The following is a 55,449-nucleotide window of genomic DNA, read 5'->3' on the forward strand; positions in this document are numbered from 1 at the left end:
GCCGCCGCGAGCTTGCCGAAATGCCTGCGTGTAAGGGTTGTGACCATGACCGTTCGTCCTCTGAGCAGGCCCCTGACGGGCCCTTGTTGTTATCGGGGAGAGGCTGGGCTTAGTGCCGCATCCGGGGGCTTGTTCCGGGGCGGGTCGTCGAGAAGAGCGAGTGCGACATCGAAGCCGATCGTGGTGGAATCGAAGACCGGCACGCCGAGACCGGCGCAGCGGCGCGACAGCGCGTGCCCGCCGAGATTGGTGCTCCAGATCAGCAGGCCTTCGGGCTCGGCCCGCGCACAGAGATCGGAGGCCACGGCAATCAGGTCGTCATCGGTCACCGCCGCCGCCTCGAAATTGTCCTCGATGCCGAGCGCCGATGACGCGATCACGGCGATGCCCTCGTCGCCGAAGGTGCTGGTCAGCCTCTCGCAATCATCGAGACCACCCTGGGCGATCAGGGCGATGCGATGGATGCCGTTGGCCTTCAGGACCTGGAGCGTCGCCAGTGCCGTCGTCGTCGCCGGCACCCCGGCGATCTCCTCGATCATCCGGCACAGCACCCGGTCGGGCTCGAAGCCGAGCAGCGCCCCGCGCGTCGCGTTCCACAGGATGACATCGGGCCGCGTATCGGCGAGCAGCCGCGTCGCCCGGCGGAAGCTTTCGAGTTCGTAGCCGTCGCTCGGATGCCCGGAATAGGGAACCCGCGTCATGCAGATGTCGAGTTCGGGGCGGCTCTGCCGGATGACATAGGCGACGCGCTCGACCGTCCGGTTGGACGACGGCAGCACGACCCCGATCGTCGGCCGCGCGGCCTTGTCCGGCCTGCCGCCATCGTCCTGGCTGCTGCGGCGCGCGTTAGGCTGCCCGATGCGTCCGGCGTCGATCATGCACGCTCCCCCTGCGCCATGAAGGCCAAAGGCCTGTTGACCTAAGGGAGGATCGGCGCTTCGAATGTTGCCGTCTAGCTCAGAATTTGGAACTCTCCATTCTCGAAATTAGGATGATCCAATGCGCGCTTCCCTCGTCCCTGCCGCTCTTCGCTATGTCGAGCAGGTTGCACGCTCAGGTTCGATCCAGAAGGCCGCGCGCGAACTCCATGTCGCGGCCTCCGCGATCGACCGGCATATCCTGCTGCTGGAGCGGGACTTCAACATGGAGCTGTTCGAGCGGCTGCCGCGCGGCATGCGCCCCACCGCGGCGGGCGACGCCATCATCGCGCTGGCCCGCAATTGGCTGGCCGACGAGCGCCGCGCCGCTGCGGATCTCCGCCAGCTACAGGGCGTCGACCAGGGCCATACGCGGCTCGTCGTGATGGACAGCCATGTCAACGGCTTCCTGCCCCGGCTGATCCGCGGCCTGAACGCCGAGCACCCGGCAATCTCGCTCGATGTCGAGGTCGCGAGCCCCGATGCGGCCTTGACCGCGCTGGCCGGCGATGCCGCCGACATCGCCGCCGTCTTCAACCTCGTCCCGCGCCGCGAAATCCATGTGCTCTGGAGCGCGGCGCTGCCGGTCGGCTGCGTCGTCGCCCCATCCCATCCGCTGGCGAGCGCCGAGTCCGTCAGTTTTCAGGAGGCCTCGACCCACCGCATCGCCCTGCAGAGCCGCGCCCTGACGATCCGGCGCTATCTCGACATGCATCATGGCTGGCTGTTTTCCGACCCGCGCCGGGCCGTGGTCACCAACTCGCTCCAGCTGGTGAAACAGCTCGCGCTCGAAGGCGAATATCTCGCCTTCACCTCGGAGCTCGACACCGCGCCGGAGTTGATGAACGGCTCGCTGGTCTTCCTGCCGATCCGCGACACGGCCGTCGAGCCGCAATCGGTCAGCGTCGCCATCGATGCCCGCCGCCCGCTCTCGCGCGTCAGCCGCATCGTCTCGGAATGGCTGATCGCGGAGATCGCCGGCTGCCTCGCGGCGGTTCGCGCCAGGGCCAGTCAGGCCACGGCCCCGTAATCAGGCGCCATTTTTGATCAGCTCCCGCGCGATGATCGTGCGCTGGATCTGGTTGGTGCCCTCATAGATCTGCGTGATCTTGGCGTCGCGATAGAGCCGCTCGACCTCGAAGCCGCGGATATAGCCGGAACCGCCGAAGACCTGCACGGCATTGGCCGTCTGCGCCACCGCCATGTCGCTGGCGAAGCACTTGGCCATCGAGGAGGCGGAAGTCGCGGGTTTCTCGTGATCGATCAGCAGCGCGGCACGTTCCACCAGCGCGCGAGCGGCAGCGATGTCCTTGGCCATGTCCGCCAGCAGCCATTGCAGGCCCTGGTTGTCGAGGATCGGCTTGCCGAACTGGCGCCGGTCACGGGCATAAGCCAACGCCGCTTCCAGCCCCGCCTGGGCGATGCCGACGGCCAGCGAGGCGATGCCGACGCGGCCCTTCTCCAGCACGCTCATCATGATGTGGAAGCCGCGCCCCTTCGGGCCGAGCAGGGCCTCGCTCGGCACCGAGACGCCGTCGAAATTGAGCGCGCCGACCTGGCTCGCGCGCTGGCCCATCTTGTGCTCCTTCGGCCCGCGCGAGACGCCGGGCGCATGCAGGTCGACCAGGAAGATGCTCATGCCGCGATGGCCCGCTGACGGATCGGTCGAGGCCAGCACGAAGCCGAGATCGGCGACGGGCGCGTTGTGGATCCAGAGCTTGCCGCCGTCGATGACATAGCCCTCGGCGGTCTCGCGCGCAGTGGTGCGGACATTGGAGAGATCGGAGCCCGCCTCGGCCTCGGTCAGGCAATAGGCGACGCGCGTCTTGCCGGCGAGGATGTCGGGCAGGCGCTGCAATTGCTCGGGCGTGCCGTAGCGGGTCAGCAGCGTGCCGATCAATTCGACGAGGCCGCATTGGTCGGCGACGGATGAATAACCTCGCGACAATTCCTCCATGACGATCGAGTAGGCATAGGTATCGAGCCCGGCGCCGCCATGTTCCTCCGGCACGGTGATGCCGAACAGGCCGAGCGCGCCCATCTGCGCGTAGATTTCAGCCGGAAAGGTCTCGTCGCGGTCGAGATCGGCGGCAACGGGCCTGACGACCTCCTCGGCGAAGCGCCGGGCGGTCTCGCGGGTCTGGTCGTAGATTTCGGCGTCGAGCAGGGGGGCGTGCATGACCTGCCCTCCCCTCAGGCGATGCCGTTGAGAGCGCAGAGATGCGTCATCCGGCGAGCGGCCAATTCGGGATCGATCAGCAGCCCCGACTGGTCCGCGAGACGGAAGAGATCGGCATAATGCAGGATGCCGCGCGCCGATTCCGCACCGCCCACCATGCGGAAATGGCTCTGGAAGCCGTTGAGCCAGGCGAGGAAAACGACGCCGCATTTGTAATGCTGGGTCGGTGCCTCGAAGAGCCGGCGCGAGAGCGCGACGGTCGGATCGAGAATGGCGTGGAAGCCGGCGCGGTCACCCGCCTCCAGCCTGGCGAAGGCGGCTGCGGCAGCCGGCGCGATCGGATCGAAGATGCCGAGCAGGCCATGCGAGAAGCCCTGATCGTCGCCGCCGATCAGCTCCGCGTAGTTGAAGTCGTCGCCGGTATACATGACGACGCCCGCCGGCAGGCGGCGGCGCATGGTGATCTCCTTGCCCGCGTCGAGCAGCGAGATCTTGATGCCGTCGATCTTGTCGGCATGGTCGCGGATCAGGGTGAGTACCGTCTCCATCGCCGGCTCGAAATCGCGGCTGCCCCAGTAGCCGGCCAGCGCCGGATCGAACATCTCGCCGAGCCAATGCAGGATCACCTTGCCCCGGCATTGGCGGATCAGGCGGCCAGAGACGGCAAGGTAGTCGTCCGGCCCCTTCGCGACGCGGCAGAGCGCGCGGCTCGCCATCAGGATGATCTTGCCGCCATGCTCCTCGATATGGCCGATCTGCTCCTCATAGGCGCGGATCACGTCATCGAGGCTGCGGGCATCCTGCGGAGCAAGCTGGTCGGTGCCGGCGCCACAGGCGAGATCGGCGCCCGGCGTCGCCTTGGCCTCGGCGAGGACGCGGGTGATCAATTCGGCGGCGTTCTGCCAGTCCAGCCCCATGCCGCGCTGCGAGGTGTCCATCGCCTCGGCGATCTTGAAGCCGAGCCCCCAGAGATGATGCCGGAAAGCCAGCGTCGCGTCCCAGTCGACGGCCGGCTCGCGCCAGGGATCGACCAGCTTCAGCGGGTCGGCGACGACATGGGCGGCGGCATAGACGGTGCGGATGCCGTTGGCCTTGGCCGTCTGCTGGAAAGGCGAAGGCGGCGCCAGCCTGTAGCGCTCGCTGCGGCCGTCCATGCGGGGCAGGCTGATCTCGACCATCGCTTCCTCCGGTGATAATATTGGAACGTTCCAATTACGAAACGCGTTTCCAGCCTTATACAGAGGCATAAAAAGCTTTTAAAGAGGGATATTGCGCATTGATTCATTCGCTGATAATGGAACGTTCCAAGAAAAGAACAGCGCCACGCGCATCAGGGATGAAACGATGCCGCAGCCGCAAGGCAGCAAGGGAAAGGTGACGATCATCGAGATCGCGGACGCCGCCGGCGTCTCGAAATCGACGGTCTCGCTCGTCCTCACCGGCCGCGGCGCGGTGAAGCCCGAAACCCGCCAGCATGTCCTGCAGACCATGGACCGGCTCGGCTATGTCTATAATCGCGGCGCCGCCAATCTCCGTAACGCGCAGTCCCGCATCGTCGGCCTCGTCCTCAACGACCTCTCCAACCCGTTCTTCGCCGAATTCGCGATCGGCGTGGAGAAGGTGCTGCAGATGGCCGGCTATGTCGCCTTCATGGCCAACACCGCCGAGAGCGTGGTGCGGCAGGAGCAGGTGATGCGGATGATGCGCGAGCATGGCGCCGGCGGCATCATCCTCTGCCCCGCGCTGGATACGCGCCCCGAGCATCTCGACTGGGCCAAGGCAGCCGGAACTGCGCTGCTGGTCGCGATCCGCCGCCTGCCCGGCGCCGATACGAGCATCGTCGTTCCTGAGAACCTCCTCGGCGCCAGCCGCGTCACCCGCCATCTCATCAATCTCGGCCATGAGCGCATCGCCTTTCTCGGCGGCATGCATTCGATGGTCGTCCGGCAGGAGCGGCATGGCGGCTTCCTCTCGGCGATGGAAGCGTCCGGCCGCAGCGTCGACCCCGCGCTCAACCTCGAGAGCATGCCGACGCGCGACGGCGGCTTCAGCGCGATGAGCGCGGTGCTCTCGCTCGCCGACCGGCCGACCGCAGTCGTCTGCTACAACGACGTCACCGCGATCGGCGCGATGCTCGCCGCCGCGCGCCACGGCCTCATCGTCGGGCGCGACATCGCGATTGTCGGCTTCGACGACACCAGCGAGGCGCGCCATGTCTCCCCGGCGCTGACCACCGTCGCGGTCGATCCGGTGGGGCTCGGCGAGCGCGCCGCCGCCCTGCTGCTCAAGCAGATCAACGATCCCGCCGCCGAGCCCGAGAGCTTCATCGGCCCCGCCCATCTCGTCATCCGCGAATCCTGCGGCGCCTATCAGCGCGCGCTCGCCGCCGCCGGCTGACCCCTTCTCGAAGAGACAAAAGATCATGGCCTTCCCCCGCATCCTCTCCGCCGATGAAGCCGCCGCCCTGATCCCGGACGAGGCGATCGTCACGGTCTCCTCCTCCTCCGGCCTCGGCTGTCCCGATGCGGTTCTCGCGGCAATCGGCCGGCGCTTCGATGCATCGGGCCACCCGCGCAACCTGACGACGCTGCATCCGATCGCGGCCGGCGACATGTGGGGCGTCAAGGGCGTCGACCACATCGCCAAGCCCGGCCTGCTGGCGCGGATCATGGGCGGCTCCTACCCGTCCGGCCCCTCCTCGGCCGAGCCCCCTGCGATCTGGAAGATGGTCACGGGCAACGAAATCCCGGCCTACAACATCCCGAGCGGCATCCTCTTCGACATGCACCGCGAGGCTGCCGCCAAGCGTCCGGGCGTGCTGACCAAGATCGGCATGGATACCTTCGTCGATCCCAAGCATCAGGGCTGCGCGATGAACGCGCGCGCCATGGCCGAGCCGATCGTTGCCCGTGTCGAGTTCGACGGCGAGGACTGGCTCTATTTCCGCAGCATTGTGCCGAAGGTCGCGATCATCCGCGCCACCACGGCCGACGAGCGCGGCAACCTCTCCTACGAACATGAGGGCGGCCTGCTCGGCCCGCTCGACCAGGCGCTGGCGGTCCGCAACAATGGCGGCATCGTCATCGCGCAGGTGAAGCGCGTGGTCGAGGCCGGCAGCCTCAACACGCAGGCCGTCTTCGTGCCCGGCATCCTCGTCGATGCGATCGTGGTCGCGCCCGACCAGATGCAGACGACGCAGACCGTCTACGACCCCGCCATCTCCGGCGAGGTGCGCCGGCCCTTGTCGAGCTTCGAGACGCCGACCTTCGACGTCGCCAAGGTGATCGCGCGCCGGGTCGCGCAGGAACTGCGTCATGGCGACGCCGTCAATATCGGCTTCGGCATCTCTGCCAATGTCCCGCGCATCCTGATCGAGGAAGGCCAACACGGGGCGGTGACCTGGGTGATCGAGCAGGGTGCCGTCGGCGGCGTGCCGCTGCTCGAATTCCAGTTCGGCTGCGCCTCCAATGCCGAGGCGATCGTGCCCTCGCCCTACCAGTTCACTTACTTTCAGGGAGCGGGCTTCGACCTGTCGCTGCTCTCCTTCCTGCAGATCGACCGGCAGGGCTGCGTCAACGTCTCGAAGCTCGGCGTGCGTCCGCACGTCACGGCGGGTGCCGGCGGCTTCATCGACATCACGGCACGGGCCAAGCGCATCGTCTTCTCCGGCTATTTCAGCGCCGCCGCCAAGCTCGCGATCGCGGATGGCAAGCTCGTCATCGAGAAGGAAGGCAAGGTGAAAAAACTGGTCGAATCGGTCGAGCACATCTCCTTCTCCGGCCCCCGTGCGATCGCGCAGGGCCAAGACATCACCTATGTCACCGAGCGCTGCGTGATGAAGCTGACGACTGAGGGCATCGTCGTCACCGAGATCGCGCCCGGCGTCGATCTGGAGCGCGATATCCTCAGCCAGAGCGAATTCCCGCTGCTGGTGCCCAAGCCGCCGAAGCTGATGGACGCCGCGCTGTTCAATGAGGCGTTGCTCGGCCTCGAAATCCCGGCGAGGGCGGCATGAGCGAACCCGTCCGCCTCGAGATCACCGCCGGCATCGCGACGATCACGCTCGCCCGGCCGGAAAAGCTCAATGCGCTCGATGATGTCATGGTCGGCCTGCTCGGCCGCTTCGCTGAGGCCATCGATGCCGACCGCTCGGTGCGCGCGGTCATCCTGACCGCCGAGGGCAAGGCCTTCTGCGCCGGCGGCGACATCGTCGCCTGGGGTGGGCTGTCGCCGCTGGAGATGGGACAGGGCTGGGTCCGCTCCGGCCACCGCGTCTTCGACAAGCTCGCGCGCATGAAGCCGCCGGTCATCGCCGCGATGAACGGCCATGCGCTCGGCGGCGGGCTGGAGCTCGCCGTCACCGCCGATATCCGCATCTGCGAGGTTCAGGCCAAGATCGGCTTGCCTGAGACCGGGCTCGGCATGATCCCCGGCTGGTCGGGCACGCAGCGCCTCGTCCGGCGCCTCGGCGGGCAGGTCGCGCGGCGCCTCGCGCTCACCGGCGAGATCGTCACGGCCGAGCAGGCGCTTTCGCTCGGCATCGTCGATCAGGTCGTCGAGAAGGGCGGCGCGCTCGCAGCCGCGCAGGCCATGGCCGAGCGCATCTGCCAGCGCGGCCCGGTCGCCAATATCGTCGTCAAGCAGCTGATCAACGCGGCCGAGGACGAGGATAGCGGCGCGATCATGGAAGCGCTGGCGAGCTCGCTCGTCTCCTATACGGACGACGTCAAGGAAGGTGTCGCGGCCTTCCAGCAAAAGCGCACGCCGACTTATCGGGGGGAATGAGATGACGCGCCCCGTTGCACTCATCACCGGCGCAAGGCGCGGCATCGGCCGCGCCATCGGCATCGCCCTCGCCAAGGCCGGCCACGACATCGCCTTCACCGATATCGCCGCGGACGAGGCCGTCGCCGAAGCGTTGAGGCTGTTCGAGGCAGAAGGCGCGAGGGCGCGCTTCTTCAAGCACGATGTCGCGGCGGTCGCGAGCCATGCGAGCCTCGTCGCCGATGTGAAAGCGGCCTTCGGCCGGCTCGACCTCTTCGTCTCCAATGCCGGCATCGGCGCGCCGGTGCGCGGCGACATGCTGGAGATCACGGAGGAGAGCTTCGACCTCGTGATGGACATCAACCTGCGCGGCGCCGCCTTCCTGAGCCAGGAGGTCGCCAAGTCGATGCTCTCGGACAGGCCGGAATGCCCCGCGATCGTCTTCATCACCTCGGCCTCGACCGAGCTCGTCTCGATCGACCGGGCGCAATATTGCGTCTCCAAGCTCGGCCTCTCGATGTGGGCGAAGGCGCTCGCAGTTAGGCTCGCGCCGGAGGGCATTCCCGTCTTCGAGATCCGGCCGGGCGTGATCCGCACCGACATGACCGCGAAGGTCGCCGCCAAGTATGACGCGCGCATCGCCGAGGGACTGATCCCCGCCGGACGCTGGGGCGAAGGCGAGGATGTCGCTGCCGCCGTCGCCGCCCTGACCAGCGGGCAATTCGCCTATGCGACGGGGACAGTGATCAACGTCGATGGCGGCTTGCTGATCCCGCGATTGTAGCAAGACTGGACCGACAAGACCGAGAAGCCAGCGCCAAGCCGGCCGGATTTGCAGGAAGGACAGGATCGATGAAGGCTGTTGAGCAGCGGAAGCTCCGGAGGGGCTTGCCCGCATGAGCTATGAGTTCGATTTCGCCGACGTCTTCGCGGCCTGGCCCGAATTGCTGCAGGGGCTGTTCAATTCGCTCGTGCTCTCGGCGCTGGCGATGGCGATCGGCATGGTGGTCTCGGTCGCCGGCGCACTCGGCAAGACCTCGGGCCCGAAATGGCTGGTCTGGATCATCGACGAATATATCGAGCTGATCCGCAACACGCCGTTCCTGATCCAGATATTCATGATCTATTTCGGCCTGCCCTCGCTCGGCCTGAAGATGACCTCGAACACGGCGGCGCTGCTGGCGCTGGTCGTGAATGTCGGCGCCTATGGCATCGAAATCATCCGCGCCGGCATCGAGAGCATCCAGAAGGGGCAGATCGAGGCCGGCAAGTCGCTGGGCATGCGCCCGCTCCAGATCTTCCGCTACATCATCCTGAAGCCCGCGATCCAGGCGATCTACCCCTCGCTGACCAGCCAGTTCATCCTGCTGATGCTGAACACCAGCGTCTGCTCGGCGATCGCGGCGAGCGAGCTGACGGCGGTGGCCGGCGACATCCAGTCGCGCACCTTCCGCAGCTTCGAGGTCTATTTCGTCGTCACATGCATGTATCTCGGCCTCTCCGTCTTCTTCTGGTCGGTCTTCGCCGCCATCGAGCGCACCTTGCTGCGCAAGCCAACCCGGTGAGGTGAGACGATGCGCACACTCGGCTCCCCCGACATCATCTATATCCTCATGGCAGTGCGCTGGACGCTGCTGCTCTCGCTCGTCGCCTTCCTCGGCGGCGCACTTGGCGGCGCGCTGGTCGCGCTTGCCCGCACCGGCGAGTACAAATGGCTCAGGGTCGCCTCGGCCGGCTACATCAAGGTCTTCCAGGGTACCCCGCTGCTGATGCAGCTCTTCCTCGCCTTCTTCGTGCCGGGGCTGTTCGGCTGGTCGGTCGATCCCTGGACGGCGGCAGCACTTGGCCTCTCGCTCCATGCCAGCGCCTTCCTCGGCGAGATCTGGCGCGGCGCGATCGAGGTCGTGCCGCGCGGGCAATGGGAGGCGGCGACCTCGCTCGGCCTGCGCTACGCCCCGAAGATGGTGCTCATCATCGCCCCGCAGGCGATCCGCATCGCGATCCCGCCGACGATCGGCTTCCTCGTGCAGCTGATCAAGGGCACCTCGCTCGCCTCGATCATCGGCTTCGTCGAGCTGACGCGCGCGGCGCAGATCATCAACAACGCCACCTTCAGGCCCTTCACGATCTTCGCGCTGGTGGCGCTGGTCTATTACGTCATCTGCCGGCCGCTCTCGGCCTACAGCAAGCGAATGGAGCAGAAGCTCCTCGTCGCCGCGCGATAATCAGCGTCGATGCAACACGAAGCCCACCTCAGAGGAGAACGACCCATGTCACTGTTTAAATCGATTTGCCGCCGCAGCCTTGGCGCACTCGTCTTCGCCGGCCTCGCCGCCGCAGCTCTCAACACCACGCCGGCCCAGGCCGCCACGCCCGACGAGATCAAGGCGCGCGGCAAGCTGATGGTCGGCGTGCTCACCGACTACCCGCCCTTCGGCGGCACCGACGCCCAGCAGAATCCGGCCGGCTACGATGCCGATGTCGCCGCCCTGATGGCCAAGGCGCTCGGCGTCAAGCTCGAGCTCGTGCCGGTCACCGGCCCGAACCGCATCCCCTTTCTGCTGACCAACAAGGTGGACGTGCTGATCGCCACCTTCGGCATCACCGCCGAGCGCCAGAAGCAGGTGCTCTTCTCCAACCCCTACAGCACGCTGACGATCTACGTACTCGCCCCCAAGAGCCTGAACATCAAGACGGCGGAAGACCTGAAGCCGGTGACGATCAGCGTCGCGCGCGCCTCGACCCAGGACACCGCGATCAGCGCCGTCGCGCCGGCCGGCACGCCGCTCAAGCGCTTCGACGACGACGCGACCGCGCTGCAGGCCCTGATCTCCGGCCAGGTCCAGGCGATGGGCGCGAGCAACACCATCCTCGCCCAGCTCCTGAAGGATTATCCGCAGCTCAATATCGAGCCGAAGATCACCCTGCGCGAGCAGGCCAACGGCATGGCCTTCCGCAAGGCCGATACCGCTCTGGCCGAGTTCTCCAACAAGTTCATCGCCGAGATCGAAGCCAATGGCGAGCTCTCGAAGATCAACCAGAAGTGGTTCGGCATCCCGCTGCCGAAGCTGCCGGCGATGCCGCAGTTCTGACCACGCCTGACAGGTGCCCGGCTTCGCGCCGGGCACCTCTTTCGACTGTCATCCAGAACGGTTTTTCAGATGTCCGCGACAGCCCAGGCCGCCACCGATCACGAGATCGGCGACGTGATCATCGAGATGCGCAAGGTCGACAAATTCTATGGCGACTTCCATGTCCTGCGCGATATCGACCTCACCGTCTCGCGCGGCGAGCGCATCGTCATCTGCGGCCCCTCGGGCTCGGGCAAGTCCACGCTGATCCGCTGCCTGAATCAACTCGAAGAGCATCAGAAGGGCGAGATCGTCATCGACGGCACCACCGTCCATGCCAAGCTCAAGGGCATCGAGGACATCCGCCGCGAGATCGGCATGGTCTTCCAGAGCTTCAACCTGTTTCCGCACCTGACCGCGCTGGAGAACTGCACGCTGGCGCCGATGAAGGTGCGCGGCACGCCGAAGGCCGAGGCCGAGGCGACGGCCCGCAAGATCCTGGAACGCGTCCATATCCCCGAGCAGGCGCATAAATACCCGGTCCAGCTCTCGGGCGGCCAGCAGCAGCGCGTCGCCATTGCCCGCTCGCTTTGCATGAACCCGAAGATCATGCTGTTCGACGAGCCGACCTCGGCGCTCGATCCCGAGATGGTCAGCGAAGTCCTCGACACCATGGTCGAGCTCGCCGAGAGCGGCATGACCATGATCTGCGTCACCCATGAGATGGGCTTTGCCCGCAAGGTCGCCGATCGCGTGATCTTCATGGATGCCGGCGAGATCGTCGAGATGGCGCCGCCGGAGCAGTTCTTCTCGGCCCCGCAGAGCGAACGGACGCGCAAGTTCCTCGGCCAAATCCTGCACCACGCCTGACGGCCCTTCTCCGGCACGGGGAAGGCCGCGCGCACTCTGCAACCTGGGATTGATCCCGCTTGTGCGGAAATCGATCCGATAATAGAGGAATTGGGCCGACCATCATCCCCGAGAGAGCGCAGTGACGGCAGCCCCGTTCCCGATGATGCGACTGCGGACGGACGATGTCCCGCGCCGGGAACAGATGGCTTTCGTGCACGACTTCGTCGCGCGCCATGTCGGCGGACTGGAATTCCGCCCGGCCGACCGGGACAATATCCGGATCGACATGGAAGCCATGATGCTGCCGGGCGGGCTGACCGTCGGCCGCGGCCTCTATGCGCCGATGCACGGCGCGCGGACGCGCGGTCTGCTTCAGGACGGCCGCGAGCACTACCTGCTGACGATCCATAACGAGGACCATGAAGTCGCCGTCGATGGCGGCAGGATGATCAAGGTCTCGGCCGGCGATATCCTGCTGCTGAACGAGGCGGTCTGCTTCGAGTTCTGGCAGGGCAAGCCGATGTCGGTCGACGTGCTCTCGCTCGACCAGCGTCGGCTCGCAAGCCTGGCGCCGCGCGTCGCGCTGGAAGCGAGTTACGTCATCCCCGCGGCATCGGCGTCGCTGTCGCTGCTCTCCGGCTATGTCGAGATGCTGCGCCGCCATCCGCCCGGATCGGTCAGGGCGAGCGAGATCGCCTCCCGCCATGTCTACGACCTCGCCGCGCTGGTCCTCGACGGCTTCGTGCATGGCGGCGCCGAGCGCAATGCCGGCAGCATCGCGGCAGCGCGGCTGAAGCTCGTACGCAAGGATATCCTCGAACGGCTCGCCGATCCCGGCCTCGGGATCGAGGCGGTCGCCCGGCGTCAGGGCATCACGCCGCGCTATGTCCAGCGCCTGTTCGAAGCGCAGGAGACGACCTTCTCCGACTTCGTGCGCGACCAGCGGCTCGACCTCGCCTTTCGCATGCTCCGCGAGCGCGACCCGGCCTCCTGCACGATCACGACCATCGCCTATGATGCCGGGTTCTCCGACGTCACCTCCTTCAACCGGGCCTTCAGGCGACGCTTCGAGGCGACGCCCTCCGAAGTCAGGGCGAGCGCTCTGAGAGGCTGATTCAAGCCAGACTTTTGCAATCCGGCCGCGGAAAACCTCTGCTTTGTTCGCCGGCTGCAAAATCTGTTCGCCGCGATCCGAGACGGCCCCTCCTTCCCCGCCATAGCGTCCGCCCCCTCTGAACGGTGGGGGAATGGCTCCTACTTCGTCGAAGCCGGAGCCCTCGCATGACGATCGCACCGTTTGCGATGCAGCGGCTGTCGACAGAAGAGATTCCGCGCGGCGAGCGGATGGCTTTCCTGCACGATTTCATGGCCCGGCATGTCTGGAGCGGGCGGCGGCTGCTACCGGCCGACCCTGACGATATTCGCGTCGATCTCGAAGCGATGGCGCTGCCCAGCGACCTTCTCGTCTCCCATGGTCGCTTCACGCCGATGCGTGGCATCCGGGCGCGCGACCAGTTGCAGGACGGCCGGCAGAACTACGTCTGGACGATCCAGGACGACGAGCGTGAGGTTTCGGTCGCGGGCAAGCCGCCGATCAGGATCGGCGCAGGCGATCTCGTGCTCGTCAACGAGGGGACCTGCCATGAATGCTGGCACGGCCGCTCCACCTCCTTCGACTTCGTCTCGCTCGACCGCCGGCTGCTGGCCGACCGCGCGCCCCGCATCGACATCGAGGCGAGCTACGTGATCCCGGCGGCGACGGAAGGCATGTCGCTGCTGAATGACTATGTCGCGCTGCTGCGCCGCAATCCGCCGGGCTCGGTTAGGGTCGCCGAGGCGGCGGCGCGTCATGTCTACGACCTCACGGCCCTGGTCCTCGGTGGCGTGCTGCGGGGCGGAACCGAGCGCAACGAGAGCAGCATCGCGGCAGCCCGGCTCAGGCTCGTGCAGAAGGACGTCCTCGAACGCCTCTGCGATCGCGATCTCCAGATCGAGGCCGTGGCAAGGCGCCAGGGCGTCACGGTGCGCTATGTCCAGCGCTTGTTCGAGAATGCCGGGACGACGTTTTCGGACTTCGTGCGTGGGCAGCGGCTCGAACATGCCGTCCGACTGCTGAAGGAGCGCGACCTTGCCTCCAGCACGATCACGACGATCGCCTATGATGTCGGGTTCTCGGACGTCTCCTCGTTCAACCGTGCGTTCCGCAAGCGCTTCGACGCCACGCCTTCCGAGTTCCGGGCGGACATCCTGAGTCGCCGCGCCACCCTCCCGAGAGGCGAGGAATGACGGATGAAGGCCTTCGATGCGGGTCGTTGGCCGCTCCTGCCGCCAATCCCCGAAAAATACCCGGGGCGATGTTCGTTTCCTGCAAAACCGCTTCGCTCCCCGCGCAGACGGACCAACCGCCCTCTTCCTAGAATCCGGCTCGAATTGCGCGAAAGCGCTGCTCCGCTTTGCCGAATGGGCCGTGCCGACAGCCTTCATTCTCGGCCTTGGAAGGGATTTCGAGTGCTGTCGATCTCAAGCGCCCGCAAGCACGGTGCCGCCGCCGCGCGCCGCCCGAAGCGCCGTCTCCTGTCGGCCGCGCTCTGCGCCGGCTTCCTGTTCGCCGCCGATCCCGCAATGGCCCTGACGCGCGACGAGGTCGCCAAGGTCGCGGAGCTGATCGCGGCGCTGCAGCCGGGTTTCGGCTCCTTCGCCTATGACGAGGAGATCGTCGGCGAGTGGTTCGAGCGCGATTCCGCCGAGCGCGGCCTGATCCGGGCCGCCGGCTTCACGGCGGAAAGCTGGAAGACCGCGGTCGGCGAAACCTTTCGTGGCCTCGCCGCCCTCGCCCCCCAGAGCGAGATCGACGCGTTGCGCGCCAAGCTGGACGCCGGCGCGAGCGGCCTTGTCGGGTTGAACGCGGCCCAGAAGGCGGAGGCCTTGCAGGCGCTCCGGGTGGAATTCGCGCGGATGCTGGCGTTCCGCACTGAGGGCGCGCGCTTCGCCGACATCGTGCGCCCGCTCGCGCCGCGCCTGAACGCGATCCTCGACAACAGCTCCGACTGACGCCCGGCCATCACCGCCGGCCGACGCTCATCTCGTGTTTCCCAAAGGCCCATGATGAAAACTGCTTCCTCGAAGCGCCCCGTGCGCAGCCATACTCTCCGCAGGACGAGCCTTCTCTCGGCGACAGCCCTCGTCGCGGCCGGCACGCTGGCTGCGCCCTCAGCGCAGGCGAACTCCGTGCTCTACACCGTGAGCGGCACCTATACGGATGCGATCACGGTCGGAGCGACGAGCGTGATCCGGACCCAGACCGGCGTCGACGCGGTCTTCGCGGGCACCGTCACCTATAGCGACCCCACCGTCGGCTATCTCTTCCTCGGCGATACCTCGGCCAATAACGGCACCATCGTCTTCGCACCGACCAGCATCGGCGGCACCCTGGGCTACGACTATCTCAGCATCGCCGGCGGCGTGGTCCGTTTCGGCAGCGATGCGGCGCGGACCTTCTACAGCCGGTCTGGAACGGCGGTGATCGTCTCCGGCGGCACGCTCGATCTCGGCGGTGTCAGCCAGACCATCAGCCTGGTGAGCCACCTCGGCGTGAATGCCGGCACGATCACCAACAATGGCCCCGGCGCCGCCACCCTGACCATCGCCAACAGCATCGACTTCAACGGGGCGATCACCGACGGCGCGAACGCGCTTGGCCTGCGCTTGCAAGGCAGCGGTACGCAGACCCTCGGCGGCAACAATACGTATTCCGGTGGCACGACCCTGGCCGCCGGCTCGCTGCTGACGGTGACGCACTCCAACGCGCTCGGCACCGGCGCCCTGCGTTTCGAAGGGCTGGGCAGCACGCTTGCGCTGAACGATACCATCTCGCTCGCGAACAATATCAGCCTGGCGGCGGGCGCCACCGCCGTCTTCACCGTCGGCAGCGGCACCGGCCGGCTGATGGGCGACATCGCCAGCAACAACGGCGACCTGTTCAAGGATGGCAACGGCGAGCTCGTCCTCGGCGGCGCTGTCAATGCCGGCCGCATCTTCCTCAATCGCGGCAGCCTGACCTCGGCCGCGCCGCTCGGCGGCAACATCTCCGATACGGCGTCGATCATCGTCGCCCCGAACGCGACCTTCAACGTCCAGGGCAACGAGAAGGTCTACGAGGTCATCGGCACCGGGCAGGTGGCACTTGCCAATGGCACACAGCTGACACTCGGCCGCGACGGTAACGGAGGATCGGACTTTTCGACCACCTCCAGCAACCTGATCACGGGCGCCGGCTCGCTGCGCAAGGAAGGCGACAACCGCCAGACGCTGCGCGGCGCCAACACCTATTCCGGCGGCACCACGCTCGCCGCCGGAACGCTCCGGGCGGGAATAACCGGCGCTCTCGGCACGGGCGGGCTGACGATCGCCGGCCAGGGAACAACGCTTGCCCTCATCGACAACGTCCGGCTCAACAACGCGATCACGCTCGATCAGGGCAATCTCAATGTCGAGGTGGAGAGCGGCACATCCACACTCGGCGGGCGAATCACGCGAGCGAATCCGGCGGAGGTCCGAGACTTCCACAAGAACGGTCCGGGCAGGCTCATCCTGGCCAGCAATGGGTCGGACGTCTCGCATGCCTATGTGAACAGCGGCCTCCTGCAGGTCGACGGCACGATCACGGCCCAGACGCTGCAGGTGGCGAACACTGCCGGACTTTCCGGCATCGGCACCGTCAACGCCAATGTCACGGTCGCCAATGGCGGTACCTTGCACGGGCGCTCGGACCAGACCCTGACCATCAACGGCAACCTGATCCTGAACAGCGGCTCCACGATCGAGGTCGAGCTCGATGCCCCCAGTACGCGCGCCTTGTTCGGCGTCGGCGGCAACCTGACGCTCGACGGCGGCCTGAACATCTCCAGCGCCGGCAATTACGGCGACGGCGTCTACCGCCTGTTCGACTATGACGGCACGCTCACCGATAACGGGCTCGACGTCACCGCGGCGCCGCCCGGCTCAACCGCGACCATCCAGACCGGTGTCGCCCGCCAGGTCAACATCGTCGTGGGATCAGGCGCCGGCCCGGTCTGGCAGTTCTGGGACGGCGGCCAGACCGTGTCCAACGGCCAGGTCGATGGCGGCACCGGCAACTGGGGCAGCACCACCAACTGGACGGATGCGAACGGGCAGGTCAACGCGGCCTGGGCCGGCGGGCATGCGGCCTTCCAGGGCGCATCCGGCACGGTCACGATCGCTCCGGGCGGCGTATCGGTGCACGGCGTGCAGTTTGCCGTGAACGGCTATTCCCTCAATGGCGGCCCCATCACGCTGGCGGCGCCGCAGACCGTCATCCGCGTCGGCGACGGCACGAACCAGGGCGCGAACTTCATCGCCCGGATCGGCTCCGACCTCACCGGCACCGGGGGATTGCTGAAGACGGACCTGGGACGGCTGATCCTCGACGGCAACAATAGCTACCAAGGCGATACCTACGTCCTGGGCGGCAGGCTGGAGGGCAACACGGGCAGCATCCGCAACAACATCGTCAATAATGGCACCGTCGTCTTCGATCAGGCGCAGAACGGCAGCTTCGCCGGCAGCATCACCGGCCAGGGCGGCACCATGATCAAGGACGGCGTTGGGACGCTGCGGCTGACCGGGCTCAACACGCTGGAATGGTCGATCCGAAACGGCGTCCTGTCCTCGACCACCGACGCCTTCCGCGGCAACCTCGACATCCGGGGCGGCGCGACGATGCGCTTCGAGCAGAACGCCTCGGGCACCTATGCCGGCAACGCCCGCAGCAGCGGCAATGGCGACGGACGGCTGGAGATCGCGGCCGGCGCCGGCAACATCATCGCCTTCACCGGCGATTCCAGCGGCTTCACCGGCATCACGACGGTCGAGACTGGCGCCCTCGCCGTGAACGGCCAGCTCGGCGGCACCCTCGCCGTCACCGCGGGCGGACGCCTCCAGGGCATCGGCACGGTCGGCGAGGTGACGGTGGCCGGCACGATCGCGCCCGGCAATTCGATCGGCACGCTCAATGTCGCCGGCAACATCACCTTCAATCCGGGCTCGACCTACGAGGTCGAGATCGATGCCGCGGGCCAGTCCGACCGGATCGTCGCCGCGGGCAGCGCCACGATCAACGGCGGCTCGGTCAGGGTGCTGGCCGGCGCGGGCAGCTATGCGCCGCAGACGCGCTACACCATCCTCACCGCAGCGGGCCCGCGCACCGGCACCTTCACCGGCGGCGTGAGCTCGAACCTCGCCTTCCTCGACCCCGCGCTCAGCTACGACGCCAACAACGTCTACCTGACGATGGTCCGCAACGGCCTGAGCTTCCAGACTGTCGGCCTGACCTGGAACCAGGTCGCCGCCGGCGCCGCCACCGAGAGCCTGGGCGGCAGCCACACCGTCCATAATGCGGTGCTGACCCTGTCGGCGGATCAGGCGCGCGGCGCCTTCGACCAGCTCTCGGGCGAGGTCCATGCCTCGGCCCGCACCGCCCTGATCGAGGACAGCCGCTTCCTGCGCAGCGCCGTCAACGACCGCCTGCGCGCGGCTTCCGGCGGCGTCGGCGCCACTCAGGGGGATGCCGTCACCTATATCGATGGCAAGCCCGTCCCGGCTGCGCCCGGCACCGAGCGTTTCACCGTCTGGGGCCAGGGCTTCGGTTCCTGGGGCAGCACGGATGGCGACGGCAACGCAGCGAAACTGGAGCGCAAGACCGGCGGCTTCTTCATCGGCGCGGACACCCCGGTCTTCGACCGCTGGCGCCTGGGCGCCGTCGCCGGCTACAGCCGCACCACCTTCGACGTGAAGAGCCGCCATTCCTCGGGCACGAGCGACAACTACCATCTCGGCCTCTATGCCGGCGCCAACTGGGGTGCGCTCGCGCTGCGGACCGGCGCCGCCTACACATGGCACGATATCGAAACCAACCGGACCGTCGGCTTCGCCGGCTTCAACGACCGGTTGAAGGGCGACTACGGCGCCGGCACGGCGCAGCTCTTCGGCGAGCTCGCCTATGGCTTCTCCATGGGAAGCACCCGCTTCGAGCCCTTCGCCAATCTCGCCTATGTCAATCTGCATATGGACGGGTTCGCCGAGCAGGGCGGGGCGGCGGCGCTCACCGGCACGGCCGCGAACACCGATGCGGTCTTCGGCACGCTGGGCCTGCGCGCCTCGACCACTTTCACCCTCGGTGGGGCGAACCTCACGGCGAAGGGCATGCTCGGCTGGCGCCATGCGTTCGGTGATACGACGCCGCTCGCCGCCCTGCGCTTCGCCGGTGGCGGCAGCCCCTTCGGCATCGGCGGCGTGCCGGTCGCCCGCAATGCGGCGGTGATCGAGGCCGGGCTCGATTATGCGATCTCTCCGAACGCCACGCTCGGCATCAGCTATGGCGGCCAGTTCGGCTCCGGCATCGCCGACCATTCCGCCAAGGCCAACTTCAACGTCAAGTTCTGAGGACTGCATGGATCATCGTTCCCGCTCCCTCATCCTGACAAATATCGTGGCGCTGTTCCCGATCGCCGAGCAGGCGGACGCGATGTTCGCCAGCCGGCTGCTCGAAACCTATCCGGAGGTCTATCGGCTCTTCGCCCTGGAGCTCGAGCCGCAGGAGCGCAGCCTCGTCCTGACGTTGCGGCTGATGTTCGGAAATTCCCGGCACTTCGGAGAAGTCCTGCCGATCGTGCAGGAGCTCTCCCGGTCCCACAGGATCGGCCGCCTGATCGAGCCTCACTATCAGGCCCTGGCCGGGACGCTGCTCTGGACGCTCCGGCGCAGCCTCGGCCCCGCTTTCACGATCGAGGCCGAACTGGCCTGGCAACGCGCGCTCGAAGGACCTCCCGAACCGGATCACGCGTCCTCAAAAGCCGAAGGCCGAAAGGCGATCGCATGACCGGCTCCCGGCTTCGTATCCTCGGCACCATCGGCTTGGCCGCGCTCGCCGGCTCCAGCCAGGCCACCCCGGCCACGGGCCGGGGCGACGGTCCCATGCCACCACGCATCGAGATCGCCCAGGCTCCGGCAGGAGCGCAGACCGCGGTAGCCGGAGCGACGCTGCCCGGCGGCGCGTCCTCCCTCAATGAAACCTACAAGGACTGGCGCGTCGTCTGCGCCCAGCAGGCCAGCACCAAGCGCTGCGTGCTCAGCCAGATCCAGGCGCAGCAGGATGGCCAGCGCGTGCTCGCCATCGAGCTCAATGCGCCGGCGGGCAATGCCGTGGCCGGCGTGCTGGTCCTGCCCTTCGGGCTGTCGCTCGATTCCGGCGTCGCCTTCCAGGTCGACGAGAAGCTGACGGCACAGCCGATGCGCTTCCGCACCTGCCTGCCGAACGGCTGCCTCGTCGCGGTCAGCTTCGATGCGCCGACGGTCATGGCCCTGCGAACGGGCACGGCGCTGAAAATCAAGGCGACGGCCGATGGCGGCGCCGCCGCGCCGTTCTCGATCTCGCTCCAAGGCTTCGCAACCGCCCTCGACCGCGTGGCGACGCTGTCGCGCTGAGGCCGGAAAGCTGCGCTCCGGGGGCGGCGCAGAACGCGTTGGAGATGAGGCTTCGGGGCGAAGGCCTTGCCTTCGCCCCGAAACGCTTCAGGCCGTCAGCTCGGTCGACTTGATCATGTATTTGAACGTATCGGGGTCGAGGCAGTCGAGCAGCGCTCCCGCGACCTCCGCCTGCGGATACATCAGGAAGCCGACCTTGTGCCTCGAACCCGGCAGGACAAGGTCGTGCGCGACATTGTAGCCGAGCCAGTTGCCTTCCCAGGCGCCGAACAGCGCCTGCCGCGCCGCAACCACCTTCGGATCGTCGACCGTGTTGTTTCCCGGAGGCTCCTCAAGCACGACCTTGCGGACATCGGCAGGATCGGCAGCCACCCAGCCATAGCCGTCGAGCCAGATCTCTGCCCGGCAATGCTGGGCCTTGGTGATGACGTCCGAACCCGTCCCGAGGCTCTTGTAGCCGAATTTCGAGGGCGCGACGCGGATGCCGTAGATGTCTCGGGCCGGTATGCCGGCACTGCGGACCAGGGCGACATAGAGCGCGTTCAGATCAGCGCATTTGCCGCTCAGATTGCCTGTCCGCAGCATCGAGGCGACGTCGCCGGTGCCGCAGCCGCGTGTCTTGGCATCGCGGAAGGTGTTCGCCACGACCCATTCATAGATCGCCCGCGCCCTATCGAGATCACTCGTCTTGCCGGCAGCCGCCTTCTCCGCGGTCTCCCGGACGATGCCATCGGTCGGCATCAGCTCCGTTGCCTCGAGATAGAGCTTGCGATCGCTCTCTCCCAGCGCCGGAACAGTGGATTTCGCCGCGAGGTCCTCGGCCCGGTCGCGCAGAGAAAAGCCGCTGCGGACCTCAACGCGCGGCGCGGTCTCGCCATCCTTGAAGACGAGGTGCAGGAGCTCGGCACCGTATTTTGAATCCCGGACGATCTCGGCCGACAACGCATTGGTCTCCCAGCCGCTTTTGCCGGGCTTGATCCACTCGTCCTCTCGCACCGAAGGCAGTGGAATCCAGGCCTGAGCCTTGCCGTTTGCCGGCAGCTCGAGCCGCGTCGCCACCTCGAAATCACGCCAGGCCCCGGGCTTCGGCGCGAAGGCCGCCGCCTGCGCATTGGCAGCACGAGGGAGTGCCAAAGCGGCTGCAGCGCAAGCACCGGTCTTCAACATGTCGCGACGGCTGATCATGGCGGCGTCTCCTTTTTCCCTCGGTTGCTTTTCGGTGATGTGGCAGACAAGGCCGCAAGCGCCGCCGCAACGGGCGGGCTCGTCCAGTCGAGCGGCTCGACAGCTTTGAGCGCAGGCCTGAGATCGCGATCGAGCACGAAGCTCGTCGGCAGGCCCTCGACCTGCCAGGTCTTCATCGCGCCGCGGTCGCGATCCAGCAGGATCGGAAAGGCGACGGGACGATCGCGGAAGAAATTGCGCACCCGCGCATCGACCTCGCCGACACTGATCGCGAGGATTGCGGGACTGCCCTTCCCCGTGGCGGCAAGCGCGTTCAGCGAAGCCATCTCCTCAATGCAGGGCGCGCACCAGGTGGCGAAGAAATGAACGATGACGGGTTTGCCGCGAAATTCAGCGAGTTCGATGCCGGGGCCGTCAAGCTGGCTCAGCGCGAGCGCCGGCACCGTCTCGGCGGGCCATGGGCGGAGTTCGTCAGCCGCACAAGGGGTACAGACGATCATAAGCGACAGGGCGGCCAGCAGAATTCGCCGGAACGGCTCCAGCCTGCAACTCAGTCGATGAGCGCCCCGAAACTCGGGAGCCTTGACGGCAGCCACATCCCATCTTGCGGGCAAGGCTCAGGAAACGTCAATTTCGACTTTTGACGAGACGAACGATGGCAGAGCGGCCCCAGCGGAGCCGAAAGTCCACAGCATGCCTCGCCGCAAGACCAGGCTCGGGCAAAGCTGGATATGCTCCCATCCGGCGGACGAGAGCACCACGATCTGCAACGGCAGCTCAAACGCTCAGTCGATCAGCGCGATCCCCTGGATCTCGATCAGCATGGCGGGATCGGCGAAGCCGGTGACCGTGACCGCGGCGCTGGCCGGGAAATCGGCGCCGAATATCTCGGCGCGAATCTCGGTCATCCGCGTGGTGTTGCGCGCGTCGGTGAGAAAGACCGTCATCGTGACGATGTCCTTCAGCGTTGCGCCCGCTTCCTTCAGCGTTGCCTCGATGTTCCTGAAGGTCTGGTAGGTCTGCGCGTCGAAATCGCCCGCCAGGGACTTTCCGCCATCGTCCTTCTGGCCGGTATGCCCGGCAATCCAGACCGTCTTTCCGCCTTCGGTGACGATCGCCGGCGAGAAGGCACGGGTCTTTTGCCAGGTGCCTCGAATGAAAGTCTTCTTCATCGCCCTGCCCTCAGTGTCAGCAAAGATTGCATCTGCAATCGATTGCAGAAATAGCAGTTGCGGTCAAGCGCGGGATATGGGTACTCCCGTGAAAGCCCTTCTGCATCATCCCGGATCGCCCGACTTTGGAAAAAGAGACGCGACGGCTCAATGTGACGCTGAAACAGGTGGCCGAGCGTGCCGGCGTCCATGCATCGACGGCTTCGCGGGCCCTTAACCTGGCCACGCGCTCCATGGTCGTGGCGGAGGTAGTCGCGCGGGTCGAGAAGGCTGCGGCGGAACTCGGCTATCGGCGCGACCCGGTCGCGGCCAGCCTTCGAACCGGCCGGTCGCGGCTGGTCGGCGTTCTGGTCCCCGATATCGCGAACCCCGTCTTCAGCCCCATCCTCAGCGGAGCGAGCGAGTTCTTCGCCGCACAGGGATATGCCTTGATCGTGGCGGATGTCGGCAATGATGAGGGGCGGCAGATCGACCTCGTCGAGGGGTTGGCGGCCCACCGCGTCGACGGGCTCATCCTGGCGACCGTCAGCCGCGAGGATCCTCTGGTCGACTATTGCCTGCAGAAGAAGCTGCCGGCCGTCCTGGTCAACCGCGCGGAAATGCAGACGCGCCTGCCTGCCGTCATCTCGGACGATGCGCTGGGCATGCAGCTGGCCGTGGATCACCTGACCCAGCTCGGGCATCGCGTCATCGGGCATCTCGCCGGCCCGTCCCGGCACTCGACCGGATACCTGCGGCACAGAGGCTTCCAGCTCGCCGTCATGTCACATGGAATCGCGCTGGACGACGCACCTTGCCAGGAGGCCGGCGCCTATAGCCGCGAGGAGGGAGCAGCGGCGACGCGACGCCTGCTCGCTGCCCGGCCGGACCTGACCGCCATCGCCGCGGCCAATGACCTTCTCGCCCTGGGCGCCTACGATGCGCTGCGCGGGGAGGGGCTGAGCTGTCCCAACGACATCTCGATCATCGGGCACAACGACATGCCGATGCTCGATCTCACCTCGCCCGGACTGACCTCGATCAGGATCAGCCACAAGGAGATGGGACGGCGCGCGGGGCAATTGCTGCAAGCGGCCATCGAGAACCGCGATTCACCGCCTCACAACATCGTCCTGCCCTCACAGCTCGTCATCCGCGGCTCGACCGCGCCGCCTCCCAGCTCCACGCATCCGCGCCGGGGAGAGGCTCGGGATGCGACCGCCGACCCGTCACGCAAGCGCCGCTGAACGGTAGCTGTCATCGACATAGGCTTCCGGCGGACCGAGCGGCTTGTCGCCATGCGCGCTATAGCGGCGCCTCAGCGCGATGACCTCGGCGACGCCGTCTCGGTCGATTGCAAGCGATCGCGTGATGCCGCCGCGCGCGATCAGAGCCTCATAGGCCGGATCGACCACGAGGCTGAGCTGGGGCATTCTCCTGCCCAGAATATCGCAGGCAGCCTGGCGGTTGGCGGGATCGCCGAGCCAGGCCACGCTGTCGTGGAACGCTGCAATGAACGCCTTGAGCGCCTCGGCATTGGCGCGCGCCCAGCTCTGCCGCGAGCCGCCGACCACACCCTGATAACTGCCGAGCACCTGCTTCGCGCGGACCAGCCTGGCCTTCCCCGCAGCCTCGGCCGCCAGGCAAAGCGGGGCGTTCAGCAGCGTCGCCGTGCAGGCCCCGGAGTTCAGCGCGGCGAGCCGCTCAGCGCCCGTGCCGACCCGGACATAGGTGACGTCGTCATCCTCCAATCCCTTCTGCCGCAAAAGCTCCCGCAGAACGAAGGCGAAGCCGGTGGTCATGGCATCGACGGCCAGGGTTCCGCCACGCAGCGCCGCGAGCGAATCGACGTTCGGCTGCGCCATGACGCTGAGCAGCCCGTCATCGACACCCATGAAGGCGAAAAAATCGACCTCGCCCTCAAGGGGCTCTTCGCCGTGCCCCTCGGCATAGGCGATGATGTTGTCGATCGACGTCAGGGCAATCTGCGCGCTGCCATCATGAAGCTCGCGGGCCATATGGCGCGAATTGGGAGTCAGGCTGACACGCAGGTTGATGCCGGCCCGCGCGAAGATGCCCTGATCGAGACCAGCGAACAGCGGCCAATTGGACGCGCCCGGAAAGGCAATCACATGCAGCGGCGTCGTCATCGAGCTGTTCCCCTCCTCTGTAAACGGGTCAGGGCCGCCGGCCGCGGCACGCGCGCTTCCCGACGCCGCCCTCGCTACCCCAGCCGCGTGGCGCGACCTGGTCGTCCTGCGGCAGCATCGACACGCTGCTCCCGCCCACACCTCAAGGCCCGCTTGGCGATGAGGCTCCCTCGTGAGCTGCAGCTCGCGAGTCACATACAATCGATTGTACGGATCGGTCAACACCGAACCTCCGGAGCCTGACTAGAGGATATTGGGCGCAAAACCCCCAGAACTCATCAAATTCCGCTCCTATCAGCACTACACCACGCGCATTTGGCCGAGATTCCCGCCATTGAAAGCGGGGAGCAAAGCCAAAGAGCTCCTCTACAGCGCGGCACCTTGCAATATGCAATCGATTGCATTATCCAAGTTGCCGGGAGGCGCCAATGATTATCGAGACCGAGCAGATGCTCACCAGCGCCGTCATCGACGCGATGGCAGGTGCCAACGATCCACGGCTGCACGAGGTCATGGCAGCGCTGGTGCGCCACGCCCATGCCTTTGCCCGCGAGGTCAAACTCACCGAAGCGGAGTTCGAGAAGGGCCTGGCCTTCCTCAATGCGATCGGCCAGGCGAGCAACGACACGCATAACGAAGCCGTCCTGTTCTCCGACGTGCTCGGCTTCTCGACGCTGGTCTGCCTTCTGAACAACGGCAATGCCGGCGCGACCGAGACGGCTTCGGCGCTGCTCGGCCCGTTCTGGCGGATGAATTCACCGAGGACCGCCAATGGCGGCTCGATCCTGCGCTCGCCGACGCCGGGGCCGGAACTCTTCGTCAATTGCCAGGTCGTCGATGTCGATGGCGCCCCCATCGCCGGCGTGGAGATCGATGTCTGGCAGGCCTCGCCCGTCGGGCTCTACGAGAACCAAGATGACGGGCAGGCCGACATGAACCTGCGGGGCAAGTTCCAGACCGATGCCGACGGTCGTTTCGCGTTCCGCTCGGTCCGGCCGGCCGGCTACCCCGTCCCGACCGATGGCCCGGTCGGGGAATTGCTGCGCGCGCAGCGGCGCGAGCCGTATCGGCCGGCGCACCTGCACTTCCTCGGCTTCAAGCAGGGCTACAAGACCCTCATCACCCAGGTCTTCGTGGCTGAGGACGAGCGGCTCCAGAGCGATGTCGTCTTCGGCGTCACGCGCCATCTCGTCGGCTCCTATCGCCGGCACGAAGACGGCCCGCCGCCCGCGCCGGGCGTGACGGCCCCCTGGTACACGCTCGACTACGGCTTCGTCATGGAACCCGGCGAAGCCAAATTGCCCGCCCCCCCGATCAAGTGAGCCCAGTCATGACCTATCCCAAGGACCTTTCGGGCAAAGTGGCGCTGATCATCGGCGGAGCCGGGGCGATCGGCGCGGCGACCGCCGCCATGCTGGCGCAGGCAGGCGCGACCATCGCCATCACCCATATGCCGGGGGCGGAGTTCGAACGCATCGCGGCGGATATCATTTCGAAGCTGCCCGCAGGCCGGAACCACGGTCATTTCGCCGCCGATGTCGTGGACACGCCCTCCCTGATCGCTTTGCGGCAGGACATCGCCGCGCGCTACGGGCGGCTCGACATCCTTGTGAACGCAGCCGGCTTCACCAGGCCCGTCCCGCATGGCGACCTCGACGCGCTCGACGACGAGCTCATCGACAGGATGTTCCAGGTCAACTGGCGGGGGCAATTCGCGACCATCAGAACCTTCGCACCCTTGCTCAAGGCCTCGGGCGATGGGCTCGTCGTCTCGATTTCCTCGATCGCCGCCTTCACGGCGGTCGGCTCCAGCATCGCCTATTGTGCCGCCAAGGCCGGCATCGACGTGATGACCAAGGCGCTCGCCTGCGTCATGGCACCGGAGGTGCGCGTGCTCGCGGTCTCGCCGGGCGTCGTCGACACCCAGTTCGTGCCGGGACGCGGCCTCGACTTCAACGACAAGGTGGCGGGATCGACGCCGCTGAAGCGCATCGGCAAAATCGATGATATCGCTGCGGCGATCACCGCCTGCGCCACGCATCTGGGCTTTTCGACCGGACACATCGTCCAGGTCGATGGCGGCCGCGCGCTTTGAGATCGCCGATGCGTGCCCCCCGCGACAAAGTCATCATCACCTGCGCCATAACCGGCAATCTGACGAAGCCGGAGCAGACGCCTCATCTGCCGATTTCGCCCGCACAGATCGCCGATTCCGCCCTGGAAGCGGCCGAGGCCGGGGCTGCCATCGTCCACCTGCATGTCCGTGACCCCGCCACCGGCAAGCCATCGATGCAGCTCTCGCTCTATCGCGAGGTGATGCAGCGCATCAGGCAGTCGAACCCGGACGTCATCGTCAACCTGACAACCGGACCGGGCGGGCGCTTCGTGCCCTCGGATGCCAACCCGCGCGAGGCCGGGCCAGGGACCACGCTGACCACGCCGGACATTCGGGTCGCCCATGTGCTCGAGCTGAAACCCGACATTTGCACGCTCGACCTCAACACCATGAACTCCGGCGGCGAAGTGGTCATCAACACGCCGCGCTCGGTCCGCCGCATGGCGGAGCAGATCCGGCAGGCCGGCGTCCTGCCCGAGATCGAGCTCTTCGACACCGGCGATATCGCCTTGATGAGCGACCTGATCGCGGACGGGACGCTGACCGGCCCGCTGCTGTGTTCCTTCGTGCTGGGCGTCCGCTACGGCCTGCAACCTTCCCCCGAAACGATCCTCTATGCGCGCAACCTGCTGCCGCCCGAAGCCCAGTTCACGGCGATCGGCATCGGGCGCGCCGCCTTTCATTGCGTCGCGCTCTCCTATCTCAGCGGCGGCCATGCCCGCGTCGGACTGGAGGATTCCGTCTACATCGACCGGGGCGTGTTGGCGCCTTCCAACGCGGCGATGGTCGCCAAGGCGCGCCGCATCGTCACTGAGCTCGGTGGCTCGATCGCCACCAGCCACGAGGCACGCGCCATTATCGGCCTGCCGCTGCCAGAAACCGCATCGAACCCCGCGAAGGCCGCCCCATGAACAAGCTCGAATCTTCGCTTTCAGGCGCTGCGGTGGCGCGCAGCCTGCGCGTGCTGGAGAAGGCCGCCGATATCGGCGCAATGGACCTGCCGCTCAGTCCGCGGGAGATGCGCCGCCCCGCCGCCGGGGAAGTGCTCGTCGAGATCCGCGCCGCCGCGGTCAATCCCTCGGACGTCAAGGCCGCCACCGGCCTCATGCCTTACGCGGTCTTCCCGCGCACGCCGGGCCGTGACTATGCCGGCATCGTGGTGGCTGGCGAGCCCGGGCTCATCGGCCAGCAGGTATTCGGATCTTCAGGCGATCTCGGCATCCGCCAGGACGGCTCGCATGCCAGCCATATGCTGGTAGAGTCGGATGCCGTCGTCGCGCTGCCGGCCAATCTCTCGCTGGCCGAGGCGGCGGGCATCGGGGTCCCTTTCGTCACCGCCAGCGAGGGGCTGCGGCGTGCCGGTTTCAGGGGAGCGGACGAAACCGTCCTGATCATGGGGCTCTCCGGCAAGGTCGGACAGGCGGTCGCTCAGATCGCGAGCTGGCACGGAGCCAAAGTGATCGGCGTGGTTCGCGGCGGCCAGGAGTTCCGAGGCCATGTCAACGGCGACATAGAGATCCTCGATGCCGCCTCCGATGTGGCGACGCGCGTGCGCGAGCTGACGGGCGGGCGCGGAGCGAGCCTGGTCTTCAACACGGTCGGGGACCCCTATTACGAGATCGCCACGAAATGCATGGCGGTGCTCGGGCGGCAGGTCTTCATCGCCGCGGTGCATCGCAACGTCACCTTCGACATCCTCGCCTTCTACAAGGGCCGGCACAGCTATGTCGGCATCGACACGATCGCGCTCGGCTCGGTCGAAAGCGGCGCGATCCTGCGCGAGCTGGCGCCGGGCTTCGCGTCGGGCCATCTGCGCCCGTTCCCGATCAAGCCTGAGGCGATCTTCCCGCTCGAACGGGCCATGGAGGCCTATCGCGCGGTGATCGGCGGCTCGCGCGATCGCCTGATCCTCGACCCGACCATCCAGGGGTGAGCCGATGCATGTGACCAGACTTGCCGAGGCGCAGTTCTACGAAGCACCCGGCCATTTCGACATGAAGATGCTGCGCCTGCAGGGGCGCGAGGCAGGCCCCGGCGACACGCTCTGGCTCGGCCTGTCCCACATCCTCCCCGGAGGAGGCACGACGCTGTCGGCCTCCGGGCAGGAGAAATTCTACGTGGTCCTCGACGGTGAGGTCACCGTCGTCACCGAGGCCGGCCTCGTCACGCTCGGGCCGTGGGATTCCTGCCGGGTCGCCCCGGACGAGGCGAGGAAACTGGAGAACCGGACGAACCGGCCCTGTTCCATCCTTCTGGCCATGCCTCTGGCCTGACGCAACCGAAACGGGCGGCGCGAGAGCCACAAGAAGGGCCAGCGCTCAATATCTGTGAAACGGGAGGACCGCATGCAAGAAGGTGGCATTCGCAGGAAAAACTCACATCCGTCCCGGCGGCAGGCGCTCGCGGCGCTCGGCGCGCTGGCATTCTGCGCGGCGCCGGGGATCGCGGCAGCGCAGGCCTGGCCCCAGCGCCCGGTGACCGCCGTCGTGCCGCTGGCCGCAGGCAATGCCATCGACATCGTCGGGCGTATCGTGCTCGATCAGATGTCGAAGCAACTCGGCCAGGCCATCGTCGTCGAGAATCGCCCAGGGGCCGGCGGAACCATCGGGGCGACCGTCGTCGCCAAGGCCGCACCGGACGGCTACACGATCCTCGTCCACTCCTCCTCGATCGCGATCGCGCCGGCGCTCTACTCCAAGCTGTCCTACGATACGCTGGGCGATCTCGTGCCGGTCATTCCTTTCGGCTTGCAACCGAGCGTCTTGGTCGCGTCTCCGAAGAAGGGCTACAGAAACGTCGCCGATGTCATGGCGGCGGCGAAGGCAAAGCCCGGCGCCCTGAACTACGCCTCGGCCGGCACCGGCAGCACCTCGCATCTGGCGGCGTTGCGCATGTTGTCCGGTGCTGGCGTCAGCATGCAGCATATCCCCTATCGAGGCCCGGCGGACGCCATCTCCGGACTCCTGGCCGGCGAGATCGACATCTACTTCCTGCCATTATCCGCGGCGATTCCGCATCTGAAGGAAGGCGCGCTGACAGCCCTCGCCGTCAGCACCACCAAACGGGCGGCAGAACTGCCCGATGTTCCGACCACGATCGAGGCCGGGCTACCGAACTCGACCTATGAATTCTGGATCGGGCTGTTCGCTCCGGCCAAGACGCCACAGCCGATCGTCGACCGGCTCTACGAGGAAGCCAGCAAGGCGCTCCAGATGCCGGCGGTGCAGGAGCGGCTGCGGACTGTCGGCATGGAGCCGATGCCCATGACCCGCGACCAGTTCGAAAAGCGCATGCGGACCGAGGTTGCCGAGATCGGCGCGCTGGTGAAAGCCGCGGGCGTTCCTCCGGTCAATTGACGCGCATCGGTCGATATTGGCGCTGAGCACCGGCTCAATGCGCGGTGGCTTCGGAGCTTCGCGCACGAAGCAAAAATTGGTCGGCCGGGCCGGACAGAACAGGATCGCGACCATCCTGCACGCCTAGCAGTACACCGCTCCGTTCGAGAGTGAGTGCAAGGCGAGCGGCTGTTTCGTTACAGGAATCGCTGTTTCGCTCAGGCCCCGGCGATCTCTTGCCGGAGCCACTCTGTGAACGCCGCCGCCGCTGCGTTGGCATCTGCTGTCCGGGATCGCACCAGCCAGTATCCGAGCGAAGGCGATGTCACCGGCTCCGGCAGCGGCGCGACGAGGACGCCGCGGCGGAGATGGTCGGCGACCAAGAGCCCTCGCCCCATCGCGACGCCCTGGCCGTTCGCTGCTGCTTGCAGAACGATGTTGTAGTCGGTCAGCTGCAATCTGCGGTCGGCGGCGAGCTCGACGCCCATCTGCCGCGCCCAGACCTCCCACTCGGTCGGGCGCTGGCTGAACAGCAGCGTGTGTCCGTGGATATCCTCGGGTACCGCAAGCGGGTTGCGCGCGGCCAATGCCGGACTCATCACCGGCATGAGTCGTTCGGTGGCGAGAAGCTCGCAACGCGAGCCGGGCCAGTCCCCCTCTCCGAAGCGAATGGCGATGTCCGCCTCTCCAGATTCGAGACTGGCCCGGCGCAAAGTCGGATCCAGCACCAGCTCGATCTGCGGATTGGCGGCACGGAAGGCATCCAGCCGGGGTAACAACCAGTTCGCGGCGAAGGATGGCAGCAGGCTGACGCGCAGCCGCTGGCATGGCGCATCCGCACGAACGGCGCGTGTACCCTCGGCGACCAGGGAGAAGGCACGCGAGACGCTGTCGAGATAGCGTTCGCCGGCCGCCGTCAACGCGACGCTGCGAGCCTTGCGCTCGAACAGCACGACGCCGAGCGCCTGCTCCAGGGCGCGAATATGGTGGCTCACCGCGCTCTGCGTGATCAGCAGCTCCTCCCCTGCGCGGCGAAAGCTCAGAAGCCGTCCCACGGCTTCGAAGGCGCGCAGGGCATGAAGCGGCGGCAGATCGGCGGAGGAGCGCATGATGTCAGACCGTTTCGGCGAGCATGCCTTGAATCTCTACGGCAGCTCCGACTCATGAGCCAGATCGATTGCAACATGCCGATGCTTCGAATTGGTCAGCAGGGATCGCAGGCGTCATCGTTTTCCATCGAAAGGATCACGCCATGACGATCACCGACCGCCTGCGAGCTCTCGGATATGCACTGCCGACCTCCGCAGCTCCCGCAGCAAACTATGTCTCGGCGACGCGGACCGGCTCCATCCTGTTCATCTCAGGCCAGATCGCGCAGGACGATGGGCGGGTCCACCGCGGACGGCTCGGCGCCGAGCTGTCGGTCGAAGAGGGGCGCGCGGCCGCAGGCGCTGCCGCGCTCAACGTCATCGCTCAGATCGCGGCTGCGACGGAGGGGCGTCTGATCGACGTCGCCCAGGTGCTCAAGCTCGGCGTCTTCATCGCGAGCACGCCCGATTTCGTTGAGCATTCCCAGGTTGCGAACGGGGCCTCTGATCTGCTCGTGCAGGTTTTCGGCGACGCCGGGCGCCATGCCCGGTCGGCGATCGGCGTCGCCGCGCTGCCACGCGGCGCCAGCGTCGAGATCGAGGCGATCGTCCAGCTCGCGGTTTCGCCATGACGAACCGTTTCGATATCGAGGCGCTGCGTGCCGCCACACCGGGCTGCGCGACGAGCGTTCACTTCAATCACGCCGGCGCCTCCCTGATCTCCGCCGCCACGCTGGCTGCGATCACCGGCCATCTGGAGCGGGAAGCCACGCACGGACCGCACGAAGCCGCAGCCGCCGTGCAGGACAGGCTGGACGCAGCCAGGGCCGATGCGGCGCGGCTCCTGAACGCCTCGACCGCAGAGATCGCCTTTACCCCGAGCGGCTCGGCCGGCTGGGGCCTTGCCTTCGCGGCTCTCCCCTCCCTGCGTGCCGGCGACCGTCTCCTCGTCGGTCGCCAGGAATGGGGCGGCAATCTCGCGACGATGCAGGCGGCAGCCGATCGGACCGGGGCCCGGATCGAGGTCATTCCGTGCCGCGCGGATGGTTCGGTCGACCCGCAGGCACTCGCCGCCATGCTCGACGAGCGCGTCCGGCTGGTCGCGTTGACATGGCTGCCCGCCAACGGGGGACTGATCAACGACGCAGCGGCGGTCGGCCGGGTCGCGCGTGCAGCCGGCATTCCCTATTTCGTCGATGGCGGCCAGGCGCTCGGGCAAATCCCGATCGATGTCGAGGCGATCGGCTGCGACGTGCTGAAAGGCGCCGGGCGCAAGCATCTTCGCGGGCCGCGCGGGACGGCGATCCTCTATGTTCGCCAATCCTTCCTGCCGCAGCTGAGGCCGGTCTTCCACGACGTCCTCTCGGCGCCCTGGACGGCACAGGGTCCGGCGCCGCGACAAGATGCCAGAATCTTCGAGACCAGCGAGGCGCCCATCGCGCTGCTGCTCGGGCTTGGCAACGCGTTACGCGAAGCACTGGCGCTCGGTGTCCCCTCGATCCGCGCACGGATCGACCTCATCGCGACCCGGATACGTTTCGAGCTGGCTTCGATCGGCGGTGTGGCGATCCACGACCTCGGGCAGGAACGATCCGGCCTGGTTTCGTTCACGATCCGCGATCTCGACGCGAACGAGGTCAAGAACCGCCTGGCGGCCGAGGGAATCAATGTCGGCGCCAACGGGCCAGCCTATACGCCCTTCGACATGCAGGCGCGCGGGCTTACCGGAATCGTGCGCGCATCGGTCAGTTATCTCACAAGCGAAGGCGACATCGCCCGCTTAATCGGCGCCGTCGCCGGGTTGGCCGCCGAGGCCCGGTCATTCGCGAACACCTAGCCAACCGGGCGATCATCGCTGCGCGTGTGGCGAACCGGCCAGAGAAGACTCAGGATGCCGCTTCTGAAACGCCGCAAACAGGCCGGATGAGCCCCAAAGCGCACCACCGGCACAATCCTCTGGCTAAGGCATTGATCTGAAACGGAATGGTGGGCCGGGCCGGACTCGAACCGGCACCGGCGCTGTTATGAGCAGCGAGCTCTAACCATTGAGCTACCGGCCCACTCCTCGCCTAGCATCGCGGCTGCCCAGCAAGCAAGGCACATGCGGCCGGAATCGAAAGGCCTCCCGACAATGCCGGGAGGCCCTGTTTCGTTCACATGAGCTGGATCGCCCTGTCGCCCTCTCAGGCTGCCGCGGCGTGCCTGTGCTCGCCATGCTCCTCGGCAGCATGGCCCTGCCGGAAGGTGAAGCGGCCGATATGCTCGGTCAGCGCCCGCGTCTGCTCGTCGGTCAGCGCGAGCGCGGCATTGGTCTCCTCGACCAGCGCCGCATTCTGATGCGCCATCGTGCCGATGCCGTCGATCTCGGTATTGATCGCCGAGACGTCGCTCGCCTGGTTGCGGGCGGTCTGCGAGATGCCGTTCATCAGGCCGGTCAATTCGTTCACCGAGGAGACGATCGCGCCGAACATCGCCGAGGTCTCCTCGACCAGCCCGACGCCGACCTTGACGTCGCCATGCGCCGCCTCGACCAGCTTCTTGACGTCGTTTGAGGCATCGGCCGAGCGCTTGGCGAGGCTGCGCACCTCGGTCGCGACCACCGCGAAGCCCTTGCCGGCATCGCCGGCACGCGCCGCCTCGACCGCGGCGTTGAGCGCCAGCAGGTTGGTCTGGAAGGCGATCTCGTCGATCATCGCGATGACCTCGGAGATCTTGCTCGACGACTGGCGGATGCGCTGCATCGCTTCCAGCGCCGAGGCCACGACCTTCTCGCCCTGCTGCGCGCGCTCTTCCGCGCCCTGCGCCATGCCGGTCGCCTGGGCGGCCTCGCTCGCGGTCTTCTTCACCGTGCCGGCGAAGGCACCGAGCTGGTTGGTCGCCATCGAGACGGCGTTGCTCTCCTCGCTGGTACGCTCGGCCAGATCGGTGACGCCGTCGAGGATTTCGCTGGTCGCGCTACGGACGGCCGAAACCGTCTCGGCAAGGCGGGCAAGCGTGCTCTCGAACTCGTTGGCGAGCGCATTGGTACCGTCCTTGAGCTCGGCGAAGGCCCCCTGATACATCCCCTCGATCCGGGTCGAGAGATGGCCGGCCGACAACTCCGCCAGCACGTCGCAGGTTTCCAACAGGCCGGTCTGGACCGTTTCCAGCAGCGAGTTGACCGAACCGGCGAGCGCATTGAGCTCGGGATCGGCGAACTGTGCCGCGACGCGCTGGGTGAAATCGCCGGCCGCGGCGGCGGCGACGACGACGCCGAAGGCCTCGCCCAGCTCGCGCATCATCTCGCGGCGCTGCTCCTGCGCCCGCGCCTCGTCCTCGACCTTGGCAAGCTCGGCGGCGCGCAGCGCCACCGCGTTGTCGCGGAACAGCAGGACGCTCTTCGAGATATCCGAAATCTCGTCATTGCCCTTGGTGTCGACCACCGTCTCCAGCGCGCCATCGGCAATCGCCTTGGTCGCAGCCCAGAGGCGGTTGAGGCGGCCGACGATCATCGGACGAACGAAGAGGAAGGACAGGGCCAGCGCAACCAGCAGCGAGGCGATGCCGATCGCGGCCAGCGTCATTTCGCTGCGCTCGATCACCGCCTTGGTCGAGTCGCGGCCGGCAATCGCGCCGCCGCGTGCCGAGGCCACGAGCTCGCCGACCTCGCGGCGGACCTTCTCCGCCGCCTGATCGAGATTCTTGAGACCCGCGGCGATCGCGGCTTGCGTCCCCAGATCACGTTCGCGGATGGCGACGAGGCCGCCTGCGCCTTCGCCGAGATCGGTCACGGCGTTGACGGCCTGGCCGCGCGCCGGATTGGCCTGGAGCATGTCGGCCGCCGTCAGGAGGCCGCGAACCTGGCCGAGCTGCGCCTTGAGGCGCGCCTTGGCATGTTCCAGCTTCTCGGTGCTGTCGACCTGGGAGATCTCGCGGAGCAGGCCGACGGTCTCACTGATTTGAAGCTGGAGCGCCTGGGCGGTCTGGAGCGAGGACAGGTCCTTGTCCAGCACCTTGGACAAGGCCGCGTCGAATTCGGTACCAGTGAGCTGGGCTGCGCTGGTGATGTTCATCTTGACGTTGAACTGCGCGTCCGACGTCTCGAAATCCGCCATGGCGCTGAAGCCGTCGCGGGCCTTCGACAGGGCGGTGAGCGCAGTCGCGGTATCGGCGGCGTTGCGCAGCCGCTCTCCGGTCAGGTCGTTGATGTCGTTGATCTGGCGGGCCAGGTCGTCGATCGCCGATTGCGGCTTGGACTTGTCGACCTTGCCCTGCTCGGCGATGCGCCGCAGCAGCTCCAGCTGGCGCGCCTCGACGGTATCGAGCTCGCCGGTCAGGGTCGCGCGCTGCTGCAGGGTCGAGACCTCGCTGAAGCGCGCCGCGAGCGCGGTCGACTGCGTCGCCGCCTGCGACAGTTCGAGCGCGAGCTCGACCACGGGCATCTTCTGGCCGACGAGGTCGTCCACCGTCTGGTCGACGCTGTTATAGGAGAACCACGCCACCGAGGACGAGACGATGGTCAGGGCCGTCATCACGCCGAGGGCGGCGTAGATCCGGGGCGCGATACCGATCCGCAACGGCTTGCCCTCACGCACGGGCTTGGCTTTCGTCATGAAGTCGTACTCCGGATTCACGCAACGCTGGAGAAAGGAGTTCAGAACAGGAGGAACCGCCTGCCCGGGGCTTAGCCCGTGCTGGTCCGATCGTGCGGCGGACATGGGAATCCCCTCCCTCCCCCGGCTTGCAGGCCAGGCGGCAGGATCCGCATGCGGCATCGAAAGTCCATGGAAGTCCCCTGGCCGGGGCATTCCCCGGTCTGGAGCGCAGCATCGTCCAAGTGCGCTTAAAGAACGCTTAAAGTGGATTCTTTTGAATCACTCGCGGAGCAGAGAGATTCACCTGACGTTAGAGGAGGTTAAATCGCTTTAACCTTCAAGCTTCGGCATCGGCCCGAAAAGTGGCCCGCGGTTTTCGGATCGAGCCGATGCAAGCTCGAAAACCGAAAGCAGCGGACTGAATATCCTATTCAGTCCGCTGCTTTCGGCACCGGCCGGGGCCGGCCCTCCTCGTCGATCGCGACGAAGGTGAAGGTGGCGTCGGTGACCTTCTCGTGCAGGGTCGTGCGGAAGCGCTTGGCCCAGGCCTCGACATGGATCTTCATCGAGGTGCGGCCGACGGATTCGATCTCGGTATAGACGGAGAGCACATCGCCGACCTTGACCGGCCGGAAGAAGGTCATCGCATCGACCGCGATCGTGACGACGCGGCCCTGCGCCCGGTCGACGCCGGCGATGCCACCGGCCTGGTCCATCCGCGACATCACCCAACCGCCGAAGATGTCGCCATTGGCGTTGGTATCGCCCGGCATGGCAATCGTGCGCACGGTCAGCGTCCCGCGCGGCGCTTCGTCGGGTCCATCGGCAGCAGGGCTCATGGGCATCCTTCAGGCAGGCGGGGAATCCGCTTGGCCGATGATGCTGACGCGGCGGCGGGCACGCAAGCCACGCTTTGCATTGCCCGGCGATGTCGCCGACACTCGCGGCAGGCCACGCGAACAGGGATCGATGCCATGTCCAGCGCCAGCACTCCCAAGCCCGAGCCGATGATCATCATCTCGCTGCGCTATGCCGATGCGCCGCGCATGTATGACTGGCTGATCGAGGCCTTCGGCTTCGAGAAGCATGCCGCCTATTATTCCGAGGACGGCAAGACACTCCTCCACGGCGAGCTCAGGATGGGATCGAGCTTCGTGATGCTCGGCTCCTCCGAGGGCAACGAATTCGGCAAGCTGGTCTCGCGCCCGGCCGAGCTCGGCGGCACCACCGCCTCGCCCTATATCGCCACCGACGATATCGACGCCCGCTGCGAGCGCGCCCGCAAGGCCGGTGCCGAGATCTGCATGGAGCCGACCGACCAGCCCTATGGCAGCCGCGACTTCATCTGCATGGACCCCGAGGGTCATGTCTGGTGCTTCGGCACGTACAGGCCGGCCTGACGCACCGGACCGAAAAGTGGAATGCACTTTTCGGAGCAATCCGATGCGATCGCAAAGAGCTAGATCGCCACAATCGCGTCCAACCGGACGCGCGGCGATCTAGCCAGCGACCTGAAGCGGCGGCATCGACCGCCTTGCCCGCAGCATCAGCCAGCAGACCACGCCGAGATTGACGAGGTTCCAGGCGAGCCCGTTGAGGAAGGCCATCCGGTACGAGCTGAAATAGTCGAAGATCATGCCCGAGAGGTAACCGCCGAAGGCCATGCCGAGCACGGTCACCGACATCACCAGGCCGATGCGCACGCCTGCCTGCTTGGCCGGGAGATATTCGCGAATGACGACGGCATACATCGGCACGATGCCGCCCTGGAACAGGCCGAAGATGCCGCTGACGACATAGAGCGACTGCAAACCGTCGAACCAGAGATAGAGGAACAGCGCCACGCCCTGCATCAGGGAGCCCAGCGCCAACGTCGCCACGCCGCCGATCCGGTCGGCGACGAAGCCCGAGCCGATGCGGCTGACGATGCCGAGCAGCATCATCAGCGAGAGCATCTCGGCGCCACGCGCCACGCCGTAGCCGAGATCGCCGCAATAGGCGACGATATGGACCTGCGGCATCGCCATGGCGACGCAGCAGGCAAAGCCCGCGACGCAGAGCAGGAGCTGGAGCTGGCCGGCGCTGAGGCCGAGATCGCCGCGCGCCCCGGCACTGCTCGCCTCCGCGGCCGCCATCGTCGCGGCCGTGGGCTGGCGCCGGAAGAACGGTGCGAGCGGCAGCAGCACCACCAGCGTGACAATGGCGATGCCGAAATGCGTGGCGCGCCAGCCATGGTTGGCCATGCCCCAGGTGATGACCTGCGGCCAGAACACCCCCGCGAGATAGCTGCCCGAGGCGCCGCAGACCACGGCGAGGCCACGATGCTTGCGGAACCAGTGCGACAGGTCCGAGATCAGCGGCGAGAAGCCGGCGGCGCTGCCCATGCCGATCAAGAGCCCATGCGCCAGCGCGAACTGCCAGAGCGACTGCGACATCGCCGCAGCGGAATAGCCGGCCGCGAGCAGGAAAGCGCCGATCACGATCGGGACCATGATGCCGTAGCGATCCGCGACCCGGCCCATGATGATGTTGCCGGCGCCGAAGCCGAGCATAGCGAAGGTGTAGGGCAGCGAGGCGCCGGCCCGCAGCGTGCCGAACTCGCCCTGCATCGCCGGCAGCACGACGACGACCGACCAGGAGCCGACGCAGGCGACCGTGCCGATCACCAGCGCGACGGCGAGCCGGAGCCAAGCATAGGACGAATCGGGTTGATAGCGGTCGGCGTCCTGGGACATGCTTCCTCGGCGGCCACATCTTGGGAGGTGGCTCTTCTCCGGGCAGCTTTAGCGCATGGAAGCTGCCGGGCAAGCGCGCCGGAGGCAGGGCGGCCGCGCGATCGCGGCGGGCCGGCAAGGCAAAAACATCCGCGGCCGATCGGCCGCGGATGCCATCTCGTCACCGAGGAGTTGCGTCAGGCGGCGCGGCGCTCGTGGCGGCCTTCCCTGACCTCCTCGATGATCTTGGCGACGAAGGCCGGCAGGTCGTCGGGCTTGCGCGAGGTCACGACGCCCTTGTCGGTGACGACCTCGCTGTCCTCCCAGTTCGCGCCGGCATTGATCAGGTCCTGCCTGATCGTCTTGTAGGAGGTGACTTTCCGGCCCTTGGCGATGCCGGTGTCGATCAGGAGCCAGGGGCCGTGACAGACGGCGGCGACGACCTTGCCCTGGTCGAAGAAACTCTTAATCAGCCCGAGCGCCTTGTCGTTGCCGCGCAGCGTGTCGGGATTCATCTGCCCGCCGGGCAGCACGATCGCGTCGTAATCCTCGGCCCGAGCCTGATCGAGCGTGCGATCGACGGCGACAGGGCGGCCCCAGTCCTTGTTCTGCCAGCCCCTGATCTCGCCGGCCTCCGGCGAAACGATATCGACGGTGGCGCCGGCCTTCTGCAGGGCGGCATGCGGCACATCGAGCTCGGACTGCTCGAAACCATGCGTCGCGAGGATGAGAATCTTCTTTCCGGTGAGATCGGCCATGGCGTTCTCCTGATCGTTTGGGATGTGATCAGGAAACCGCCCGGCGGCCGAACCGTTCCCGGCAAATCGCCGCTTGGGTCTCAGCGGAAGACGCGGTCGCCTTCCATGTCGACGATCTGCTGGCCCTTCACCAGGGTGAAGTCGGCGGCCTCGGCCTGCCCCGGGAAACGGTCGGCCCGGATGAAGCGGTGGCTCTTGGCCTCGCCGTCGACGACCTTCTCGATGACGCCGCAAAGCTGGTACTGCCCGCCTTCCGGATAAGGCGTGGCATGGATGGTGAAGCCGTTGTGCTCGATGCTCTTGACCGGGCCGGCGGGCTTGTCCTCGGCCGGCTTGCGGCCACCGAACAGCGATTTCAGGAAGGACATGGCGGGCGCTCCTCGAACCGGGCGTCAGTCTATGCCGGACAAGTAGCCCTGACTGGCGCCTATGCCAACCGGTGAGCCTCAGAGAATTCGCTTGGCAGCCACCGCCGCTTTCCCTATGCAGCCGCCATCGGGCCTCGGTCCCGTTCGTAAGCGTCTCACGTCAGGCAACGCATCCAACCGGCATGAGGCCGTATCGGATGCATCCGGTAAGGCCTGCCCCTTGCGAAAGCCTGTCCATGAACAGCTCCGCCTTCCCTCGCCTCCCCGCCCGCTATGCCGGCGTGGTGATGCCCTTCTTCCTGTCGATCCTGATGACCTTCGTCGTTTCCGGCATCTCGACCCTGAAGGCTCTCGGCCCGACAGCCGAGTTCCTTCAGACCTGGCCGGCCTCCTGGGCCCTGTCCTGGCTCGTCGCCTTCCCGACATTGCTCCTCGTGCTGCCGATCGTCCGGCGCCTCGTTGCACTCGTGGTCGCGCCGCCGGCCTGATCCGTCACGCCGATAGGTGGAGGGCGACCTCGCGCCGATGCGGGCTCTGGCGGTGCTCGAATAGATAGATGCCCTGCCAGGTGCCGAGCGCGAGGCGTCCGCCCATCACCGGAATCGAGAGCGAGACCGGCGTCAGCGCCGCCTTGATATGGGCCGGCATGTCGTCCGGCCCCTCGTCGCGATGGACGAGATAGGCCATCGCCGGATCATCCGCCGCTGGCACCAGCCTGCGGAAGAACGCGTCGAGATCGCGGCGCACGTCCGGGTCGACATTCTCCTGGATCAATAGCGAGCAGGAGGTGTGCCGCACGAACAGCGTCAGCAAGCCGCTGGTCTCGCCGCTCTCCTTGACGAAAGAAACGGCGCGGTCGGTGAACTCGTAGAGCCCCGGCCCGCGCGTCTCGACGCTCAGGATCGCCTGCCGCGCCATCAGCGCTCGGTGAGCGCGAGCTTGGCGCCGAGCGCGACGAAGGCTGCGGCGAAGCTCCGGCGCAGCCACGCCATCACCGCCGGACGGCTGATGACCTTGTCGCGCATCGCCGCGGCGAAGAGCCCGTAGAGCGCGAAGACGATGAAGGTCATCGCCATGAACACGCCCGAGAGCTCCAGCATCCGCGCCATCGGGCTTGCCTCGCCGGCAGCGATGAACTGCGGCAGGAAGGCGACGAAGAAGATCGAGAGCTTGGGGTTGAGCAGGTTGAGCGCCAGCCCGTCGCGCAGCACCAGCCAGGCCGAGCGCGCATCGGACTTGGTCTCGACCTTGAGCGCGCCATGTTCCTTGAGCGTCTGCCAGGCCATGTAAAGCAGATAGGCGACGCCGGCATATTTCACGATGGCGAAGGCGAGCGCGCTGGCATGCAGCAGCGCCGCAATCCCCATCATCGCCGCGATCAGATGCGGCACGATGCCGATCGTGCAGGCGAAAGCGGCGAGCACGCTCGCCCGCGAGCCGCGCGTCAGGCCGGCGGCGATGGTGTAGATCGCGCCCGTTCCCGGCGAGGCGACGATGATCAGCGAGGTCAGCAGGAATTCGGGGGACATCAAGAGCTCAACCCTTCGAAGATGCCGCCGATGACGGTGACGACCGCCTCGCCGGTCGCCACCGCGACGGTTCCCACGCCTTGGACCACGGCCCCGGCCACATCGATCGTGACGGTTCCCGCAATATCGAGCGCGCCGCCGATGATGTCGGCGGTGGCGGACCCCGTTTCCTGCTTCGGCTCGTTCTGGGCTTGCGCCTGGAGCGCGACCTGAGCGGCCTCGATCTCTTCGGGCGTTGGGATACCGGTCATCTGCTCTCCTCCGACGGAAGCGCCGATCTTCGCGGCGACCTTAGCAGAACTGTGGCAGGATCGGGCAGTTGGCAGAGATAGCTATCGCGCCTGCCAGAAATGGAGCTGCCCGACATGGTTGTTGCCGGACAACCTGTCGTCCTGCGCCACGATCTTGGTGCCGTCGAACAGGTCCCAGTGGTCACCGGTGGTCCGCTCCATGAACAGGAAGGACCATTTCTTGTCTCCCGCCGTCTGGTAGCAGTTTTCCAGGTAGAGCACGCCCTTGCGACCGAGCACCTTGGGCGTGACCTCCCGACAGACGCCCTCGATATCGGGCTTGCCATAGGCGCGCCGGATGCGCGGCAGCAGCTCCGCGGCCCGGATGAAGAGCATCTGGCTGAGCCCCCGCAGTGGCTCCCGCGAGCCGCGCAGAACACCGGGTTGCGGCCCGCCCGCCAGCGCCCGCGCGCCCCGGAAGGATGTTCCGAGCTCGTCGTTCATGATGGCTTCGATCGTCGCATCGTCCCCGGAGGGCGTGATGCGCATCGTATAGCCCATGCAGATGGCGCAGCGATTGAAGGTATCGCCGACCGCGCTCTTCGCCCAGGGGCGAACCGTGGCGTAGCGGTCGGCAAGGGAGTCATAGGTGAAGGGGAGCATGGGCGATCTCCTGGAGCGGAAGGCGGTGATCCCGAAGATCGACCACCTGTCCGCAATGATCGAGCGGCGGCAGACTGGCCAGCCGCCGCTGCGCGAGCATCCTACGTTCGCAGGAGGGCTTATCCGGCAAGCCACGGCAAGGCGCGCCAAAAGAAAAAGCCCGCCTCCGCAGCGCGGAAGCGGGCCTTGTTCTTGGTCGGCAGGAAGCCGCCTGACCGTCAGTTGTCGAGGAAGCTCCGCAGCTTCCGCGACCGGCTCGGGTGCTTCAGCTTGCGCAGCGCCTTCGCCTCGATCTGGCGGATGCGCTCGCGGGTGACGCTGAACTGCTGGCCGACCTCTTCGAGCGTGTGGTCGGTATTCATGCCGATGCCGAAGCGCATGCGCAGCACTCTTTCTTCGCGCGGGGTCAACGACGCGAGAACTCGCGTCGTTGTTTCACGAAGATTGCTCTGGATCGCGGCGTCGATCGGCAGGATCGCGTTCTTGTCCTCGATGAAGTCGCCGAGATGGCTATCTTCCTCGTCGCCGATCGGCGTTTCCAGCGAGATCGGCTCCTTGGCGATCTTCAGGACCTTGCGCACCTTCTCCAGCGGCATGGCCAGCTTCTCGGCCAATTCCTCCGGCGTCGGCTCGCGGCCGATCTCGTGCAGCATCTGGCGCGAGGTCCGCACGATCTTGTTGATCGTCTCGATCATGTGCACGGGGATGCGGATCGTGCGCGCCTGGTCGGCGATCGAGCGCGTGATCGCCTGCCGGATCCACCATGTAGCGTAAGTGGAGAACTTATAACCCCGGCGGTACTCGAACTTGTCGACCGCCTTCATCAGGCCGATATTGCCTTCCTGGATCAGGTCGAGGAACTGCAGGCCGCGGTTCGTGTACTTCTTGGCGATCGAGATCACGAGACGCAGGTTCGCCTCGATCATCTCCTTCTTGGCCTGACGGGCCTCGCGCTCGCCCTTCTGGACCATCAGCACGATCTTGCGGAATTCCTGGATCTCCAGGCCCGTCTCGGAGGCGAGCGTATGCACCTCCTCGCGCAATTGCTTGATCCGCTCCAGCTCCGCCGCGACGAACTCCTTCCAGCCGCGTGAGCCGAGCTTCGAGACGCGCAGGACCCATTTCGGGTCGAGCTCGCCGCCGACATGCTGTTTGAGGAAGTCGTCGCGCGCCACGCCATAGCTCTCCGCGAGGCGCAGCAGGCGCGTCTCGTGGCCGATCAGGCGCTTGTTGATGTCGTAGAGCTGCTCGACGAGCGCCTCGATGCGGTTGTTGTTGAGCGAGAGCGACTTCACCGCGGTGATGATGTCGTCCTTGAGCTTCTTGTACTTGCGGTCCTGCGACGGCGAGAGCTTGGTGTTCTCCAGCCGGTTGGCGATGTCCTGGTCCTGCAGGCGGCGCAGCTTCTTGTAGTCGTCGGCGATGGCGTTGAAGGTCTCGAGCACGCGCGGCTTGAGCTCGGCCTCCATGGCCGAAAGCGACACGTTGTTCTCCATGTCGTCATCGTCCATGTCCGGCGGGGTCTCGCCCTCCGGAGTCTCGGCCTGCTCGGCTTCCTCGGCCTCCTCCTCGCCTGCGGCGGCGGGGTTCTTGCCATCGGGGCCGGCATAGGTGGCTTCGAGATCGATGATGTCGCGCAGCAGCACCTTGCCGTCGACGAGCTCGTCGCGCCAGATGATGATGGCCTGGAAGGTCAGCGGGCTCTCGCAAAGGCCCGCGATCATCGCCTCGCGGCCGGCCTCGATGCGCTTGGCGATCGCGATTTCGCCCTCGCGCGAGAGCAATTCGACCGAGCCCATCTCGCGCAGATACATGCGGACGGGATCGTCGGTGCGCTCGGTCGGCTCCAGGTTGCGCTTGGTCTCGACCGGCAGGGTCTGGCGCGAGGCGTCGACCATGTCGCCGCCCTCGGGCTCCTCCTCGTCGCCGCCGCCGTCCTTGCGGGCCGCGCGCTCCTCGCCGGCCGCTTCCGGGTCCTCGTTGTCGACGACGTTGATGCCCTGCTCGCTGAGCTGGCCGAGCACGTCCTCGATCTGCTCCGAGGAAAACTCCTCGGACGGCAGAACTTCGTTCAGTTCGTCATAGGTGACATAGCCGCGCTTCTTCGCGAGCTTGATCATCCGCCTTACGGCCTGATCGGTCAGGTCGAGCAACGGGCCGTCGGTAGTCGGGGGGGCATCCGGCGCGACCTGATCGGTCTTTTCCCGTTCGCTCGCTTTAGTCGCCATCAATCAGCGCTCCGCACTCGCGCCGGCCATGGCCGAGACAGCCATATACCGACGCATAAAAGGGCGGCGCGACCGCAGGCCCGGCGCGCTCACCCACCCAAATCCAGTTGCAGATGGCACCAGACGTCGTTGACGAATCGTGAACCACCCCACAGCTTGCGCGCACTTGGACACGCGTCCACCACTCGCTGGGTAATCAATCCTCGGACATGGCCTCGGTGCCTTCGATTGTCTCGAGGCGGGCCTTCACGTCCTTGATCCAGGCGAAATTGGCTTCGGTCGCGTCATCAGCCAAGGCGCGCTCGGCTGCTCTCAACTCGCTATTTAGCGTCCGCGCGCGATGATGCAAGACGATGGCCTGATGAATCGAGTCAAAAACCGATTCAGGATCAGCATCTTGCGCGAGTTTCAGCCGCTCGGCCGGCCCCGTCACGGCCATGAGATGCCCCTGCGCTTCCCTGACGCGCGGCTGCGCCAGCCGATTCGCCAGCGTCTCCCGGTCGAGCGTGTCCTCGACGGCATCGAGCAGCGCCTGCCGGAAACGCTCGGCCGCCGGCCCATCGAGCGACAGCTCCGCGATCTCGTCGGCGCAGCGCATGAGGAGGTCGGGATGGCTCGCCAGCGCCAGCAGGATGAAGGCCTCGCGCTGGTCCTCGCCGCGCAGCTTCGCCACGAGGCGTGACTGCGTCAGCGCGCTCGAAGCCTTGAGCGGCCCGGCGAGCCATGGTGGAACCTGCCGACCGAACCCGCCGCGCTGGGGCGCCCCCCCCCGGCCGCGCTGGAAGTTCCCGCCCCCGCCGCCACGCTCCTGACGCGCAGGAGCTGCGCTGGCGAAGAGCTGCGCCAACCGCTCGTCCATCTCGCGGCGATAATGCTTGCGCGTGGTCTCGTCGCGGATCTGCCCGAGCGGCTCCTTCAGGCGGCGCTCGAAGGCGGCGCGGCGCTCCGGCGTATCGAGCGGGCCGGCCTCGACCTCGCGCTGCCAGAGCATGTCGACCAGCGGGCGCGCCGCCGCGACCACCTCGGCGATCGCCTGCCGCCCGCCCGAGCGGGCGAGGTCGTCGGGGTCCTGCCCGTCCGGCAGCAGGGCGAAGGAGAGCGACTTGCCGGGCTCCAGCAGCGGCAGCGCGATATCGATCGCCCGGCTCGCGGCCTTGCGGCCGGCCTTGTCGCCGTCGAGGCAGATCACCGGCTCGTCCGCCATGCGCCAAAGTAGTCCGAGCTGGTCCTCGGTCAGGGCCGTGCCGAGCGGCGCCACCGTCTGCGGGAAGCCCGACAGCGACATGGCGATCACATCGACATAGCCCTCGACCACCACGACCTGGCTCGTGTCATGCGCGGCCTTGCGGGCATTGTGGTGGTTGAACAGCAGATGGCCCTTGTGGAAGAGCGGCGTCTCCGGCGAGTTCAGGTATTTCGCCGCAACCTCCGAGCTCATCGCCCGCCCGCCGAAGGCGATGACCCGCCCACGCGAATCATGGATCGGGAACATCACCCGGTCGCGGAAACGGTCATAGGGCACGGCGATCTCCTCGCCATGCACCAGCAACCCCGCCTCCATCATCAGCTCGGCCGGGACTCCCTTCCCCGCCAGATGATCGCGCAGGGCGAAACGGTCGGCCGGGCCGTAGCCGAGGCGGAAGCGCGAGCGCGCCTCGCCGTCGAGCCCGCGCGTCGCGAGATAGCGCCGGGCTCCGCCGCCGCGATCGCCCATCAGTTCGGCCTCGAAGAACTGCGCCGCGAGCTCCACGACCTCGTGCAGCCCCTTGCGCTTCTCCTCCTGAATCTGCGCCTCCGCCGTGATCTTCGGCAGGATGACACCGGCCTCAGCCGCCAGCTTCTCGACGGCTTCGGGGAAGGAGAGCCCCTCGGTCTCCATCACGAACTTGAAGATGTCGCCGTTCTTGCCTGACGAGAAATCGAAGAAGGACGCCTTCTGGTCATTGACGAAGAAGGAGGCCGTCTTCTCGGCATTGAAGGGCGAGAGCCCCTTCCACTCGCGCCCGGCCTTCTGCAGGCGCACGCGCTTGCCCACGACCGCCGAGACAGGCAGCCGCGCCTTGATCTCCTCAAGGACGGAGGGCGGGAATTTCATGGTTCCTGATGTGGCCCCTATGCGCAGGAAAGCCAACCTCGAATACGCCCGCGACAAGGCTTGTCGGCAATATCCACAAGCGCTGTCATCGAGGCGAGCACGTCATTCTCGGGCGAAGCACAGCTTCGACCCGAGAATCTCACAATGAGAAGGCGCTGGTTTCCGAGATGCTCGGGTCAAGCCCGAGCATGACGTCTCCATGCATTTCCGAGCTAAGCGCGGGGATCAGCCGCCCAACGCGGCCTTCACCATCGGGCTGACCTTGCCGAAATCCATCTGGCCGGCATAGGCCGCGCGCAGGACGCCGATGACCTTGCCCATGTCCTTGACGGCGGTCGCGCCGGTCTCAGTCACGGCCTTGTCGATCGCGGCCTTCACCTCGTCATCGGACATCTGCTTCGGCAGATAGGACGAGATCACCGCGACCTCGACGCGCTCGCCATCGGCAAGCTCGGGGCGGTTGTTGGCATCGTAGATCGCGATCGATTCCTGGCGCTGCTTGATCATCTTCTGGAGCACGCCGAGGATCTCGTCGGCGGTCGCCTCGCCCTTGCCGGCGCCCCGCGCCTCGATGTCCTTTTCCTTCAGCGCGGCGCTGATCAGGCGGATCGCCGCGACCTTGGCCTTCTCGCCGGCCTTCATCGCTTCCTTCATGTCGGCCGTGAAGCGCTCGCGCAGGCTCGTCATCTCGTTGTTCCTTTTTCTCTTGTGCGGCCTGCGCCAGCTTTGATTGACGGGCCGCGCCCGGCTCTTTAAGGCTCGCGTTCCAGACCGGCGGAGTGGATTGCCGCAGCCCCGCCCCCGCATTTTTCCGCTCAAGCGGACTGGACCGAGACATAGACATGACCGCTCCCGAAGGAAACCCCGCCGCAGGCGGCTGGACCGAACCGCGCGCGACCGCGCTCCTCGTCTTGGCTGACGGCACGGTGCTGGAAGGCTTCGGCCTCGGCGCCGTCGGCGAGGCACCGGGCGAGGTCTGCTTCAACACGGCGATGACCGGCTATCAGGAAATCCTGACCGACCCGTCCTATGCCGGGCAGATCATCACCTTCACCTTCCCGCATGTCGGCAATGTCGGCGTGAACGAGGAGGACACCGAGACCGTCAACGCCGCCGCCTCTTCCGGCGTGCGCGGCTGCGTGCTCCATGCCGCGATCACCGAGCCCTCGAACTGGCGCGCGAACCGGCATTTCGATGCCTGGCTCAAGGCCCGCAACATCGTCGGCATCTGCGGTGTCGATACCCGCGCGCTGACCGCGCTGATCCGCGACAACGGCATGCCGAACGCGATCCTCGCCCATAGCCCGGACGGTGTCTTCGACATCGAACGGCTCAAGAAGCAGGCCGCCGCGCTGCCTTCGATGGCCGGTCTAGACCTCGTCCCGCTCGTCACCGCCTCGCAGCGCTACGACTGGAACGAGACCCCCTGGGTCTGGCCGGCCGGCTACGGCAAGCGCGAGAGCAACCAGTTCAAGGTCGTCGCCATCGACTACGGCGTGAAGCGCAACATCCTGCGCCTGCTCGCCAAGGCCGGCTGCGACGTCACCGTCGTGCCCTCGACCGCGAGCGCCGAAGACATCCTGGCGCTGAACCCCGACGGCATCTTCCTCTCCAACGGCCCGGGCGACCCGGCCGCGACCGGCGAATATGCCGTGCCCGTCATCAAGCAACTGCTCGACCGGAAGGTCCCGACCTTCGGCATCTGCCTGGGGCACCAGATGATGGCGCTCGCCATCGGCGGCCAGACCATGAAGATGAAGCAGGGCCATCACGGCGCGAACCATCCGGTGCAGGACAAGACCACCGGCAAGGTCGAGATCGTCTCGATGAACCACGGCTTCGCGGTCGATCCGGCGAGCCTGCCGGCCAATGCGGTCGAGACCCATGTCTCGCTCTTCGACGGCTCGAACAGCGGCATCGCGCTGACCGACCGCCCGGCCTTCAGCGTCCAGCACCATCCGGAAGCCTCGCCCGGCCCGCAGGACAGCCACTACCTCTTCACCCGCTTCACCGAATTGATGGCGGCCGAGAAGGCGAAGAAGGCGGCCTGAGGGCCGCCGAAGGAGACGGGCATGATCCACCAGTTGCGCATCTACGAGATCTTCGAGCGCAACAAGGCGGCCTTCCATGCCCGCTTCCGCGACCACGCCGCGCGCATCATGGCGCGCCATGGCTTCCATATCGTTGCAATGTGGGAAACCGCGAGCGCCGGGCGCGCCGAATTCGCCTATATCCTCGCCTGGCCCGATGCCGAGACCAAGGCGAAGGCCTGGGCGAGCTTCATGGCCGATCCCGAATGGATCGAGATCAAGCGCGTGACCTCGCTGGAACATGGCAGCCTCGTCGGCGCGATCGAGGATCGCGTGATGACGCCGACCGCCTATTCGCCGGCACTCGATTGACAACGGCCGCCCCCGCGCGCTTTAAGCAGGGCATGATCAGCCTGCTCGCCTTCCTTCACGGCTATTACGCCCCGCTCTCATAGAGGCGGTGGCATTCCCATGTTCAACCGCCGCGCTGGCGGTTGAATTCAGGCAGATCACCCGGCATCGCGGCTCACCACCGAGCGAAAACGATGTCCCCCACGATCAGAACCATTTCGACCATCGGAATCATGGGCTTCGGCGCCTTCGGACGCCTGCTGGCCCGCCATCTCCAACCGCATTTCGCGCTACGCGTCTGCGATCCCGACACCCCCCCGCAGGCGATACGAGCGGCAAGGGCCTGCAGCCGGCTACCGTCGCCGAAGTCGCCGCTTGCGATCTCGTCATCCTCGCCGTGCCCGTGCCGGCAATCCCCGAAGCGATCGCGGCCCTACGCCCGCATCTCAAGGCCGGCGCCATCGTGCTCGATGTCGGCTCGGTCAAGATCGGCCCGGCCCGCGCCATGCAGGCGGCGCTGCCTGACAATGTCGAGATCATCGGCACGCATCCCCTATTCGGCCCGCAGAGCGCCCGCAACGGGCTCGCCGGCCTCAAGATCGCGCTCTGCCCCATCAGAGGCCACAGCACGCCGCGCATTGCCGCCTTCCTGCGCCATGTGCTGAAGCTGAAGGTCATCGTCACCACGGCCGACGCGCATGACCGCGAGGTTGCGATGGTGCAGGGCCTGACCCATCTCATCGCCAAGATCCTGGTCCGCATGGAGCCACTGCCCCGGACGATGACTACGGCGAGCTTCGACCTCCTGATGCAGGCGACCGAGATGGTGCGCTACGATGCGCCCAACGTCTTCATGGCGATCGAGCGCGCCAATCCGCATGCCAAGGCGGTGCGCGACCGCTTCTTCGCACTCGCCGAGGAGATGCGGCTGTTCCTGGAGAACGGCCATCTTGAAGCCGCGCCGTCAGCCGCCACCCTGCCTCACAAGGTCGCAGAGGTCGCGCAGGCCTAGCCTTCGCCGTCCCACCCGAAGACAATGCAGAAAATCACGAATGCCCCAACGATGACCGACAATCCCCTGCTCTACCCGGGCGCCGCCCATCCCGACCTGCGCGAGCCGATGATCGCGGAGCTCGTCCGCACGTTCTATGCGCGGGCCAGGGAGGACAAGCTGATCGGCCCGGTCTTCGCGGCCGCCGTCGAGGATTGGGACCACCATATCGGCAAGATCACCGATTTCTGGAGCGGCGTGATGCTGCGCACCGGCCGTTACGATGGCCGCCCTATGCATCCGCACCTGATCCTGCCCTTGGAAGGCAAACATTTCGACCGCTGGCTCGACCTGTTCGAGATCACGGCGCACGAGGTCTGCCCGCCCGATATCGCACAGGCCTTCATCGTCCGGGCCCGCCGCATCGCCGACAGCTTCGAGATGGCCCGCGCCAGCCAGCGCGGCGAGGTTGCGGCACCACGACACAGCTTGCGGTAAATGCAGACCGTCATTCTCGGGCTTGACCCGAGAATCTCGCGCCGAAAGAGGCTCCAACGCCCGCTGGTCATGAGATGCTCGGGTCAAGCCCGAGCATGACGCAAGGAATGGCTAGGCCGCCCGCGCTTCCCGGCTGAGAAAGGCCGCGATCTCCCCGCGATCGGCTCCCGCTTCGAGCGCGATCCGCTCGGCCAGCGCCGCCGCCGAGGGCCGCAGCGCCCCCAATGGCCGGTCGAGCCAGTAGGAGACCGGGTTCAGCGCCTCGCGCTCATCCACACGAACGATCCGCCCCACCGCCAGTTGCTCGCGCGCCAGAGGCGGGCGCGCCAAGGCGATGCCGAGCCCATGAGCGGCCGCATCCAGCACGAGATTATAGTCCTCGAAACGCCGGTCCTGCGGGCGCGGGCGATAATCCAGCCCCTGCGCCGCGAACCAGGCCTTCCAGCCGGCGGCATCCGAATCATGGATCAGGGGCTGCGCGAGCAGGCGCTCCGGCGCGCCCTCTCCGATCGCTTCGGCAAGCTGCGGCGAAGCGATCGGGAAGCACCATTCCTCGAACAGCTTGAGCGAAAGCCGGTCCGGCGCGCCGCCGCGCCCGCAGCGGATGCCGAGATCGACGCCTTCCTCCTCGAAATCCACCTTGCGATGCTCGACCTGCAGCACGATCCGCAACGACGGCGTCCCGGCCTCCAGCACGGCCAAACGCGGCATCAGCCAGAGCGCGCAGACCGAAGGCGGCGCGCTGACCCTGACCACCGAGGCGCCACGCACTTCGCGCCACCGCTCCGAATTATCGGCGATCAGCGCGAAGGCTTCCTGCGTGCGCTGGAGCAGGCGCTGGCCTTCCGGCGTCAGCGAAACGCCCCGCGCCTGCCGCAGGAAGACCCGCAGGCCAAGCCAATGCTCGAGCTTGGCGATCTGCCGGCTGACGGCGCCATGAGTCAGGTTCAGCGCCTCGGCGGCGGCCGAGAAGCTGCCGGTGCGCGCGGCCGCCTCGAAAGCGCGCAGGGTGTCGAGCGGCGGCAGGTTCGAGCTGTGATCCATTCTCACAGCTCATGCGCGAATTGTTCGTTTGTCAATCAGCTCGCCGAGGCGCTTATCGGGAGCAACTTCTCGTCATCGATGGATCGACGCCATGTCCTCCTCAAGCTGCACCTCCCCCAGCCTCGCCGCTTCCGGCGCCCAGCGCCTCGACCCGACGCTGGTCTTCACCGTGACCTTCACGGTCATGGCCTGGGCCTCCTCCTTCCCGGCGATCCGCGCCGGGCTCGCCGGCTTCGGCCCGGCCGAGATGGCCGCATTGCGCTTCGCGCTCGCCGGCGGCCCGGCCGCGCTCTTCCTCATCGCGACACGGGCGAAGCTGCCCGAGCTCGGCGATATCTGGCGCTTCCTCGTCGGCGGCGTGATCTTCATCGCGGGCTATGCGCTGCTCTTGAATTTCGGCCAGCGCGTCGTGCCGGCCGGCCCCGCCGCCTTCATCATCAACACCAACCCGATCATGACGGCCGTGCTCGCCATGATGATCCTGGGCGAGCGTTTCAGCCTGACTGCCTGGCTCGGCACGGCCTTGTCCTTCGCCGGGATCGGCGTGATCGCGCTCGGCAAGGGGCTCGATGTCGAGATCGGCCTGAGCGTGCTGCTGATCCTCGGCGCAGCCTTCTGCAACGCCATCACCACCGTGCTGCAGAAGCCGCTATTCGGCCGCTATAAGCCGCTCCACGTCGCTGCCTGGAACATGTCGATCGGCGGCTTCGTGCTGCTGCCCTTCCTGCCGTCGGCGATCGAGCAGGCGCAGGTCGCGCCGAGCGTCTCCTTCTGGTCGGTGGTCTATCTCGCAGTGGTGCCGAGCCTGATCGCCTACGGCACCTGGGCGATCACGCTCTCGCGCCTGCCGGCCGCCCGCGCCTCGAACTTCCAGTACGCCGTGCCGCCAATGGCGATGCTGATCGGCTTCTTCTGGCTCGGCGAAATCCCCACGGTCTTCGGCCTGATCGGCGGCGCCATGGCGCTCGCCGGGGTCGTGGTGGTCAACCTGAAGCGCTGATCAGAATCCCCTCGCCTCCAGCGCCTTCTCGTCATCCGCGATATAGTCGCGGATGATCGGGACGGCGCTCTTGTGCTGGCCGAGCAAGAGCTGGAACACCATGTCGCCGCCGATATCGAAGGAGATCGAGCAGGCGCAGAGATAGAATTCCCACATCCGGGCGAAGCGCTCGCCCATCATGGCGACGACCTCGTCGCGCTTCGCCATGAAGCGCTCGCGCCAGGCCTCCAGCGTCCAGTGATAGTGCCGGCGCCAGAACTCGCAGTCGGAGGCCCACAGGCCGGTCTGCTCCTGCGCCGCGAAGACCTCCGACAATGCCGGCGCATAGCCGCCCGGGAAGATGTACTTGTCGAAGAACGGCCCGGTGAAGCCAGGCGGCCCGACGCGGCCGATGCAATGGACCAGCGCGATCCCGTCCGGAGTCAGCAGATCACGGATGTTCCCGAAGTACTCGCCATAATGCGCGACGCCGACATGCTCCATCATGCCGACCGAGACGACGCGGTCGAACGTGCCGCCCAGCTCGCGATAGTCCTTGTTGATGAAGGTGACGACATCGCCAACGCCGGCCGCCTCGGCCCGCCTCGAGGCCGCCGCCATCTGGTCGGGCGAGACGTTGAGCCCGGTCACCTTCGCGCCACAGGCCTTTGCGAGATAGATCGCAAGCTCGCCCCAGCCCGAGCCGATATCGAGCACGCTCATACCGGGCTCGATCTTGAGCTTGGCGGCGAGGTGCCGGAGCTTCGCCTTCTGCGCGGCCTCCAGCCCGACCTCAGGGCTGTGCCAGTACGCACAGGAATAGGTCATCGTCTCGTCGAGCCAGAGCCGGTAGAACTCGGTTGGGATGTCGTAGTGATGCTTGACCTTCTTCCCGGCGACGCCGAGCGGATTGTGCATCCGCCAACGCCGCATCTTGAAGCGCACCTTGCGGATCGCCTGCTGCAACGGGTCCTTGCGCATCTCGCGGCGTTGCAGCCAGAACAGCGTCAGCAGGTCGTGGATCGTACCGTCCTCGAAATCGATCCGCCCGTCCATGTAGCCTTCGGCAAGGGCGAGCTCCGGGTTGAGGAAGAGCTCGCGCTCGACGCGGTTGTCGTGGAAGCTCACCGTCACGGCGAGTGCGGTCTTGACTACTCCGGCGAAGAGCAATTCCGCCGGGCCGGCGCCGAAGACATGCCGCTTGCCGTCCGGCGTGATGACCGTCAGGCGGCCGTGGCGGATGAACCGCTTGAGCAATCGCGGCAGCAGCAGCATGGGCGCTCCTCGTCTCGATTCGCCAACTAAAGCCGAAACCCGGCGGCCTCGAAACCCCCGAAGGTTGCGGAGCCACGCGGCTTGTGCGTAGTCATCGGGAATACTGGCGCAATCTGAGGGTCGACCGAACACATGTCCTGGCGCGATTTCTGGAATGGCGAGCATTCGATCTACGTCTCGCCGCGCCACAAGGCCCTGCATTATCGCGCCATCGCGACCGACCTGATCGGCCATGTCCCCTCAGCCGACGCCGTCGTCCTCGACCATGGCTGCGGCGAGGCGCTCGACGCCGCCCGCGTGGCCGCGTCCTGCGGCAAGCTCTATCTCTGCGAGGCAGCGCCTAACGTGCGCGACAAGCTGCGCGCCCAGTTCGGCCGCAAGGACAATATCATCGTGGTTTCGCCAGAAGAGGTCGAGGCTCTGCCGCCGGCCTCGCTCGACCTCGTCGTCGCCAATTCGCTGCTGCAATATCTCTCGCGCGACGAATTGAAGGCGCTGCTGGACACCTGGCGCGACCGGTTGAAGCCCGGCGGCGCACTCATCCTCGCCGACGTCATCCCGCCCGATGTCAGCCCGCTGACCGATGCCTCGCAATTGCTCGCCTTCGCCTGGCGCGGCGGCTTCTTCCTGGCGGCGCTCGGCGGCCTCGTCCGCACCGCCTTCTCGGACTATCGCAAGCTCCGGGCGCAATACGGCCTCTCGACCTATACGGCCGAGGCGATCACCGCCCTGATCCGCGAGGCCGGCTTCGCGGATGTGCAGCGGCCGGAGAATTTCGGCCACAACCCGCACCGGATGACCTTCAAGGCCATCAAGGCCGCAGCATAGACGAAAGTAGAATTCAGTTCGGAATTCCGATGTTTCCGCCTCGGAATTCCCTTACGGAAGTTCGTCATACGCCTTGATTTGACGCTTCAAGTATGGCTTTGACCGCGGCTTGCCCCGCGAGATTTCCGTGCAGGACCAGTTCACCTGTCCCTATTGCGAAGCTGCGCTCAACCGAGGCGTGCTGTCCTGCCGCAACTGCGGCCGGGATCTCACACCCGTGCTGCCGCTGCTGCACCGCCTCGATGCGCTCGAAGAACGGCTCGCCGCCGCCGAGAAATGCGCCGAGGAGGATCGCGCCGCGCTCGCCGCAGCCCGGACAGCAGAGCCGGTCAGGGCCGCCGCCTTCGCGCCCGCGGAAGCACCGCAGGAGCCGGCGCACGCCCCTCTGGGGCTCGCCCGCCGGCGTTTCTGGGTGCTGCCCTTCGGTCTGGTTCTGCTGCTGCTCGCCTATTGCGCGGTCATCCTCTGGCTCGACCTGCCGCTCTGGACGCTGCGCCTCGCCTCGATCGCGATCCCGTTCTTCACCGGCCTGATCTATTTCGGCATCCGCCCGCGCCTGATCGCCTTCGATATCGGCGTCGCCATCGCCTTCGCGATTTTTTCCGTCGCGACCATGAACGCGTTGCTGGGTTGGCACGACAACATACCGCTCCTTCCGCAAGGGTCGGTGGCCTGGCGCGAGACCTCGTTCTACGCGCTGAGCATCGGCGCCTCCATGTTCTCGGGGATGTTGCTGCGCGTGACGCAGGCTGCGCTCACCGCGCGTGGCCTCGTCTCGCTGCCGGAACTGCGAAAGGGGCTGCAGGCCGTCCACGGCAAGGTGCCGATGGAAACGCTGAAGACCATCGAAACCACCATCCTGATGGCCGGCACCGCCGTTTCGGCCATCGCCGGCCTGATCGCCGCAATCCTTGGAGTGAAATAGGACGATGATGAAGTCTGTGCTCGCTCGGCACATTCTGGCTGCCGTTCTCGCCACCGCCA

At 66.6% G+C, this 55,449-nt stretch carries 56 protein-coding genes and 1 tRNA gene (1 of these 57 only partly in view); 34 read left to right on the forward strand and 23 right to left on the reverse strand.

The window, feature by feature from the left end:
- Positions 1-89 precede the first annotated feature (89 nt).
- Positions 90-878, reverse strand: a complete 789-nt coding sequence (locus AC3WMA_RS25065; RefSeq protein WP_492287979.1) for an aspartate racemase/maleate isomerase family protein — start codon at positions 876-878, stop codon at positions 90-92.
- Positions 879-999: 121 nt separating this feature from the next.
- Here AC3WMA_RS25065 and AC3WMA_RS25070 point away from each other — a divergent pair, with 121 nt between their 5' ends.
- Positions 1,000-1,947 carry a LysR family transcriptional regulator gene (locus tag AC3WMA_RS25070; protein WP_492287980.1) on the forward strand — a complete coding sequence of 316 codons (948 nt, stop codon included), beginning with the start codon at positions 1,000-1,002 and terminating at the stop codon, positions 1,945-1,947.
- Here AC3WMA_RS25070 and AC3WMA_RS25075 read toward each other — a convergent pair whose 3' ends face one another.
- Together AC3WMA_RS25075 and AC3WMA_RS25080 are read right to left on the reverse strand one after the other, a co-directional pair.
- Positions 1,948-3,096 carry an acyl-CoA dehydrogenase family protein gene (locus tag AC3WMA_RS25075; RefSeq protein ID WP_492287981.1) on the reverse strand — a complete coding sequence of 383 codons (1,149 nt, stop codon included), beginning with the start codon at positions 3,094-3,096 and terminating at the stop codon, positions 1,948-1,950. It abuts the gene before it with no gap.
- 14 nt (positions 3,097-3,110) lie between these two features.
- Complete coding sequence (locus tag AC3WMA_RS25080) at positions 3,111-4,274, reverse strand: dihydrodipicolinate synthase family protein (RefSeq protein WP_492287982.1); 1,164 nt, start codon at positions 4,272-4,274, stop codon at positions 3,111-3,113.
- A gap of 166 nt (positions 4,275-4,440) precedes the next feature.
- On the opposite strand from AC3WMA_RS25080, the gene AC3WMA_RS25085 reads away from it, so the two are divergent.
- From AC3WMA_RS25085 to AC3WMA_RS25150, 14 genes are all read left to right on the forward strand, one after another.
- Positions 4,441-5,493 carry a LacI family DNA-binding transcriptional regulator gene (locus tag AC3WMA_RS25085; RefSeq protein ID WP_492287983.1) on the forward strand — a complete coding sequence of 351 codons (1,053 nt, stop codon included), beginning with the start codon at positions 4,441-4,443 and terminating at the stop codon, positions 5,491-5,493.
- A 25-nt stretch (positions 5,494-5,518) separates the two neighbouring features.
- Positions 5,519-7,111 carry an acyl CoA:acetate/3-ketoacid CoA transferase gene (locus AC3WMA_RS25090; protein WP_492287984.1) on the forward strand — a complete coding sequence of 531 codons (1,593 nt, stop codon included), beginning with the start codon at positions 5,519-5,521 and terminating at the stop codon, positions 7,109-7,111.
- Positions 7,108-7,881, forward strand: a complete 774-nt coding sequence (locus tag AC3WMA_RS25095) for an enoyl-CoA hydratase/isomerase family protein (protein WP_492287985.1) — start codon at positions 7,108-7,110, stop codon at positions 7,879-7,881. Before AC3WMA_RS25090 ends, AC3WMA_RS25095 begins: the two co-directional genes overlap by 4 nt.
- Position 7,882: 1 nt before the next feature.
- Entirely contained in the window at positions 7,883-8,644 is a 762-nt protein-coding gene (locus AC3WMA_RS25100) for a 3-ketoacyl-ACP reductase (protein ID WP_492287986.1), read from the forward strand.
- A gap of 112 nt (positions 8,645-8,756) precedes the next feature.
- Positions 8,757-9,425 carry an amino acid ABC transporter permease gene (locus AC3WMA_RS25105; protein ID WP_377844143.1) on the forward strand — a complete coding sequence of 223 codons (669 nt, stop codon included), beginning with the start codon at positions 8,757-8,759 and terminating at the stop codon, positions 9,423-9,425.
- A 9-nt stretch (positions 9,426-9,434) separates the two neighbouring features.
- Positions 9,435-10,085 (forward strand): amino acid ABC transporter permease, encoded by a 651-nt coding sequence (locus tag AC3WMA_RS25110; protein WP_257731466.1) that lies wholly within the window; start codon positions 9,435-9,437, stop codon positions 10,083-10,085.
- A gap of 45 nt (positions 10,086-10,130) precedes the next feature.
- Positions 10,131-10,952, forward strand: coding sequence for a transporter substrate-binding domain-containing protein (locus AC3WMA_RS25115; protein ID WP_492287987.1), 822 nt, complete (start codon positions 10,131-10,133; stop codon positions 10,950-10,952).
- A 69-nt stretch (positions 10,953-11,021) separates the two neighbouring features.
- Complete coding sequence (locus AC3WMA_RS25120) at positions 11,022-11,801, forward strand: amino acid ABC transporter ATP-binding protein (protein WP_492287988.1); 780 nt, start codon at positions 11,022-11,024, stop codon at positions 11,799-11,801.
- Between the two features lie 121 nt (positions 11,802-11,922).
- Positions 11,923-12,897 (forward strand): AraC family transcriptional regulator, encoded by a 975-nt coding sequence (locus AC3WMA_RS25125; RefSeq protein WP_492287989.1) that lies wholly within the window; start codon positions 11,923-11,925, stop codon positions 12,895-12,897.
- Between the two features lie 167 nt (positions 12,898-13,064).
- Entirely contained in the window at positions 13,065-14,069 is a 1,005-nt protein-coding gene (locus tag AC3WMA_RS25130; protein ID WP_492287990.1) for a helix-turn-helix transcriptional regulator, read from the forward strand.
- Positions 14,070-14,291: 222 nt separating this feature from the next.
- Positions 14,292-14,834: a hypothetical protein gene (locus AC3WMA_RS25135; RefSeq protein WP_492287991.1), complete on the forward strand. Its 543-nt coding sequence runs from the start codon at positions 14,292-14,294 to the stop codon at positions 14,832-14,834.
- A gap of 81 nt (positions 14,835-14,915) precedes the next feature.
- Entirely contained in the window at positions 14,916-19,244 is a 4,329-nt protein-coding gene (locus tag AC3WMA_RS25140) for an autotransporter outer membrane beta-barrel domain-containing protein (protein ID WP_492287992.1), read from the forward strand.
- Between the two features lie 7 nt (positions 19,245-19,251).
- Positions 19,252-19,680 carry a globin family protein gene (locus AC3WMA_RS25145; RefSeq protein WP_492287993.1) on the forward strand — a complete coding sequence of 143 codons (429 nt, stop codon included), beginning with the start codon at positions 19,252-19,254 and terminating at the stop codon, positions 19,678-19,680.
- Positions 19,677-20,285 (forward strand): invasion associated locus B family protein, encoded by a 609-nt coding sequence (locus tag AC3WMA_RS25150; RefSeq protein WP_492287994.1) that lies wholly within the window; start codon positions 19,677-19,679, stop codon positions 20,283-20,285. The genes AC3WMA_RS25145 and AC3WMA_RS25150 overlap by 4 nt, the downstream gene beginning before the upstream one ends.
- Positions 20,286-20,372: 87 nt before the next feature.
- On the opposite strand, the gene AC3WMA_RS25155 is transcribed toward AC3WMA_RS25150, so the two are convergent.
- The 3 genes from AC3WMA_RS25155 to AC3WMA_RS25165 form a co-directional block, all read right to left on the reverse strand.
- A complete protein-coding gene (locus AC3WMA_RS25155) occupies positions 20,373-21,470 on the reverse strand; it encodes a transglutaminase-like domain-containing protein (protein ID WP_492287995.1) in 1,098 nt (365 codons plus the stop codon).
- A complete protein-coding gene (locus AC3WMA_RS25160) occupies positions 21,467-22,066 on the reverse strand; it encodes a TlpA disulfide reductase family protein (protein WP_492287996.1) in 600 nt (199 codons plus the stop codon). Before AC3WMA_RS25160 ends, AC3WMA_RS25155 begins: the two co-directional genes overlap by 4 nt.
- A 189-nt stretch (positions 22,067-22,255) precedes the next feature.
- Positions 22,256-22,642: a RidA family protein gene (locus AC3WMA_RS25165; protein ID WP_492287997.1), complete on the reverse strand. Its 387-nt coding sequence runs from the start codon at positions 22,640-22,642 to the stop codon at positions 22,256-22,258.
- A 152-nt stretch (positions 22,643-22,794) separates the two neighbouring features.
- Here AC3WMA_RS25165 and AC3WMA_RS25170 point away from each other — a divergent pair, with 152 nt between their 5' ends.
- Positions 22,795-23,868, forward strand: a complete 1,074-nt coding sequence (locus AC3WMA_RS25170; protein ID WP_492287998.1) for a LacI family DNA-binding transcriptional regulator — start codon at positions 22,795-22,797, stop codon at positions 23,866-23,868.
- On the opposite strand, the gene AC3WMA_RS25175 is transcribed toward AC3WMA_RS25170, so the two are convergent.
- On the reverse strand, positions 23,851-24,993 hold the full coding sequence (locus tag AC3WMA_RS25175; protein WP_492287999.1) for an ABC transporter substrate-binding protein: 1,143 nt from the start codon (positions 24,991-24,993) through the stop codon (positions 23,851-23,853). The genes AC3WMA_RS25170 and AC3WMA_RS25175 overlap by 18 nt on opposite strands.
- Before the next feature lie 206 nt (positions 24,994-25,199).
- On the opposite strand from AC3WMA_RS25175, the gene AC3WMA_RS25180 reads away from it, so the two are divergent.
- The 6 genes from AC3WMA_RS25180 (at position 25,200) to AC3WMA_RS25205 (ending at position 30,243) form a co-directional block, all read left to right on the forward strand.
- Entirely contained in the window at positions 25,200-26,093 is an 894-nt protein-coding gene (locus tag AC3WMA_RS25180; RefSeq protein WP_492288000.1) for a dioxygenase family protein, read from the forward strand.
- Positions 26,094-26,101: 8 nt separating this feature from the next.
- Complete coding sequence (locus tag AC3WMA_RS25185; protein ID WP_492288001.1) at positions 26,102-26,866, forward strand: SDR family NAD(P)-dependent oxidoreductase; 765 nt, start codon at positions 26,102-26,104, stop codon at positions 26,864-26,866.
- Between the two features lie 8 nt (positions 26,867-26,874).
- Entirely contained in the window at positions 26,875-27,798 is a 924-nt protein-coding gene (locus AC3WMA_RS25190; protein WP_492288002.1) for a beta-keto acid cleavage family enzyme, read from the forward strand.
- Complete coding sequence (locus tag AC3WMA_RS25195; protein ID WP_492288003.1) at positions 27,795-28,820, forward strand: quinone oxidoreductase family protein; 1,026 nt, start codon at positions 27,795-27,797, stop codon at positions 28,818-28,820. The genes AC3WMA_RS25190 and AC3WMA_RS25195 overlap by 4 nt, the downstream gene beginning before the upstream one ends.
- A gap of 4 nt (positions 28,821-28,824) precedes the next feature.
- A complete protein-coding gene (locus tag AC3WMA_RS25200; RefSeq protein ID WP_492288004.1) occupies positions 28,825-29,160 on the forward strand; it encodes a cupin domain-containing protein in 336 nt (111 codons plus the stop codon).
- Between the two features lie 72 nt (positions 29,161-29,232).
- On the forward strand, positions 29,233-30,243 hold the full coding sequence (locus tag AC3WMA_RS25205; RefSeq protein ID WP_492288005.1) for a Bug family tripartite tricarboxylate transporter substrate binding protein: 1,011 nt from the start codon (positions 29,233-29,235) through the stop codon (positions 30,241-30,243).
- A gap of 197 nt (positions 30,244-30,440) precedes the next feature.
- Here the strand turns inward: AC3WMA_RS25205 and gcvA are convergent, their stop codons facing one another.
- Entirely contained in the window at positions 30,441-31,331 is an 891-nt protein-coding gene (gene gcvA, locus AC3WMA_RS25210; RefSeq protein WP_492288006.1) for a transcriptional regulator GcvA, read from the reverse strand.
- A gap of 143 nt (positions 31,332-31,474) precedes the next feature.
- Between gcvA and AC3WMA_RS25215 the strand changes: the two genes are divergently transcribed.
- Complete coding sequence (locus AC3WMA_RS25215; RefSeq protein ID WP_492288007.1) at positions 31,475-31,942, forward strand: RidA family protein; 468 nt, start codon at positions 31,475-31,477, stop codon at positions 31,940-31,942.
- Positions 31,939-33,147, forward strand: a complete 1,209-nt coding sequence (locus tag AC3WMA_RS25220) for an aminotransferase class V-fold PLP-dependent enzyme (protein WP_492288008.1) — start codon at positions 31,939-31,941, stop codon at positions 33,145-33,147. Before AC3WMA_RS25215 ends, AC3WMA_RS25220 begins: the two co-directional genes overlap by 4 nt.
- Positions 33,148-33,294: 147 nt before the next feature.
- Here the strand turns inward: AC3WMA_RS25220 and AC3WMA_RS25225 are convergent.
- From AC3WMA_RS25225 to AC3WMA_RS25235, 3 genes are all read right to left on the reverse strand, one after another.
- A tRNA-Ile gene (locus AC3WMA_RS25225) sits at positions 33,295-33,370 on the reverse strand.
- Between the two features lie 123 nt (positions 33,371-33,493).
- Positions 33,494-35,902 carry a methyl-accepting chemotaxis protein gene (locus AC3WMA_RS25230; RefSeq protein WP_492288009.1) on the reverse strand — a complete coding sequence of 803 codons (2,409 nt, stop codon included), beginning with the start codon at positions 35,900-35,902 and terminating at the stop codon, positions 33,494-33,496.
- 413 nt (positions 35,903-36,315) lie between these two features.
- Complete coding sequence (locus AC3WMA_RS25235; protein ID WP_492288010.1) at positions 36,316-36,723, reverse strand: acyl-CoA thioesterase; 408 nt, start codon at positions 36,721-36,723, stop codon at positions 36,316-36,318.
- Between the two features lie 135 nt (positions 36,724-36,858).
- Here AC3WMA_RS25235 and AC3WMA_RS25240 point away from each other — a divergent pair, with 135 nt between their 5' ends.
- Positions 36,859-37,284 carry a VOC family protein gene (locus AC3WMA_RS25240; RefSeq protein ID WP_492288011.1) on the forward strand — a complete coding sequence of 142 codons (426 nt, stop codon included), beginning with the start codon at positions 36,859-36,861 and terminating at the stop codon, positions 37,282-37,284.
- A gap of 99 nt (positions 37,285-37,383) precedes the next feature.
- Here AC3WMA_RS25240 and AC3WMA_RS25245 read toward each other — a convergent pair whose 3' ends face one another.
- The 3 genes from AC3WMA_RS25245 to AC3WMA_RS25255 form a co-directional block, all read right to left on the reverse strand.
- Positions 37,384-38,619: an MFS transporter gene (locus AC3WMA_RS25245; protein ID WP_492288012.1), complete on the reverse strand. Its 1,236-nt coding sequence runs from the start codon at positions 38,617-38,619 to the stop codon at positions 37,384-37,386.
- A gap of 176 nt (positions 38,620-38,795) precedes the next feature.
- Positions 38,796-39,356: a type 1 glutamine amidotransferase domain-containing protein gene (locus AC3WMA_RS25250; protein ID WP_492288013.1), complete on the reverse strand. Its 561-nt coding sequence runs from the start codon at positions 39,354-39,356 to the stop codon at positions 38,796-38,798.
- A gap of 80 nt (positions 39,357-39,436) precedes the next feature.
- Positions 39,437-39,724 (reverse strand): HlyU family transcriptional regulator, encoded by a 288-nt coding sequence (locus AC3WMA_RS25255; protein WP_492288014.1) that lies wholly within the window; start codon positions 39,722-39,724, stop codon positions 39,437-39,439.
- Between the two features lie 236 nt (positions 39,725-39,960).
- On the opposite strand from AC3WMA_RS25255, the gene AC3WMA_RS25260 reads away from it, so the two are divergent.
- Positions 39,961-40,212 carry a DUF2798 domain-containing protein gene (locus AC3WMA_RS25260; protein WP_492288015.1) on the forward strand — a complete coding sequence of 84 codons (252 nt, stop codon included), beginning with the start codon at positions 39,961-39,963 and terminating at the stop codon, positions 40,210-40,212.
- A gap of 4 nt (positions 40,213-40,216) precedes the next feature.
- On the opposite strand, the gene AC3WMA_RS25265 is transcribed toward AC3WMA_RS25260, so the two are convergent.
- The 7 genes from AC3WMA_RS25265 to AC3WMA_RS25295 form a co-directional block, all read right to left on the reverse strand.
- Positions 40,217-40,642 carry a secondary thiamine-phosphate synthase enzyme YjbQ gene (locus AC3WMA_RS25265; RefSeq protein WP_492288016.1) on the reverse strand — a complete coding sequence of 142 codons (426 nt, stop codon included), beginning with the start codon at positions 40,640-40,642 and terminating at the stop codon, positions 40,217-40,219.
- Positions 40,642-41,253: a LysE family translocator gene (locus AC3WMA_RS25270; RefSeq protein ID WP_492288017.1), complete on the reverse strand. Its 612-nt coding sequence runs from the start codon at positions 41,251-41,253 to the stop codon at positions 40,642-40,644. Before AC3WMA_RS25270 ends, AC3WMA_RS25265 begins: the two co-directional genes overlap by 1 nt.
- Positions 41,253-41,504: a hypothetical protein gene (locus tag AC3WMA_RS25275; protein WP_492288018.1), complete on the reverse strand. Its 252-nt coding sequence runs from the start codon at positions 41,502-41,504 to the stop codon at positions 41,253-41,255. The genes AC3WMA_RS25270 and AC3WMA_RS25275 overlap by 1 nt, the downstream gene beginning before the upstream one ends.
- Before the next feature lie 81 nt (positions 41,505-41,585).
- Positions 41,586-42,146 (reverse strand): hypothetical protein, encoded by a 561-nt coding sequence (locus AC3WMA_RS25280; protein WP_492288019.1) that lies wholly within the window; start codon positions 42,144-42,146, stop codon positions 41,586-41,588.
- A 218-nt stretch (positions 42,147-42,364) separates the two neighbouring features.
- Entirely contained in the window at positions 42,365-44,374 is a 2,010-nt protein-coding gene (gene rpoD, locus AC3WMA_RS25285) for an RNA polymerase sigma factor RpoD (RefSeq protein ID WP_492288020.1), read from the reverse strand.
- A 196-nt stretch (positions 44,375-44,570) separates the two neighbouring features.
- On the reverse strand, positions 44,571-46,469 hold the full coding sequence (dnaG, locus tag AC3WMA_RS25290) for a DNA primase (protein WP_492288021.1): 1,899 nt from the start codon (positions 46,467-46,469) through the stop codon (positions 44,571-44,573).
- 225 nt (positions 46,470-46,694) lie between these two features.
- On the reverse strand, positions 46,695-47,156 hold the full coding sequence (locus tag AC3WMA_RS25295; protein ID WP_492288022.1) for a GatB/YqeY domain-containing protein: 462 nt from the start codon (positions 47,154-47,156) through the stop codon (positions 46,695-46,697).
- A 155-nt stretch (positions 47,157-47,311) separates the two neighbouring features.
- On the opposite strand from AC3WMA_RS25295, the gene carA reads away from it, so the two are divergent.
- From carA to AC3WMA_RS25315, 4 genes are all read left to right on the forward strand, one after another.
- Positions 47,312-48,520, forward strand: a complete 1,209-nt coding sequence (gene carA / locus AC3WMA_RS25300; protein ID WP_492288023.1) for a glutamine-hydrolyzing carbamoyl-phosphate synthase small subunit — start codon at positions 47,312-47,314, stop codon at positions 48,518-48,520.
- Positions 48,521-48,541: 21 nt separating this feature from the next.
- The gene (locus AC3WMA_RS25305; protein ID WP_492288024.1) at positions 48,542-48,871 is read left to right on the forward strand and encodes an NIPSNAP family protein; all 330 of its coding nucleotides are present in this window, start codon (positions 48,542-48,544) and stop codon (positions 48,869-48,871) included.
- A gap of 376 nt (positions 48,872-49,247) precedes the next feature.
- Positions 49,248-49,862: a prephenate dehydrogenase/arogenate dehydrogenase family protein gene (locus tag AC3WMA_RS25310; RefSeq protein WP_492288025.1), complete on the forward strand. Its 615-nt coding sequence runs from the start codon at positions 49,248-49,250 to the stop codon at positions 49,860-49,862.
- 51 nt (positions 49,863-49,913) lie between these two features.
- Positions 49,914-50,339, forward strand: a complete 426-nt coding sequence (locus AC3WMA_RS25315) for a group III truncated hemoglobin (protein ID WP_492288026.1) — start codon at positions 49,914-49,916, stop codon at positions 50,337-50,339.
- A gap of 111 nt (positions 50,340-50,450) precedes the next feature.
- On the opposite strand, the gene AC3WMA_RS25320 is transcribed toward AC3WMA_RS25315, so the two are convergent.
- Positions 50,451-51,383 carry a LysR family transcriptional regulator gene (locus tag AC3WMA_RS25320; RefSeq protein ID WP_492288027.1) on the reverse strand — a complete coding sequence of 311 codons (933 nt, stop codon included), beginning with the start codon at positions 51,381-51,383 and terminating at the stop codon, positions 50,451-50,453.
- Between the two features lie 91 nt (positions 51,384-51,474).
- Between AC3WMA_RS25320 and AC3WMA_RS25325 the strand changes: the two genes are divergently transcribed.
- Entirely contained in the window at positions 51,475-52,383 is a 909-nt protein-coding gene (locus AC3WMA_RS25325; protein ID WP_492288028.1) for a DMT family transporter, read from the forward strand.
- On the opposite strand, the gene AC3WMA_RS25330 is transcribed toward AC3WMA_RS25325, so the two are convergent.
- Positions 52,384-53,637, reverse strand: coding sequence for a class I SAM-dependent methyltransferase (locus AC3WMA_RS25330; RefSeq protein ID WP_492288029.1), 1,254 nt, complete (start codon positions 53,635-53,637; stop codon positions 52,384-52,386).
- A gap of 132 nt (positions 53,638-53,769) precedes the next feature.
- Here AC3WMA_RS25330 and AC3WMA_RS25335 point away from each other — a divergent pair, with 132 nt between their 5' ends.
- The 3 genes from AC3WMA_RS25335 to AC3WMA_RS25345 form a co-directional block, all read left to right on the forward strand.
- Entirely contained in the window at positions 53,770-54,465 is a 696-nt protein-coding gene (locus AC3WMA_RS25335; protein WP_492288030.1) for a class I SAM-dependent methyltransferase, read from the forward strand.
- A 127-nt stretch (positions 54,466-54,592) separates the two neighbouring features.
- Positions 54,593-55,390, forward strand: a complete 798-nt coding sequence (locus AC3WMA_RS25340; protein ID WP_492288031.1) for a hypothetical protein — start codon at positions 54,593-54,595, stop codon at positions 55,388-55,390.
- Positions 55,391-55,394: 4 nt separating this feature from the next.
- Positions 55,395-55,449, forward strand: partial view of a hypothetical protein gene (locus tag AC3WMA_RS25345; protein ID WP_492288032.1) — the start only. It continues 416 nt past the right edge of the window; only the first 55 of its 471 coding nucleotides appear in the window; its start codon is at positions 55,395-55,397; its stop codon lies beyond the right edge, outside the window.

This window comes from Allobosea sp. FW305-C-101, assembly GCF_058783685.1.

Bases quoted from the DNA above. Each gene is read 5' to 3' on its own strand.
- AC3WMA_RS25065 (WP_492287979.1), bottom strand. From the start codon at position 878: ATGATCGACGCCGGACGCATCGGGCAGCCTAACGCGCGCCGCAGCAGC.
- AC3WMA_RS25070 (WP_492287980.1), top strand. From the start codon at position 1,000: ATGCGCGCTTCCCTCGTCCCTGCCGCTCTTCGCTATGTCGAGCAGGTT.
- AC3WMA_RS25075 (WP_492287981.1), bottom strand. From the start codon at position 3,096: ATGCACGCCCCCCTGCTCGACGCCGAAATCTACGACCAGACCCGCGAG.
- AC3WMA_RS25080 (WP_492287982.1), bottom strand. From the start codon at position 4,274: ATGGTCGAGATCAGCCTGCCCCGCATGGACGGCCGCAGCGAGCGCTAC.
- AC3WMA_RS25085 (WP_492287983.1), top strand. From the start codon at position 4,441: ATGCCGCAGCCGCAAGGCAGCAAGGGAAAGGTGACGATCATCGAGATC.
- AC3WMA_RS25090 (WP_492287984.1), top strand. From the start codon at position 5,519: ATGGCCTTCCCCCGCATCCTCTCCGCCGATGAAGCCGCCGCCCTGATC.
- AC3WMA_RS25095 (WP_492287985.1), top strand. From the start codon at position 7,108: ATGAGCGAACCCGTCCGCCTCGAGATCACCGCCGGCATCGCGACGATC.
- AC3WMA_RS25100 (WP_492287986.1), top strand. From the start codon at position 7,883: ATGACGCGCCCCGTTGCACTCATCACCGGCGCAAGGCGCGGCATCGGC.
- AC3WMA_RS25105 (WP_377844143.1), top strand. From the start codon at position 8,757: ATGAGCTATGAGTTCGATTTCGCCGACGTCTTCGCGGCCTGGCCCGAA.
- AC3WMA_RS25110 (WP_257731466.1), top strand. From the start codon at position 9,435: ATGCGCACACTCGGCTCCCCCGACATCATCTATATCCTCATGGCAGTG.
- AC3WMA_RS25115 (WP_492287987.1), top strand. From the start codon at position 10,131: ATGTCACTGTTTAAATCGATTTGCCGCCGCAGCCTTGGCGCACTCGTC.
- AC3WMA_RS25120 (WP_492287988.1), top strand. From the start codon at position 11,022: ATGTCCGCGACAGCCCAGGCCGCCACCGATCACGAGATCGGCGACGTG.
- AC3WMA_RS25130 (WP_492287990.1), top strand. From the start codon at position 13,065: ATGACGATCGCACCGTTTGCGATGCAGCGGCTGTCGACAGAAGAGATT.
- AC3WMA_RS25145 (WP_492287993.1), top strand. From the start codon at position 19,252: ATGGATCATCGTTCCCGCTCCCTCATCCTGACAAATATCGTGGCGCTG.
- AC3WMA_RS25150 (WP_492287994.1), top strand. From the start codon at position 19,677: ATGACCGGCTCCCGGCTTCGTATCCTCGGCACCATCGGCTTGGCCGCG.
- AC3WMA_RS25155 (WP_492287995.1), bottom strand. From the start codon at position 21,470: ATGATCAGCCGTCGCGACATGTTGAAGACCGGTGCTTGCGCTGCAGCC.
- AC3WMA_RS25165 (WP_492287997.1), bottom strand. From the start codon at position 22,642: ATGAAGAAGACTTTCATTCGAGGCACCTGGCAAAAGACCCGTGCCTTC.
- AC3WMA_RS25180 (WP_492288000.1), top strand. From the start codon at position 25,200: ATGATTATCGAGACCGAGCAGATGCTCACCAGCGCCGTCATCGACGCG.
- AC3WMA_RS25185 (WP_492288001.1), top strand. From the start codon at position 26,102: ATGACCTATCCCAAGGACCTTTCGGGCAAAGTGGCGCTGATCATCGGC.
- AC3WMA_RS25190 (WP_492288002.1), top strand. From the start codon at position 26,875: ATGCGTGCCCCCCGCGACAAAGTCATCATCACCTGCGCCATAACCGGC.
- AC3WMA_RS25195 (WP_492288003.1), top strand. From the start codon at position 27,795: ATGAACAAGCTCGAATCTTCGCTTTCAGGCGCTGCGGTGGCGCGCAGC.
- AC3WMA_RS25200 (WP_492288004.1), top strand. From the start codon at position 28,825: ATGCATGTGACCAGACTTGCCGAGGCGCAGTTCTACGAAGCACCCGGC.
- AC3WMA_RS25205 (WP_492288005.1), top strand. From the start codon at position 29,233: ATGCAAGAAGGTGGCATTCGCAGGAAAAACTCACATCCGTCCCGGCGG.
- gcvA (WP_492288006.1), bottom strand. From the start codon at position 31,331: ATGCGCTCCTCCGCCGATCTGCCGCCGCTTCATGCCCTGCGCGCCTTC.
- AC3WMA_RS25215 (WP_492288007.1), top strand. From the start codon at position 31,475: ATGACGATCACCGACCGCCTGCGAGCTCTCGGATATGCACTGCCGACC.
- AC3WMA_RS25220 (WP_492288008.1), top strand. From the start codon at position 31,939: ATGACGAACCGTTTCGATATCGAGGCGCTGCGTGCCGCCACACCGGGC.
- AC3WMA_RS25230 (WP_492288009.1), bottom strand. From the start codon at position 35,902: ATGACGAAAGCCAAGCCCGTGCGTGAGGGCAAGCCGTTGCGGATCGGT.
- AC3WMA_RS25235 (WP_492288010.1), bottom strand. From the start codon at position 36,723: ATGAGCCCTGCTGCCGATGGACCCGACGAAGCGCCGCGCGGGACGCTG.
- AC3WMA_RS25240 (WP_492288011.1), top strand. From the start codon at position 36,859: ATGTCCAGCGCCAGCACTCCCAAGCCCGAGCCGATGATCATCATCTCG.
- AC3WMA_RS25245 (WP_492288012.1), bottom strand. From the start codon at position 38,619: ATGTCCCAGGACGCCGACCGCTATCAACCCGATTCGTCCTATGCTTGG.
- AC3WMA_RS25250 (WP_492288013.1), bottom strand. From the start codon at position 39,356: ATGGCCGATCTCACCGGAAAGAAGATTCTCATCCTCGCGACGCATGGT.
- AC3WMA_RS25255 (WP_492288014.1), bottom strand. From the start codon at position 39,724: ATGTCCTTCCTGAAATCGCTGTTCGGTGGCCGCAAGCCGGCCGAGGAC.
- AC3WMA_RS25260 (WP_492288015.1), top strand. From the start codon at position 39,961: ATGAACAGCTCCGCCTTCCCTCGCCTCCCCGCCCGCTATGCCGGCGTG.
- AC3WMA_RS25265 (WP_492288016.1), bottom strand. From the start codon at position 40,642: ATGGCGCGGCAGGCGATCCTGAGCGTCGAGACGCGCGGGCCGGGGCTC.
- AC3WMA_RS25270 (WP_492288017.1), bottom strand. From the start codon at position 41,253: ATGTCCCCCGAATTCCTGCTGACCTCGCTGATCATCGTCGCCTCGCCG.
- AC3WMA_RS25275 (WP_492288018.1), bottom strand. From the start codon at position 41,504: ATGACCGGTATCCCAACGCCCGAAGAGATCGAGGCCGCTCAGGTCGCG.
- AC3WMA_RS25280 (WP_492288019.1), bottom strand. From the start codon at position 42,146: ATGCTCCCCTTCACCTATGACTCCCTTGCCGACCGCTACGCCACGGTT.
- rpoD (WP_492288020.1), bottom strand. From the start codon at position 44,374: ATGGCGACTAAAGCGAGCGAACGGGAAAAGACCGATCAGGTCGCGCCG.
- dnaG (WP_492288021.1), bottom strand. From the start codon at position 46,469: ATGAAATTCCCGCCCTCCGTCCTTGAGGAGATCAAGGCGCGGCTGCCT.
- AC3WMA_RS25295 (WP_492288022.1), bottom strand. From the start codon at position 47,156: ATGACGAGCCTGCGCGAGCGCTTCACGGCCGACATGAAGGAAGCGATG.
- carA (WP_492288023.1), top strand. From the start codon at position 47,312: ATGACCGCTCCCGAAGGAAACCCCGCCGCAGGCGGCTGGACCGAACCG.
- AC3WMA_RS25305 (WP_492288024.1), top strand. From the start codon at position 48,542: ATGATCCACCAGTTGCGCATCTACGAGATCTTCGAGCGCAACAAGGCG.
- AC3WMA_RS25315 (WP_492288026.1), top strand. From the start codon at position 49,914: ATGACCGACAATCCCCTGCTCTACCCGGGCGCCGCCCATCCCGACCTG.
- AC3WMA_RS25320 (WP_492288027.1), bottom strand. From the start codon at position 51,383: ATGGATCACAGCTCGAACCTGCCGCCGCTCGACACCCTGCGCGCTTTC.
- AC3WMA_RS25325 (WP_492288028.1), top strand. From the start codon at position 51,475: ATGTCCTCCTCAAGCTGCACCTCCCCCAGCCTCGCCGCTTCCGGCGCC.
- AC3WMA_RS25330 (WP_492288029.1), bottom strand. From the start codon at position 53,637: ATGCTGCTGCTGCCGCGATTGCTCAAGCGGTTCATCCGCCACGGCCGC.
- AC3WMA_RS25335 (WP_492288030.1), top strand. From the start codon at position 53,770: ATGTCCTGGCGCGATTTCTGGAATGGCGAGCATTCGATCTACGTCTCG.